Raw genomic sequence first — 50,379 nt, forward strand, 5'->3', positions numbered from 1 at the left:
GCGGGAAGAGCGAGAAGAGGGCGAAGAACGCCATCGTCGCCGCCGCCTCGAGGCCGCGCGCGCGATCGAGGCCGACGATCGCCGAGGCGATGACGCGAACCGCGCGAACCGCCGGGGCGAGAAATCGCCGAAGCCGTGTTCCGAGCATTCCGATCCCCGGGCGCAAGAATCCCGGCCGAGAGGATATCAGGAAAAGGCCCCGGGGCGAAGGCTGGAGGGGGGATCAGTTGTCCGCCGCGCCCTCCGCGATCCACGCGCGGATCGTCTCGAGATCCTCGCCGCCAAGCGCCCCTCCGGCGGGCATTCTCTGGCCGAAGTCCGGGTTGCCGAGAAGCTTCTGGTAGAGGACCGAGCGCCCGGGGTCCCCCGGGACGACGCGAACCTCGGGCGCGTATCCGACCGAGACCACGCCGACGAGAGCGGAACGGCTGTTTCCTCCGACGAGGGTGAGCCCGCCGCTCGTACCGTGGCATCCGGCGCAGTTCGCGTTCCAGATCGGCTGCACATCTTCGCGGTAGGAGACCGCGGGGGCCGGATTCCCGTTGCCGTTCGTGTTCCCGGGATCGACAGGGCCGCCCTGATCCGAGCATCCGGCGAAGACATGGATCGCGGCGGCGAGGACAAGCGGTTTCATCTTCTTCATGGCGCCTCCTCTTGTTCGGCGGCGAGCGGATGGGCGACGATCCGTACGTGAACGCGCTGGACTTCATTCAGCCGGAGCAGGAGAAACTGCGGGCGCGGGATCTCGAAGTCGGAGAGGCGGATCTCGAACGCGGTCTCGATGAGGAGAGACCCGTTCTTCCCGCGTCGGATCTCGACCGGGACCGCAAGCGGACGGGTCACGCCGTGGAGCGAGAACATTCCGGCGAGCGAGAAGCGTGCCCGGCCCTCCGAGTCCCAGCTCCCCTCGATCGGATCGACGATTCGTCCACCGCGGAAGACCGCCTTCGGGAAATCGTCGGTGTGGAGATGGTTCTCCCGCATGTGCGCGTTTCGAAGGTCGATTCCGGTGTCCAGCGTCGCGAGGTCCGCCTCGACGAAGACCACGACCGATTCGGAGAGAGCGGGAAGATCCGCACGAATCCATCCCGATACCGCGCGCGTCTTTCCGTCGAAGCTCTCGAGCGGAGCGGACGATCGAAACCGGACGAGATTCTCCTCCTCGCCGGACCGGATCTCGAAGCGCTCCGCGAACGCCCCCGGCGCGAGGAGAGTGAGAACGAGCACCGCGCGCGTCGCCGCGCCTCTTCGCATGTCTTCTCCTCTAGTAGAAGAAATGAACGACAAGCAGGGCCTCCGCATCGTCCTTTTCCGTGAATGCGGGCCCTTCGTCGAAGTCGTGAAAGTAGACCATGCCGAGGATGCCGGCGAAGGGGAGCGGAAGCGCGTCGATACCGATCCCGACTCGGCGGTGCGCGCCGTTCGCCCGATCGATGTCGGGGTCGTGGAGATCGTAGGTCGCGAGGAGGTCGATCCCCTGCGCCAACCTCCCCGAAACCTCGTGAGAGATCGCGAAGGAAGTGGTCTCGACTTCGCCCGCCGCTCGCTGCCAGTCGCACTCGCCGATCCACGCGAAAGGTCCCCACGAGAGGGAGGCGAACGGACCGGCCGTCCAATCGGCGACGCTTGTCGGCGCGTCCTCGAGAAGAGAGCCGCCGATCGCCGCCCGGAGAGGACCGGCGCGGACCCTCTTCTCGACACGGAAAACATACGCCCGCGCGCCGTCCGAATCGCGAAGCCGCCCGGGCGCTCCGTTCAAGATCGAAAGGTTGAGGCTCATATTGATCGGAAACAAGCCGAGCTCGATCCCGACGTCGGTGTGCGCCGGGGGCGTGAAGTAACCGAGCGTCGCGCGCGTGAAGGCCGTGTGGTCGGGCCGCCGCCAGCCGTAGGCCGGGGCGAATCGGCCGACCTTGAGGGTTCCGTTCGCGGGGAGAATCGATGCGGTCGCGAAGAGCTCGTAGGAACCGGTGATGCCGCGTTCCGCGTAGACGGCGAAGCGGGGTTCCATCTGAACGTGCAGATACACGTCTCCCTGCATCTGAAAGAAGTTGTTCGTCTGTTTGTGTTCGCGGGAGTAGGCGGCGAGCGTGCGCATGTCGGCTCCGAGGATCACGCTCCGGGTGAGGGCGCGCTCAATCCTCTCGACGCCCTCGTCGAACGAGGGGCGCATCGCGATTTCGTTCGGGAGGAGATACTCGCTCGCGTAGGCGCTCCGCATCCCACCCCCGGAGGGATCCTCGTGGCAGAGCTGGCAGCGCTGCCCGTAGCGGGCGGAGTAGCGCGGGACGGCGTGAGCCGCCCCGGTCGAGGCAAGAAGGGCGGCGCCCGCGAGCGCGATCGCCATCAACCGGAAGATCATAACCTCTCCCGTTGCTCGTCGGAGGGATGGATCGCCCGGACGACCCGGATGTCTCGGGGGGCGGGCTCTTGAGATAGAGATAGGAAGAGAGCGGGCCTCGCGCCAGTCGCGGTTTCCCTTGCCGCTCCGTTGGTCCGGGTCTACGATGGGGCGGGCCGGGAGCGCCTGGGCTCCCCGCGGCCGATTCGGCTTTCCACCCGGCGGGTGCGTCGCATGGATCGTTTCGACACGGGCATCCGCGCATCGGGGCTCTCGATCGGGGTCAACCTCGCCCTTGCGCTCGCCAAGGTCTTCACGGGGATCGTCGGAAACTCGTACGCGCTCATCGCGGACGGAATCGAATCGACGGCGGACGTCGTCTCCTCGGCGATCGTCTGGGGCGGGCTCCGCATCTCCGCGCGCCCGCCGGACCGCACGCATCCCTATGGGCACGGCAAGGCGGAATCGCTGGCCGGGGTCCTGGTCGCGGTCGCGATCATGCTCGCGGCGACCCTCATCGCTGTTCAGAGCGTTCGGGGAATCCACGAGCCGCACCGCGCGCCGGAGTGGTACACGCTCGCCGTTCTCGCTCTCGTCGTCGGGATCAAGGAGACGATGTACCGGAGGAACCTTCGGATCGGGCGCACGCTGAACAGCCGCGCGCTGCAAGGGGACGCCTGGCACCATCGATCGGACGCGATCACATCGCTCGCCGCGTTCGTCGGGATCTCGGTCGCGCTGATCGGCGGGAAGGGCTACGAGGCCGCGGACGATTGGGCGGCGCTCCTCGCGTGCGGCATCATCCTCTACAACGGCGTTCGGCTTCTCCGGCCGGCGGTGGACGAGGTGATGGACGCGGCGGTGTCCGGCGAGGTCGAGACGGAAATCCGCGCGATCGCCGCGAAGGTGCCTGGTGTGGTGGAGGTCGAGAAGTGCCGCGTGCGAAAGAGCGGCCTCGGACTCCTCATGGACATTCACGTCGTGGTGGAGGGCCGGATCAGCGTGCGTGAGGGCCACCGCATCGGTCACGAGGTGAAGGACCGTCTCACGGAATCCTATCTGCCGATTCGGGACGTCGTCGTGCACGTCGAGCCGGACCGCTCGGATCACGCGTGTGATGGGGGCGTGGACCAAGAGCCGGGGTAGGGGAGGTCGAGCGGTCTCATCTCAACAGGACGATCTTGCCCGTGAGCGCGCGCCCGTCGATCGCCGCGCGGACGAGGTAGACGCCGCTCGGAACCTCGCGGCCGCGCGCGTCCGTCCCCTTCCAGACGACGCCGAGCTTCGTTCCGCCCTCCGCTTCCCCTTGGTGAACCGTCGCGATTCTCCGCCCGCGGATGTCGAAGATCTCGATCCGCACGTCGGCCTTCCCCTCTCCCGGGATCGAGAGCTCGATCGTCGTGCGCGCGTTGAACGGGTTCGGGAAGTTCTGAAGAAGCGGCGCAGCCGGCGCGGGCGGCCGGCCGCCGACGGATGTCGCCGACGGTTCGTAAGCGGTCTCGGAGTACTCGACGATCACGCTCCCCGGCCCGGCGCTCATGCTTCGCACCTGAAGGAAACGGAAGTTGTTGGGTGAAGGAATCGCGCTCTCGCCGTTCCAGGCGACCCACGGCTCCCACTCGATGAACGCGAGGTCGTCGAACCACGCGTGTCCGGTTCCGCTCGCGGGACGATCGTTCGAGCAGCGCACCTCGAAGTATACGCCGTTCGACGGCGTGTCGAGGTCCTTCCACTGGCGGACCCAATCGCATGTTCCGGAGAAAGACGGCGCGGCGTTCGTGCTCGCGACTGGCGTCTCCGAGTGGCGGGTCGAGTAGAAGCGGGCGCTCATCCACGCGCCGCCGGCGTTCTCCGCCTTCATGTAGCCGAGAATCGAGTGGGCATTCGCGGGATCGCAAGGGAGGTGTTTCTCGAGATCGGCGCCGACCGCGCCGCTGCTTCCCGAGGAGCGCCGGAGCGCGAGCGAGCGCGCGCCGGAGTGCGCGGCGTTGGTGTCGAGCCACTCGTCCGCCGAGTTCAGGTCCCAGAAGGTCGCGCCCTCCTCCTCGAAAACCCCGTGCCAAAGGATCTCTCTCCCCCAGCGCACCTCCCAGCCGCTCCCCGGCCCCTCGATCGATCGAATCGCGGAGAGGTTTCCCTTCCCCTCGAGCGCGAGAGGCGGCGTCGTGCGGCCTCCGCTCGCAACGAAGAGCGAGTCGACGATCGTCGCGGGGGTGACGGTCGAGTCGGTCGCGGCCCGGTCGAGATAGATACGCGCCCCCGCCTTGTCGAAGAAGGGGGCGACGATGGCGCCCATCGGACGCGAGTAGTCGGCCATCCGGTCCACGATCTCGCGTCCGAGCGTTCCGGTCGCCGGCCTCGGAATCCAATCGTCGATCCACGCCGGAACGAAGGAGTAGCCGACGATCCCCTCCTTGTCGATGGCGAGCGTGAGAACGATCGTCGGCATCGTCTCGGGATAGTACAGATCGAAAACGAAGTTCCCGAGGCTGTGCGCGATGAGCTTTCCGTTGTGCGACTCGAACCCTTGCAGCACGTGCGGATGATGGTTGATGACGACGTCCGCCCCGAGGTCCGCCGCGAGACGGCGAAGGGCCCGATCGCCCGGGCTCGGCTCCACGCGGAAGCGGAAGTCGGGGTCGCCCGGACCGATTGCGTTCGCCTCGACGGGGAACGGTTCCGCGAGACGCCCGCCTTTCTCCGGCGGCGCGGTGTCGTACTCGTCGCCGCTGTGCGTTTGGATGACGACGATGTCGGCCGCCTCGCGCGCCGAGGCGACCGCCGCCTCGACGTTGTGCGCGAGAAAGTACGCGAAGCCGGGCTTGCTCGCCCCCGCGTCGAGGAATGGCTGATAGTTCCACTTCCGGCCGCATCGATTGCACTGTCCAAGAAACGCCATCCGGACGCCGTTCTTCGAGTAGAACGTCGGAAGGAGCGCGAAGTACTCGTTCGTTCCCGCGCCGGAATGCCGGATATCGAGGCTGTCGAGGAGACGAAACGTCTGGAGCATCCCCTCCTCGCCGTAGTCGATGATGTGGTTGTTGGCGGTCGTCACGAGGTCCACGCCGGCGTACGCGATCCCCGCGATGTTCTCCGGGCGGCTTCGAAAGACCACGCTCTTCGTCGGGTGCGGCGTCCCCTGGTTGGTATACGCACATTCGAGATTGCAAACATTCACGTCCGCGGCGTTTCCGAAGATCGAAAGGGTCGGCTCGAAGAGCGCCTCGATCCCCTGCGTGGCGATGATCCCTCCCGGTGTTTCGTAGCCGCGCCCGGTGAAAACATCCCCGACGAAGTTCACCGTGATCGGAAGGTCGCCCGCGCCCGGCTCGACGCGCACCTGGCACGTGTCGGTCCCGGCGAGGGCGCTCTCGTCGCGGACGAGGAGCCCCACCGTGTACGTGTAATGCGCCTCGACGAGGAACTCGTGGGTCGGGTTCCGCTCGCCGCTCGTCCCTCCGTCTCCGAAGTCCCAGGAGAAGGTGTGGACATCCGAGTCGGGATCGAAGACGTTCGCGTAGAACTGAACGCCGACGAGGAAGAGGTTCTTCGCGACCGGCACGGTCTTCTCCACGACATACGAGATGCTCGGCTCGGGCGGCACGGGGAGAGCCTCGGTCACGTCGGCGATCTCGTCGAAGAGAACGATTCCGGTCGTTCCCTCGTCGTCGTCGTTCGCGTAGAAGAGGCGGTCGATGGTCGGGAGGTAGCCGTAGGTCGCCTTCCAGTCGCGGCCGATCGGGAGGAGATAGGCGTACCACTCGTCCTCCGGGAAGGCCCCCTGGTAGACGGTCCACCACTTCGATTCCTGCGGGAGCTGCTCCCCCGCGAACGTGTAGAAGAGCTCGTTCAGCGAATCGCCGACGCCGAAGGCCTGCATCTCGCCAAGCCGCTCGACAAACGCAGCCGCCTGCCAGACGGTCTCTTCCGCGATAGCGATCGCCGGGATCCGCTGGATCTTCCACGTGTTTCCGAAGAGGCGAAGGGCGTAGGAGCCTGCGTACGGATTGCTCGATGTCACGGTCCAGTCGGACGGATCGGCGTCCTGCCCCGGATAGCTTTCGAGGGCGACGGAGCCGCTCTCGAAGTCCTCGATGATCACCCCGCGCGTCGCGGCGAATGGAGCGCCGGCGGCGAGGGCCGATAGAAGAAGCACAAGAAGAAGTCTCGCGTTCGGCATGCGCGTTCCTCGGGTTCGGCCGGGCGCGGGGGAGGTTCGCGCTTCATTATACCACGGCGGATCGTTTACGATGGAGCGAGGTTCCTGCTTCCGAGGAGAGGATCATGAGACGAAAAGGAGTCGCCGCGTTCTTTCTCGCCCTGCTCCCCCACTGGGCCGCGGCCCACGCGGAGAGAAACGCTCCCGATTTCGCCGCGTTCGTCGCGAAGCACGAGGCGCGCGCGATCGAGGAGCGGCGCTGGTTTCACGCGCATCCGGAGCTCGCCCTTCGCGAGACCGAAACACGGGCGCACATTCTCGCGGCACTCGCCGAGTTTTCGGGAATCGAGATCGTCGACGGGGATTGGGGGACCGGCGTCGTCGCGATCCTCCGGGGAGACGAACCCGGACCGCTCGTCGCCTGGCGCGCGGACATGGACGCGCTCCCCATCGCCGAGGAGACCGGGCGGTCGTTCGCGTCGACGAGGACCGACACGTCCGAGGGGCGCACGGTCGGCCTCATGCACGCGTGCGGCCACGACATCCACATGAGCGTCGCTCTCGGCGCGGCGCGCGTTCTCTCGGACGCACGCGCGATGATGCGAGGCTCTATTCTCTTTATCTTTCAACCGGCGGAGGAAACCGGCGCGGGCGCGGCGCAGATGATCGAGGCGGGTGTCTTCGAGGACGGACGCCTCCCGAAGTGCATCCTCGCGCTGCACGATCATCCGACGCTTCTCGCAGGCCGCGTCGGTTCGTGCGCCGGTTACGCGAGCGCGAACGTGGACGCCTTTCGCCTCACGGTGAAGGGGAAAGGTGGGCACGGCGCGTACCCGCACGAGACGATCGATCCGGTGACGCTCGCCGCGGAGATCGTGCTCGCGCTTCAGACGATCGTCGCGCGCGAGATCTCCGTCGACCGTCCCGCGGTGATCTCGGTGGGGAGCATCCACGGAGGCTCGAAGAGCAGCGCGATCCCGGACGAGGTCGTCCTCTCGGCGACGGTTCGGAGCCGCGACGACGAGACGAGGGCGGAACTCCAAGCGCGGATCGAGCGGACCGCGCGCGGCCACGCCGCCGCAGCGGGCGCTCCCGAGCCGGTTCTCGAGTACTTCCTCGGCACGCCCGCCGGCTACAATGATCCGAAGCTCGTCGCCGAGGCGCGCGAGGTCTTCCGGCGCGTGCTCGGCGAGGAGAACGATCTCGTCTACGAACCGGGAATGGGCGGCGAGGATTTCTCCTACTTCGGTCGAATCGTCCCCGGCTTCCAGTTCCGTCTCGGCGTCGGGCGGGAGGGGGTCGAGATGGCGCTTCATAGTTCAACCTTCGATCCGGACGAAGCGGCGATTCCGGTCGGCATCCGGGTCGTCGCCGAGGTGCTCTGGGATCAGCTTCATCGCGCGGAGAATGATTGAGTTCGCTCTCTACTTCGCCGGATCGTGCTTCAGCTTGCCTGCGAACTTCTCGCGGAAAGCGGCGACCTTCGGGTCGATCACGACGCGGCAGTAGGGCTGGTTCCGGTTCTTGAAGTAGTACTCCTGGTGGTATTTTGCGGCGGGATAGAACGCCTCAAAAGGGACGACCTCGGTGACGATCGGGTTGCGCCAGACCTTCTCCTCGGCAAGCTCGTGAATCAGGATCTCGGCCGTCCCCTTCTGATCCGGCGTGTGAAAGAGGATGATCGAGCGGTACTGGGTCCCCTCGTCCGCTCCCTGGCGGTTCGGCGTGGTCGGGTCGTGGACGGAGAAGAAGACCTCGAGGATCTCTCGAAAGGAGATCTCCCTCGAGTCGTACTCGATCTGAACGACCTCGGCGTGCCCGGTCGTTCCGTCGCACACCTCCTCATAGGTCGGGTTCGGCGCGGTCCCGCCCGCGTAGCCGGACTGCACGCCGACCACGCCGTGAAGCTGCCCGAAGAGCGCCTCGAGGCACCAGAAGCACCCGCCCCCGAGCGTCGCGACATGAACCCACTCGGCCCCGCCCATCGTTTCTCCCCCCTTTCGAAGAAAGGAAACCCGCGGCCGGTGAAGAGAGACCCCGGGCCGGTCGCCCCCTAAGAGGGTTTCCTTGACTGCAATCTAATGCATTAGCCGCGCCCGCGCTTCTCCCGCGGCCGGTGCGCCCCCCGTCTCCGCTCTGTCGGGAAAGGTGCTCCCGAGGCGCGATCTCCCGAGCACTCCGCGCGGCTTCCCTTCGCAGAGGTTACGGGGCGGCCTTCCTCTTTGCGACGTAGATGTCCGCCTCGATCATCTTCATTTCGGAGTCGAAAAAATGATGAGTGAAGTAAATGTTCCCCTCGCGGTCGAGCGCCGGGTCTCCCGCGAAGCTCGAAACAATTTCCTCGGGCTCGCTCCACGAGCCGTCTCCTTGCCGGAAGGTCCGAAAGAGAGCGGGGCCGGGGTGGCCGAGACCGCTCCATGCGGTGAACCAGAGCTCGGATCCGTCGGGGGAAAGCCAGGGCCATCCCTCGTCATTCGGGCTGTTCACGGGCGCTCCGAGGTTGACCGGCGGCGTCCACTCGCCGGAGACCTTCTCGGTCATCCAAAGATCGTAGCCGCCCATGCTCTGCTCGAGCCGATGGAAGCACATCCGGGTTCCGCTCTCGTCCGTGTACAGCTCGCCGACGTTGTACTCGCTGTTCAGCTTCGCGCCGGCGTTCCGCCAATCGGTCCATGCGCCGCCGCGGAGAGTCGCGGTGTAGATATCCCCGTCCGCGCCGTACATCCCCTGCCGGAACGAAGCGAACCAGAGGAGATCTCCCTGGATGCAGAGCGGCCCGTCGAGGGAGATCGCGTGGTTCAGAACCGCCCGCTCCGGCTCGCTCCACTCGCCGCCGGTCTTCGTGGTCCACCAGATGCCGGTGATCCCGTCGAGGAGTTGGCGTTCGGGCGGAACGCTCACCCCGGGCGTGAAGAAGAAGAGGAACGTGTTCCCGTCAAGCGAGACGACCGGCGCGTCTTCCGCGCCCGCCGTGTTGACGGGGCCCTCCATCGGCTCCGGGTCGAACCATTCGGACACGTGCAAGATCGGCGGGTAGAGATCCGTTTCGGGGGTCATCTTGACCGCGCCGGAGGGGATCGCTTCCTCGCGGGTCCGCGGGCGCGGCGCGTCCTCGTCGCTCGGGTTCGAGCAGCCGGCGACGCACAAGGCGAGCAGAACGAGAAGCGCGGGGTCGGTCATTCGGCGGCGGGCGCGCATGGGCACCGTCTCCTTTCTTGCCGCGCGCGGCTCTTCGTATTTTCCACGATCGATTTCTGGCGTCAAGCGGGACAGGAGACGATCGACCCGGCGCGCGCTCCCGGCGCAGCCGCTTCACTCTCCGCGAACGGCCGCGCATGATCTATGATGAAGAACGATCGGCCCGCGCAGCACCCCCGCGCGCGGGCCCCCGGTGCGACAGAAGGAGGGAAGAGAAGATGACCACCGTGCGGCAGCTCTTGCAGGCGAAGAACGCCGAGGTCTGGACCGTTCGGCCAGACGCGCTCGTCTACGAAGCTCTTCAGATGATGGCCGAGAAGGACGTGGGCGCTCTTCCCGTCGTCGAGGGGGGGAGGGTCGTCGGCATCTTCTCGGAGCGAGACTACGCGCGCAAGGTGGTCCTCAAGGGGAAGTCGTCGAGGACTTCGCCGGTTCGGGAGATGATGACCGCGCGCGTGCTCTTCGTGAGCCCGGCCGAGACGGTCGAGGAGTGCATGAAGCTGATGACGGAGAAGCGCGTTCGCCATCTCCCGGTGCTGGAGGAGGGGCGTCTCGTCGGGATCGTGAGCATCGGCGACGCCGTCAAGAAGGTGATCGCCGACCAACAGTTCACGATTGAAGTTTTGGAGAAGTACATCACCGGCGGGCGGTAGAGGCTCGCCGGCAAGGCGTAGCGACGACGAGAAGGGCCCCGGTTCTCCCGGGGCCCGGCTGTTCGTGCGGCGCGATGTCGAAGAAGCGGCGCGGAAGAGACGCCGCCATCCGCGACCGGCGTAAGGAACGCGAACGCGTTCGGGCTAACGACGGAACTGCGACTTCACGGCCCCCCAGCTCTTCTCCTCGACCGATGTGGAGCCGGAGGTTCCTTCAATCACAAAGGGAAAACCCTGGGGCGTCGAGGTTCCCGAGTCAAGAGCGGGCTCGAAGGTCGCTCCGTTGTCCAGCGACTGCTCGCCGTTCCCCGTCGTCGTCTGTCCGTTGATCGTGATCGGGGGCGCCCACGGGCCGGATGAGAGCGTGCCGTCGGTCATCCAGGCGATCCAATAGGTGCCCGGACCGAGAACGACGGGGGCGCTGCACACGTTCGCCATGATCGGACGGTTGGTCGCGCCTTGAGCGGTCGAGCTCACTCGGTAGATGTTCGACCACTGAGACGACACGAGCCGGTTCGTCGTCTTGTCGCCGAAGATCCGGACCGCGCCCGGAGCATCGGGAACGCCGTTCCAGATCTCGACGTAGACCGCGGTCATCGTGGAGGGGTTCGTCACCGCGTTTGTCTGGTAGGCGAAGAACGTGATCGTGCTGATGTTCCACGAGTCTCCCGGCGGCACCGTGAAGTCATCGGTGACCAGGTACTGGAGCTGGGCTTGGTGTCCGAAGCCGAGCGTGTTCATCCCGAGGTTGCTCTGAAGAACCGACTCGTCCGCTCCGCCGAAGCCGGTTCCCGGGCTGTTGACGAGGGGCCCGTTGTCGTAGAGAACGGCCCGCGGCATCGACCAGGTCGGTCCCGGGACCGGCGGGTTGTACGTGAACACAGCGGTGTTGGCGTTCTCGACCTGGTTCGCGAGGCACGGCGTCGCGGCCAAGGCGAGAGAGAGGGCCAGCTTCAAGCAGTCGCGCATACTCGATCCTCCTTGGGTTCCCGGCGCCACGCGGAGCCGGGGGGACAGCTCCGATCGCGAGGGCGAAACGGCGCTCCCGCAATCCCGCCCGAAAGCGGTGCTCGCGATTCGACCTTCGCGGGAGCCCACGGTTGGCGGGCGGCTCCGCACGATGGAAGAACTCGCCAAGAGGAAGATCGACGCCGGACGCCACCGCCTTGGGCGCGCTCCCAGGAAGATTTCGTGGCGCTCGCAGGCCCCCCGGGCCGGCGCCCGGCGGCAACTCGTTTCCGTACAAAAGGATGCGCGCGCCGCGGCGAACGCGACTACCGGCTCCCGGAAGACCGAGGCTCGGCGGGCGCGGGGCGCGGCGGCGCCACGAGGAAGAAGGACTCGCCCGGGAGGGAGCGGTAGAAGCGCTGCGCGTTCTCCGCCTTCATGCGAAGGAGAACACGCGGGCCCTCGTTCGACCAAGAAGCGCGGAGGGCGCGCACTCGTTCCTCGACACGGCTTCGGACGATCTCCGTGCGAGAGAAGGTCCCCTGACCGGTCGAATCCGCCGAGGACTCAACGACGAGCGTGAGCCCCTCTCGGTAGCGAATGCGGTAGACCGGCGGGACCCGATAGGCTTCCTCCGCGGTCGGAGGGATCGGGAGCGCCGGCTGCAGGCTGTCGAGCGCGAGGGCCGAGTCGGGAGGGGTGAACTCGATCCGCTTCTGGATGCGCGGGGGATCGAGACGCCCGTCCGTCCAGACGCGGACCGTCCAATCATCCGACCGCTTCGAGGGGCGAAACAGGACGCGGGGGCTCCCCACGCGGATCTCCTCGACCAGGTACTCCTCGAGGAACGCTCCTTTAAGCATCAATCGAAGAGATCTCGTTTCCGGATCGAGCACGACATAGAAGAACTTTCCCGAAAGGAGGCTCGGCACAACCTCGCGAGGATGATCCGTCGGAGACGGCGCGTCCGCGGGCGGCTCCTCGCCGTCCCCGCCGCTTCGGTCAAGGTAGACAGCGATCGCGACGAGAACGGCGCCGGCGACGAGAACGATCGAAGCCCGCCGAAGGCGCTTCCGCGCTCTCCGGCCGCCGCCCGCCGGTTCCGGGGCGGGGAGGCTAGAAGATGTAGATGGGTGTTCCCACATGAGCCTGCCGGTACAGCTCGCGGAGATCCGCGCGCCCCAGTCGAATGCATCCGTGCGTGACGCTTCGCCCGAGCAAGCGTTCGTAGAGGGTTCCGTGAATGAAGTAGCTGTTTCCGAAGCCGAGCGCGTACTCCCCCATCATGTCGTATTCGAAGCGCTCGCTCGCGTCCTCTGGAATCGGCCTTCCTTCCTCGATGAACGCCCAATCCGGCTTCCTCCAAACGGGATCCTTGATTTTTTGGTTCACGCGGAAAACACCGGGCGGGGTGTCGAAGACCCACTCCTTCGTTCCATGCGAGAGGACGATCCCCGAGCCGCACGAGCAGACGGCGTCGAGGAGCGCGCGCTCCTTCTCGCGAAGATAGAGCCGGTTGTGCGTCTGGTCGATGACGATGTAGGGGCCGCGCGGCGCGAGCTTCTGAAGGCGGGCGAGGAGGTCCGAGCGCGTCTTCGCGAGATCGGCGTCCGGCTCTGAAGCGGCTCCGTCCGGAGCGTCGCTCGCGCCGCCCGAAACGCCGTTTTCGTAGGGGTCGTACGCGAAACCGGTTCCGAGAAACGCGAGAACGACAAGAACGAGCGCGCTTACGGCAAGTCCGGCGGCGAGCCGGAATCGCCGCGGGGACTTCCGGGCCGGCCCGAAAGCGGCCCGCGGAAGGTCCGCGGATCGGTCCGCGTTCGAGGCGCTCATCCTCCCCTCGCACGCCTGGCTTCTTGGAACCGAAGAACGAGCTCCTGGAAGACGCCGCCGTCGCCGTCGCTCCCGACGATCGTCACCGGCGTCCCAACCTCCGCGGCGTCGAAGATCTTGTCCATCAGATCGTTCGAGACCGCCACGCACCCCTGCGTCCAGTCGTTTCCTCGGCCGCCGTCGCCGTGAATCTCGATCAAGCCTCCGGGCGTCGCGTTACGGGGAACGAGCCCCTTCCTCTTCGCCTCTTGAAGCTCCTTCTTGTCCAGGCTGTTCGGGTAGTCGATCAGAAGCGCTTTGTAGTACTTGGACTGTCCCCGGCCTTTCTTCTGGACGACCGTGTATTTCCCCTCGGGCGTCGCGCCGTCTCCGGACCGGAGCTTGTCGCTCACGTTGTTGTATCCGATGTCGCACGGGTAGGTCGCCCGCACGACGCCGCCGCGATAGATCATCAATCGATGATTCGCTTTCGTGACGACGATCGCGGTCTTCCCGGTCCGCCGCGACCACTCGATCGTCTCCTGGACCATGCGGCGCCAGCTCCGCACAAGAGGACCCTGCGTGTAGCGCGCGGCGCGCTCCGCGCAACGGGTTCCGAGATCCTCCGCCCAGACCGCGGCCTTCTCCGCCAGCTGCCGCGCCTCGTCGTAGTGGCCGTCGCGCTGCCGGTCCTCCGCCCGCGACAGGAAGAGCCTGGACCGGTTGAGGAGCGAACGTTCCTCGCGCGAAAGATGGATGGTCGCGGCGAGCGCGCTCGACGCGTCCACGGAGATCTTCGCCCTCGACACCGATTGACGCGCGGATCCTCGCGCGCTCTCCTTGGACGAAACCGCCCCTTCGGCCGCCTCATGGGCGATCGCCTCGGCGAGCACGAACACGCTCTCCGCGGCGGCAAAGTCGCGCATCGGAAGGAAGCGGACCTCTTGTGTCCGGTACTCGGTGAGCGCCTCGGCGAGCCGCGTCTCCGCCTCGCGGAACCGCTCCGCCGCCCACGAATCGGCGCCGTGCGCCCGGGCATCCTCGATCGCGCGGAGCGCGAGGTGCCTCGCCGCTTCGGGAGGAGTCGTCTTCCCCGTCAGAATGGGCCAAGAGAAGAAGAATGCCGCGGAGAACACGGCGAGAACCGCCACCGGGATGAGAATCCAGCGCTTCTTCATCGTACTTGCTGTCGCGGCGCTCCCAGCAAGCGTGCCTGGGGACGAATCAGTCGGGATCGCGCCCGGCTCGCCGGCGGTCGGGCCGCCGGGATCCGGGAAGCGGAGGCGCCCCCGATCGGTCTCGGCGGAAGCGCCCCCGCGCCTTCTTTCGACGAACGAACTATCTGCGCTTCTTCGCTTCCATCGCGGCGGTCAGCTCGTTCTTCACCGTCGTCGCCGTGTTGATCGCGAGCTTCGCCTGCTTCTGGGCCTCGAGGTACTTCTCGGACGCGAAGCTCATGTCCGCTTCCGCGATCGTCGTCTCGACCGAAGCCAAGTCCGACTTCATGACCTGGAGATCGAGGGCGGTCCCCTTCCCGCGCGGCGCCTTCTCGATCATCGTCTGCACTTCGACGAGGAGAGCCTTCGCCTCGTCGAGGAGACGGGTCGCTTCCGCCATAGCTTCCGCCTTCTTGGCGGCGGCGGTGCTCTTCACTTCCTGGGCCTTAGCCTCTACGTCGGCGGTGAGCGTCTTCGCCACTTCGTACTTGCGGAACAGGGCGAACTTCTTGTCCTGCACCCCAAGCTCGCGGTCGAGCGCCTGCTCCGCCTCGCGCAGCTTGCGAAGCGCGTCCGGCGCATACGTCTGCGCGTCCGGCGTCGTGGCTTCGGTCACCGCCGTGCGGGCCGCCGCGATCTCCATCTCGGGACGCTTGGCGCAGCCCGTGAAGGCGAGGCCGAGCACGGCTACGGCCGCGAACAGGAGCATGGGTTTCCATAGGGTCGTTCTACGCATACAATGCCTCCTCCGAAGACGCCGACCGCGATGGCGAACCATCGGCGAGAGACCAGAAAAGAACCCCGAAGGCCCGGCTCGTCCCGGCGCCCCAGGGACCTCAACCTTCACGCCTGATCGGTCCGTGCCCGCGGCGGGCTTTGCGTTCCTCGGCGACGAGACCTCCAGCCGGAAATGGGACCGGCGCGCTGAACCGTTCAACACGCCCGGCGGGGGAGGGCACCGGCATGCCGAAACACTTCCCCGCTTTCATGCCGAACGAATATAAACCCCCGCATCTTCCTCTGCAAGATGAATGATGAGCGGGGCGCCCGTCAACGAAAACCGCACAACCGACGACAAATCAACGGGTTGCTCGTCCGGGGCGGAAGTTTTCGCTCTCTTCCGCGCCTTCCGAGGCCTTCTCGGGCCGTGCTATAATCGCGCGATCATGAAGCGTTACAACTTCCGCGCGATCGAGAAAAAGTGGCAAGAGAGATGGGCGCGCGAGGGAACGTTCCGGACTCTCGGGCCGGGCGACCCCGGTTTCGATGCTTCGCGTCCAAAATATTATGTCCTCGACATGTTCCCGTATCCGTCCGGGGCGGGTCTTCACGTCGGCCATCCGCTCGGGTACATCGCCACGGACATCGTCGCCCGCTACAAGCGCATGCGGGGGCACAACGTTCTCCACCCGATGGGGTTCGATGCATTCGGGCTTCCCGCGGAGCAATATGCGATCGAGCACGGCGTTCATCCCCGCGTCACGACCGAGAAGAACATGGAGACGATGCGCCGCCAGCTCCGCGCGCTCGGGCTCGGCTACGATTGGGATCGCGAGGTCGCGACGATCGACGTCCGCTACTACAAGTGGACCCAGTGGATCTTCCTTCGCATGTACGATAGTTGGTACGACACGAGCTCCGACCGCGCGCGGCCGATCGCCGATCTGGGGCGGCTTCTCGCGTCGGGGGAGCGTCTCGTCGGTGCGGACGGATGCCTGATCCGCGCGGACGCGAGGATCTCCTCCGGCGACGCTCCGCGCCCGTGGGCTTCCCTGTCGAGGAAGGAACAAGAGGCGTTCGTCGACGCGCAGCGCCTCGCCTATCTCGCGGAGGTTCCGGTGAACTGGTGCCCCGCGCTCGGAACCGTCCTCGCCAACGAAGAGGTGACATCGGAGGGGCGCTCCGAAAGAGGGAACCATCCGGTCTACAAGCGTCCCCTGAAGCAATGGATGCTCCGCATCACCGCGTACGCGCAGAGGCTCCTCGACGACCTCGATCTCGTGGATTGGCCCGAGCCGATCAAGATGATGCAGAGGAACTGGATCGGCCGGAGCGAGGGGGCGATGGTCCGCTTCGCAGTCGCGGGGACCGGCGACCCGATCGAGGTCTTCACGACCCGGCCGGACACGATCTTCGGCGCGACCTACATGGTCCTCGCGCCCGAGCACCCTCTCGTGGAGAAGATCGCGGCTCCCGATCGGGCCGCCGAGGTCCGCGCCTATCGCGAGGCCGCCGCTCGGCGGAGCGACGTCGAGCGCCAAGCGGAGGCGAGAGAGAAGAGCGGGGTCTTCATCGGCGCGCGCGCGGTCAACCCGGCGACGGACGAGGAGATTCCGATCTGGATCGCCGACTACGTCCTCATGGGGTACGGAACGGGCGCGATCATGGCGGTGCCGGCGCACGACGAGCGGGATGCCGCGTTCGCGAAGGAGTTCGGCCTGCCGATCCGCCCGGTGGTCCTCCCGGCCGACGCATGGTTGAATGCTCAACAAACGACCCGCGAAGCGTATCTCCGCGATCCGGCCGCGTTCGAGGCGGTCTTCGCCGGCGAGGGCGAGGGAGTCGGCTCCTCAAACGCCGATGTTTCGCTCGACGGGTTGCCGACGGATCGGGCGAAAGAAGCGATCGTCGCCTGGCTTGAAAGGAAGGGGATCGGAGCCGCGAAGGGGCTGTTCAAGCTGCGCGACTGGCTCTTCAGCCGCCAGCGCTATTGGGGCGAGCCGTTCCCGCTTCTGCACGGGAGCGGCGGGCGGATCCGCGCCGCCGGCGAAGGGGACCTCCCGGTCGTTCTTCCCGAGATGGAGGACTTCCGCCCCGCGGTCTCCGACGATCCGGAAACCCCGCCGAAGCCCTCGTTGGCGCGCGCCCCGGAGGAATGGCGGATCGTGACGATCGACGGGGAGCGCTGGGAGCGCGAGCACAACACGATGCCGCAATGGGCCGGTTCGTGCTGGTACTACCTCCGCTTCATCGATCCGAAGAACGACGCGCGCCTCATCGATCCGGAAAAGGAGCGTTACTGGATGTCGCCGGGCGGCGTCGATCTCTACCTCGGCGGCGTCGAGCACGCGGTCTTGCACCTTCTCTACGCGCGTTTCTGGCACAAGCTGCTCCACGACCTCGGGTACCTCTCGACGAAGGAGCCGTTCGGGCGCCTCTTCAACCAGGGCTACATCCAGGCGTACGCGTACACGGACGAGCGCGGCGTCTACGTGGACGCGGCCCGGGTCGTCGAGGAGAAGGACGGGAAGTTCACGTTCGAAGGAAAACCGGTGACGCGCGCGTACGGGAAGATGGGAAAGTCGCTGAAGAACGCGGTGACGCCGGACGAGCTCGTCGCGGAGTACGGATGCGACAGCTTCCGCCTGCACGAGATGTACATGGGCCCGATCGAGGTCTCGAAGGCGTGGAGCACGCACGAGATCGTCGGCATGCACCGATTCCTTCTCCGCATTTGGAGAAACTTCTTCGACGAGAAGACCGGTGCGCCCCTCGTCCGCGAGGAACGCCCCGGGGAGGACCTCCTCCGTCTTCTCCACCGAACGATCCGAACCGTCACGGACGATCTCGAGAACCTCCGCTTCAACACGGCGATCGCCGCCCTCATCGAGCTAAACAACGCGCTCGTGGGGAGAGAGAGCCTCCCGCGAGCGGTCGCCGAGCCGCTCGTTCTCATGCTCGCGCCGATGGCGCCGCATTTCTGCGAGGAGCTCTGGGAAGCGCTCGGGGGCGAGGGGTCGGTCGCGGTGGCGTCCTGGCCGGAGTGCGACGAGAAGTATCTCGTCCTCGAGGAGATCGAGATCGTCGTTCAGGTGATGGGAAAGCTCCGCGCAAAGATTCTCGTCCCGGCGGACGCCGGCGAGGAGATGGTGTGCGAGCGCGCATCCGCCGATCCCGGCGTCCGGCGCCACCTCGAGGGGAAGACGATCCGCAAGGTGATCTTCGTGCCGGGCCGCCTCATCAACTTCGTCGCTTCTTAAACTGGATAAGGCGAGCGTTTTCTACTGTGGACGTGGAGCGCGCGTCTCAAGAGGCGTTCCTCCCGAGCGCGATCGGGAACACGAGGCTATTCCACGCAGTCGGCGATCCGTTTCGCGAGCGCGGCGCCCGAGGTCGCGTCCAGCTTGCCGGCGTTCCACGCGATCTCGAGCCCGGAGCCGTCGTCGAACTTGGGGATGATGTGGAAGTGGACGTGGTCGACGAACTGATGCGCCGCCCGCCCGTTGTTCTGGAGAACGTTGAAGGAAGCGGCGCCGGTCGCCTTCATCACGGCGCGGCTGAGGCGCGGAAGCACCCGTCCGATCGCGGCGGCCGCCGCGTCCGAGAGACGATCGATTGTCTCGGCCGGCTCCTTCGGAATGACGAGCGTGTGCCCTTCGCTGAGCGGGCCGATGTCGAGAAACGCGAGCACGCGCTCGTCTTCGTAGATCTTGTGGCAAGGGATCTCGCCCGCCAGGATCTTCGTGAAGATCGTCTCGGCCATGCGAAGTCTCCTCTCACGGTCGGGCGCGTCCGCGCCGAGAATCGCGAGCGCCGTTCGGCGCAAAGAACCCCGCGGGGGCACCCTCGCCCAGGCTAGCCTCGCGATCCGCCCAGGGCGTTCGTCACCGGATCTCTTTGTGGACCGTGTGCCTGCGGAGAAACGGGTTGTACTTCTTGAGCTCGAGGCGTCCCGTGGTCTTCTGCTTGTTCTTCGTCGTCGTGTATCGAGACGGGGGCTTCCCCTCCTTCTTCGCCTCCGTGCACTCGAGCGTCACCATGACGCGGTTGCCTTTCTTCGCCACTTCGCATCGCTCCTTTCCATCATCGGGAGATCCCTCGGTTCGCGGCCGGGTCTTCCCGTCGGGTGTTTCGCCCGGCGCCGAACCGGGGATTCGACAGTCGGATTATAACCGATCCGGCCCCTCGATGGGAAGACCGGAAAGGCGGGGGACGGCCCCGCCAACCGGCCGCAAAATGGTGAGTTGGCTTTGCGCGCCCGCTCTACAAAAACCGGTACGTGATGCCGATCGAAAGGGTCTGCTTGAACTGACCCGCCTTTCGGATCGCCGCGCGGACGTCGCCCGGGTTCTCGATCGCCCCGTCGATCGCCTCGGTCGGCGGGACCGTGTTGTCGTATTTATCGTAGAGCCACCTGAGGTACAGGTTGACCGAGAGGTACTTCGTGATCTGAGTCGAGAAGATGTTCTCCCAGTCGACGTCGAGAGCCATCGGGTAGTCGGCGACGTCGGAGGGGAAATCCGCGGCAGCGAGCTCGTCGACCGAAAGGCCGTCGAGGATGTCGCTGAATGAATAGAAGACCGGCTGGTAGAGGCTCAGCTTCGACGTCCAGGCGACCTGGTCGTCCAGAATCTTCGTCTTGTAGTCGGTCACCCATTCGAGGCCGCCGTCGTTCGTCGTCAGCGTCTTCGTCTCGTTTCCCTCGAGCGGGTCGACGAAGAACTTCCGGCTGCTCTGACGGAAGGTGAAGCCGAATCGGCTGAGAAGCTCCCTGTCCTTCTCCTTGATGAACTCGTGCGCCACGCCCCCCGATTCCTTGAACTTCAAAGGATTAAGGAAAAGGGATCTCCCTCCGGTCGTGTCGGAAACGTCCTGGAACTGGCTCTCGAAGCGAGCGGAGACGTAGGGATCGAGAAACCAGCCGAGCGTGAAGCGGAGGACGCTCTCCAGGTCGATCAGGTCGGTCGACTTCTCCGGCTTGTCCCACCCGCGGGTCCCGCTCGAGCGGATCTTCTGCTGGTGCGTTTGCCCGAAGGCGAGCTTCAGGATGCTCTTCGAGTTCGTCTTCTCGTTGAGCTGGTTCTCGAGCGTCCCGTTCGTGATGAGCGCCCACACGACGGAGCCCTTGTCCCCTCCGCTCCAGTTGTTGCTGTAGGCGCTCTGCGTGATGTTGAGGCCGCTTTCGAGGCTCGGATACCAGCGGCCCGTCTCGAGCTTCTTCTCTTTCGAATCCTGCGCCGCTCCGGGCGCGGCTGTGGCGAAGAGACAGGCGGTGGCGACCAGGGCCGCCGCAAGGTCGCGGCCCAACCAGCGTTCGAGACGAGTCTTCAACGCTTGCCTCCTTCTTCTTTTCTTCGGCGCGCGCGCCCGCGGCGCTTCTCGCCCCAGATCGCCGCGCGCCGTCCCCTTCATGCGAATCGACGATCGTCGGAAGGATAGCAGATGGGCCGGGCGATTTCGGGGGGCGAATTCGGGCGGCACAAGATCCGTTTCACGAGCTGCGGGGCGAGAGACGGCATGCCTCGACCTCGACATCGCCGGGATTTGTGAGGCGCTCCCGAATACCCTCCCTCCCGCCGCGTAACGCCTGCGTAACGCCTGCGTAACGCGCTCCCGGTACCATTCTCGCGTGATGGGGAACGAACAGCGTTGGCCCTGCCGCCCGGCTCGAGGTGCCGACGACTTGGGGAGAGCGTGCTCTATCAGTCGAGGGGTCCTGTTCCGACGACTCGGAAGGAGGAATGAGCCGATGAAGAGAGGAAGCACAAGCCCGACCATTCGCGGAGCGCTCGCGCCGCTCGCTCTGCTCGCCGCGTTTGGCTGGATCGGAGCGGCGGCGGAGCCGGTGGAGACCAAGGTCCTGGCCTCGGACGCCGCTTTCGGCGACCGGTTCGGAAGCGGGGTCGCGATCTCCGGCGCCTACGCGCTGATCGGCGCGCAGGCGGATGACGACCTCGGCGGGGACGCCGGAGCCGCGTACATTTTCGACCTTTCGAGCGCGACGGAGATCCGCAAGATCCACGCTTCCGACGGCGCCGGGGGGGACTACTTCGGCGTCGAGGTCGCGGCTTGGGGAGACCGGGCTTTGATCGGGGCGCTTCGTGACGATCATGCCGCGACCGATGCCGGGTCCGCGTACATCTTCGACCTCGCGGACGGGACGGAGCTCCACAAGCTGGTCGCCTCGGACGCGGCGGTGGACGACTGGTTCGGCTGCGCGGTCGCCCTCTCGGACGCGTACGCTCTAGTCGGCGCGTACAAGTACAACCAGAGCTCCACAATCTACGACAGCGGCGCGGCCTACCTCTTCGACGCCGCGACCGGCGCGCAGATCCGCAAGCTGACCGCCTCGGACGCGGGGAAGCAGGACTGGTACGGCTACGCGGTCGCGGTCTCGGACGCCTATGCGGTGGTGGGCGCCCCCAACTGGGACGGGATCGGGACGACCCATACCGACTGCGGGGCGGTCTACGTCTACGACCCCGCCACAGGGCAGGAGCTGTGGAAGCTGACGACGGTCGATCAGGGAGGATATGACCGCTTCGGCAACGCGCTCGCCATTCAGGGGGATCTCCTGCTCGTCGGGTGCTACTGGGACTCGAACGACGGAGGGGGCGACGCGGGCGCCGCCTATCTGTTCGATCTCACCACCGGGGAGCAGCTCCTCGAGATCTTCGCGGCGGAGCCGGAGGGGGGCGGCGACTGGTTCGGCGCGGCGGTCGCGCTGTCGGACGGCTACGCGGTGATCGGCGCGCCGCAGCAGGGGTACGGCACCGAGCTCGAGGGGTTCGCGTGCGTGGTCGACCTCGCGACGGGGGAGGAGGTTGAGCGCCTCGCCGCGTCGGACGGCTACCTGGACGACAACTTCGGGGCCGCGGTCGCGATCCAAGGGCCGGTCGCTCTCGTCGCGGCCGACATGAACGACGACAACGGAACGAACTCCGGCTCCTCGTACTTCTATGAGCCGGTGACGCCCGCGACCGGCGCGGCGGAGGGGGTCGTTCCGCGAAGCCTCGTCCTCCAAAACCGCCCGAACCCGTTCAACCCGGCGACCGAAATCCTCCTCACGCTCCCCTTCGACAGCCCAGTTCGGCTCGAGGTCCGGGACGCGCGCGGACGGCACGTGCGCACCCTCCTTCCGGGAGACCGCGTCCCTGCGGGCGATGTGCGCGCGGTATGGGACGGCACGGACGAGAGGGGCGCACCGGTCCCGAGCGGCGTCTACTTCTATCAGGCGGAGGCGACGAATCTTCGAGCCGCCGGAAAGATGATTCTTATAAAATAGAGAAGCGAGCAGATTCGGCATGAAAGACCGTGGGCCCCTCGAACGAGGGGCCTTCTTCTCATCCGTCCGTGGGGGGCTGCGGAACCCGCCGAAACGGCCACGTGGAGGAAAGACCGCGCTCGGGGTCCGCGGACACGAGGAAGGAGCGCCCGCGCCGCGCGCGCGCGATTGCGGACGGCGCGGCAACGCTGCTATTGTGGAGCCGTGCGATCCGGGGCGCGAGAGGATCGCGAGGAGGGAGCCGTGCAATCGTACGAGAAGCTGGGAGCCTTCTACCTGGGAAGAACCGTCGATCCCGAAACCGGCCGCACGGGCGAGCCCCTTCTGTACGATTCGCGCGATCTCACGACGCACGCGGTTTGCGTCGGCATGACGGGGAGCGGGAAGACCGGGCTCTGCCTCTCGCTCATCGAGGAGGCGGCGATCGACGGCATACCCGTTCTCGCGATCGATCCGAAGGGGGATCTCGGGAATCTTCTGCTCTCGTTTCCTGAGCTTTGTGCCTCGGACTTCGAGCCGTGGGTGGACGAAGGAGAAGCGCGGCGGAAGGGTCTTTCGAGCGCCGCCTACGCCGAGCAGGTCGCGGCCATGTGGAGAGAGGGCCTCGCCCAGTGGGATCAGGACGGGGCGCGCATCGCACGCTTCCGGGACTTGGCGGAGCGCGCGATCTACACGCCGGGGAGCCGCGCGGGATTTTCGGTGAGCGTTCTTCGCTCGCTTGCCGCCCCGCCCCCCGCTCTCGTCTCGAACGCCGAGGCGGTCGTCGAACGGGTCCAGGCGACCGTTTCCGGTCTTCTCGCGCTCGTCGGCATCTCCGCCGATCCGATGCGAAGCCGCGAGCACATCCTCCTCTCGCACATTCTGCAGCGCGCGTGGAATGAAGGGCGAAGCATCGAGCTCTCGACGCTCATCCGCGAGATCGGCTCTCCGCCCTTCGAGAGGGTCGGCGTTCTCGACGTCGAGACGTTCTTCCCGTCGAAGGAACGCTTCGACCTCGCGCTCGGCCTGAACAACCTCCTCGCCTCGCCCGGCTTCGCCGCGTGGATGGACGGGGATCCGCTCGACATTCCGCGCCTTCTCTGGACTCCGGAGGGGAAGCCGCGCATCGCGATCTTCTCGCTCGCGCACCTTCCGGACCCGCAGCGAATGTTCTTCGCGACGATTCTTCTCGGCGAGCTTCTTGCGTGGATCCGCACGCAGCCGGGGACATCTTCGCTCCGTGCGATCCTTTACATGGATGAGGTCTTCGGCTACTTTCCGCCGACCGCGAACCCGCCGTCGAAGACGCCGATGCTCACCCTTCTCAAACAGGCGCGCGCGTTCGGCCTCGGGTGCGTGCTCGCGACGCAGAACCCGGTCGATCTGGATTACAAAGGCCTCTCGAACGCAGGGACCTGGTTCCTCGGGCGCCTGCAAACCGAGCGCGACAAGGAGAAGGTCCTCGACGGCTTGGAGGGGGCGACGGGCGCATCGGGCGGCTTGGACCGCGCGGCGATCGACAGAACGCTCTCCTCGCTCAAGAGCCGCGTCTTTCTCATGAACAACGTGCACGAGGATCGGCCGGTCGTCTTTCAGTCCCGATGGGCGCTCTCCTACTTGAGGGGCCCTCTCTCCCGAGTCGAGATCGAAAGGTTGATGCGCGAACGAAAAGCTCCGCTTGCCCCGCCGGCTCCCGCGCCCGATACCGAACCGAGACCGCCGCGGGCCGCGCGGGCCGAGACCGTCGTTTCCGAGGAAAGCCGTCCGGTGCTCGGTCCGGGCATTCAGGACTTCTTTCTCGCCGCCGCCCGCCCGCTCGCGGAAGAGGAGAGCTTCGTCTATCGACCCGCGCTCCTCGGAACGGCGAGGGTTCATTTCGTGTCGAAACGCGAAGGGGTCGATCAGTGGCGGGAGGTCGCGCGCCTCGCGCCACTCGGTGGGAGCCCGGAGGATCCTTGGGCGCTTTCCGAGGCGATCGCGATCGACGAGGCGGAACTCCATAAGGAACCGGATCCGCGGGGGCGCTTCGCTCCGCTCCCCGCCGAGGCCGCCTCTCCGAAGAGCTACCCCCCCTGGACGCGAGCCCTTGCGGATTTCCTCTATCGTTCGGAAACCTGCGCGGTGTGGAGAAGCGCGGCGTTCGGCGCGGTCTCCTCTCCGGAGGAGACGGAGCGCGACTTCCGCGCGCGCCTCGCGCAGACGGCGCGCGAGAAGAGGGACGCGGAGGTCGAGAAGCTTCGCGCGCGCTACGCTCCCAGGCTCGCGCAGCTCGAGGAGAGGATCCGCGCGGCCGAGGAGAGGGTGAAGCGCGAGGAATCGCAATACAAGAGCCAGAGAACGCAAAGCGCGATCTCCTTCGGCGCGACGCTTCTCGGCGCGATGCTCGGACGGAAGATCGTGAGCGCCGGGAACGTGGGGCGCGCGACGACCGCCGCCCGCGGGATCGGGCGCGCCGCGCGCGAGAAAGGGGATGTCGCGCGCGCGATGGAAAGCCGGGAGGCTCTCCTCGAAAAGCTGGCCGCGCTCGAGAAGGAGTTCGAGGCGGAGACGGCGCGGCTTCAAGAGGCGATCGACCCCGCGGCGCTCGAGATCGAGAAGACCGAGATCCGCTCGCGCAAGGCGGACATGTCCTCGCCGGTCGTCCGGCTCGTCTGGGTCCCGTAGTCCGGGGGGCGCTCTACCGATATCACGAGACACGGGACGGTGCGCGCGCCGCCCCGCTCACAGAAGCAATGAAATCGGTAAGGTGTCCCCCCGGACTCCTACCGAACCAACGTCATCTTGCGCGTCTCGCCCTTGCCGTCCGCCGTCATGCGGAAGAGATAGACGCCGGAGGAGACCGCCTCGCCCCGGTCGTTTCTCCCATCCCAAGAAATCGCATGCGCGCCCGCTCCGAGACGCTCGGAGGAAAGCAGCGTCCGCACGAGACGCCCCGCGGGATCGTAGACGAGAAGGTCTACGGCGAAGTCCGTCGCGAGGTCGAAGCGGATCGACGTCGCCGGGTTGAACGGGTTCGGGACGTTCCCGAGGAGATGCGTGGCGGCCGGAGGCGCGCCCGCGACGCCGACGATCACCTGAACTCCCTTGATGACGAAGTCGTCGAAGTAGAAACCGTCTTTCTGCGTCGATCCGTCGGAAAGAAGAACGAACCGGAACCGGACGTCCGACGCCGTTTGCCAGGGCGAGAGATCGACGCGGTTCTCGACCCACGCCGTCTGCGTCCCCTCGAAGACCGGCGACCCGCTCGGCTTCTGCTTCCCCTGGCCGCTGGCGGGCTGCGTGTAGTTCGTTGCGATCGAGGTCCATGTCGAACCGCCGTTCGTCGAGATCTGCAGCTTCACGCAGTCCCAGTTCAGCTCGATCACCCACTTGGCCCAGAAAGAGAGCGAGCAGCTCTCCGCGGACGAGAGGTCGACGGAGTACGCCATCGTCGTGACCGAGCTGTCGTTCGCCGGGTAATTCCCCCCGGGGCTGTCGGTCATCGAATGGGACGGCGTATGGCTCGACTCGGTCGTGAGGGCCCAGTCCCCGGTCCACTTCGCGGCGCCGCCCTCGAAATCATCCTGGAAGAGAATCGCCTCTTGAACGATGCCGAGAAGGAAGTCCTCCGTTTCCGACGGCTCATCCACGGCGACGACGCGCTCTTCGGTCGTGTGCCCGGTCGCGGAGACGCGGAACTTGTACTCCCCGTACATGAGGTTCACCGTGTAATAGCCGCCGTTCGCGGCGCTCGACTGGACCGTGGCGACGTACTGGTTCCCCGGATAGGTGCGGATCTCGATCGAGGCGGTGAGGCCGGCGCCGCTCCCCACCTCGCGCACGTACCCCGAGACGTCGCCGTAGGCGATCGGATCGAGCACGACGTTAAAGACCGCCGGCGTTCCCCAAACGACCGAGACGCCGTAGTAGGTCTTCGTGATGTAGCCGGCGGCGGCGAACGAGATGTCGTACGTCCCTGTGTCGAGGAGTTTATAGTAGTCGCCGAAATCGGGATCGGTGAAGACCCGCTTGGTGATTCCTGCGACCGTGATCTCCGCGTTGAGCGGGAGCCCGGTGTCCGATCCGGTCACGATTCCGTTCACGCAGTAGCGGGCCGACTTGATGAAGTGAATGAAGCTCTGTTTGTTGTCGATCGTCCAGAGCGAGTCAAGCGCGCTCGCCGGCGGCTGGAACGAGTTGCTGTACTCGATCGTGACGTCGATCGCGCCGGTCTCGTGGTACGACCAGTCCTGCAAGCTTCCCTTCACGACGTACCATTGAGCGCCGTTCGTGATCCCCTGCGGGAAGGAGCCGTTGTACATCGGCAGGTTGTAAGTCGAGTACTCGAGGCTCATCTTGATGATCGCGTTGTTGTCGGGGGCGAGCGTGTAGGTGTAGTCCCAAGGATAGTTCACGACCAGCGCCCCGCTGTGACCGTTCTCGCTGATCACGAAGTGATGGTCGTAGCCGTAGTTCTTGAAATGGATCGTTTCGATCTGCTCGGTGTAGGTGCCGTCGTCGCCGATCGATCCGTCGGGGACCGGGAAGTTCCGATTGAGGTCGACGCCGTTCGCGTTGTTGCGCGTGCCGGCGACGCGGCCGTCCGGGTTGATGCACGGGATGATGTGCAGCTCGAAGTTGTTCACAAGAAACGTCGCGTCCGCATCGGTCCCATACTCGTTCGTGAGAAACTCGACCAGATAGAGGAGCATTTCAAGCCCCGGCGGCTCGTTGCCGTGCATCGTGCTCGCGAGGCGAACCTCGGGCTCTGCTTCCTCGCTCCCCACGTTGTCGGAGATTCGAATGCCGTAGATGGGGCGCCCCTGAACGGTGTTCCCGATGATGAAGGTGTCTGCGATCGCCGGATGGTCGATCATCGCCTGATAGAGAATCTGCCCGATCTGCGCATAGGTGTGATAGACGCCACGGTCGCCGAACTTCAGGCGGTCGCCCCCTTCGCGCGCCTGCTCGGCCCACAGCGCCTCCATTTCGCGCCGTACGTGCTGCTCGACGTCGGGGAGTCGCTCGTAAGCGTAGCCCGCCCTCGTGAGCGAGCGCGCCTCGGCATCGGTGACGCGCGTCTCGATCACGAGCCGATAGGCATCCTCCGCCTCGCGCACGATTCGGATGTGTTCCCTGTCGAAATAGGCGATCGGCGCCTCTTTCAGCAAAGCCTCGAGATCCTCGAAGCTCCCGACCTCGAGCCGCACCGGGAAGTCGTCGTACGCGCGGATCTCCCAGAGAGGAAGCCCCACCGCGTCGAAGGGGATCGCGTCCGCCCGCGCGCCGCACGGGAGGGCCGCGAGAAGAACCGCGAACGCGATGACGGTCGCAACAAGCGGGGGAGCTTGTCCGGTCGAATCCTTGCGCATCCTGCTCTCCTTGAAACGGGGAGCGGCTGCCGCGACTCCTCCGCCGCGACAGCCGGCTCTCCCGAAACCTACGAAAGTCCTCGCGCCGCTACTTCACGAGCACCATCTTTCCGGTGAGCGCCTTGCCGGCGGTCTCGAGCCGGTAGAAGTAGACGCCGCTTCCGACCGTCTTCCCTTCGTCGTCGATTCCCATCCACCGTACCTGATAACTCCCGGCTTCCATTCGTCCGGAAAGGAGCGTCGCGACCTTCCGCCCCGAAGGCTCGTAGACGGCGAGCGTGAGCGGAGCCGCTTCCGGCAGATCGAAGAGGATGGTCGTCGCGGGGTTGAACGGGTTCGGGACGTTCCCCTTCAGCGCGAGCGTCTTCGGCACGCCCGGCTTGTCGCCCGCGACGCCGGTCTCGATGCCGTGGGTGATGCGGACGCACCATGTCCGGAGCGTGCCGAGATCGGCCCCGGCATTATCCGACACGTGAATGATCCACCTCTCGCTCATCGGGTCCCCGATAAAGTCGTCGAGATTTCCGGCGGGCGTGAGCTGCGTCGGATACCACCCGTAGATGTTGTCCGCGCTTCCTCCCGTCCGGTTGTGCAGAACCACATTCGTCCCGCCCGGCGAGGTCAGGTTGACGATGAGGTCGCCGATGTACGTGTGAAGAATATCCACGAACACCTCGATGTCGCTCACCGTGGCCGTCTTGGAGACGACGTGGATCGTGTCGCGAACGCCGACCGGGTTCGAGTCCGGAATCGACAGGTTCGGGCTTTCGCAGAAGTCATCCGTCGCGGTCGGCGTGAGGACGAAGTCGATGTCGGTCATGTGCTGCCCGGAGGTGAGCGACACCTCTTCCGCGTCGGTCGCCCAGCCGGTCTTGGTCGCGACGATGTTGTACGTTCCGGCGAAGAGACCGGTCAGCTCGTACGCGCCGGTCGGCCCGGTGTAGACATACCCGCCGTTCGGAACCGCCGAAACCTTGATGCCGGAATGATCCGACTGCCCGGCGAGGATCGCGGTTCCGGAGACGGAGCAGTTGCCGAACTCCGGCGTGATGAGCCAGTTCACCGCGTTCTCGAGAAGGAGCGGGCGAACCGCGGCGTCCATCGTGGAGTAGTTGAAGCAGAAGAAGACGATCTGGCCGCCCTCGGGAGCCGGGTTCGTGTCGTACACGATGATGCTCGCGTCGGTCGGGTAGGTCGACCAAGACGCGACCCTGCGCGCGTCGGGGTTCGGAACCATCGCGTCCTGATCCCCGTAGCCCGAGTAGCTCATCGTGATCGTCCCGGTGATGGCGTTCGGCACGCTCATCACGTAATGCGTCGGATCGGAGACCGTCACGTTGCCGCTCTGGTCGTGGTTCCAGTCGTTCGAGTGAAGGACGTTCGTCGCGAACGTCGGATAGGCAGGATACGACGCCGCGTCGTATCCGATCTCGCCCCCCTCGACGAGGATGTGTCCGCCGGCGAGGACGTAGCTCTCGATGTTCGAGCGGAGCGCCGCGCTCGTGATTGGCGAGACGTTGCTCCCCGTCGTGAGGATAAGCAGGTCGTAGTTCGGCCACGTCCCCGGATCGCTTGCGGTCGCCGCTTCGAGAGTCACCGAGTAGCCGATGTCCTCGAGGTCCGCCACGATGTCGGCGGCCGCCTTGCAGTCGTCGGAAAGATAGCCGTCGGCGATCATCGCTCCCGCCTTCTCCTCGGTCTTGGGCGGGTTGTACGCCCCCTTCGCCCCGTCGTTCAGCACGAGGATATCGCCCACGGTGGGCTCGAGAACGAAGTCCTTCTCGACGAGCGGCTCGTCAATCGTGATGCCGATCGTGAGCGTCTTGTGGCGGAACGCCTTCACGACCACCGTGTAATCGAAATACGGGAGGGACGAGGTGGTGTACGCGCCGGTCATCGAGTCGCTCACGGTCTGCGTGTAGAGCGACATGTTGTCGCTTCGGTACACCTTCACGCTCGCAAGGAGAGGATCTTCGGACACCTCGTCCGTGATGATGCCCGTGAGAACGCCGCTCGGCGCCGCAGCGAGGTCGATGTTGTACGTGTTCGCCCCATAGTTCACGAACATCGTGTCTTGGTAGTGCAGGTAGCCGAAGAAGTCGACCGTCACGATGTACGGCGCGACGAGGATCTCCTCGCCGACGGTGTAGTTCCCGAGCGAGTTCGCGGTGGCGCTCCACTTCTCGGCCATGTCCATGTCGAAGCCCTTGACCACCGCGCCGACGGCCGGCGATCCGGCGGCGTCGACGTGCCCGGCAAGCGTTCCGTACGCCTCGATAATCGGGAAGGTTTCTGTGTAAACATTAAATCCGCTGATCGCGATCGCGCCGGTGACGGCTCCCGCGGTGCTCGGCGTGATCTCCATCGTCGTTTCCGCCGTCTGGAGCTCCGTTCCGTCGGGAAGAATCGCGAAGAGCGTCGTCGTCCAGTGCCCGCCCACGCTCATGTGGAGAACGCCGGGCAGGTTCAGCGCGAATGTGTCCGAGAGGCCGATCTCCGTGGTCACCCAAAGATTCGGGTTCGTCATCGTCCCGGCGAGAACGACGATCGGCTCGCGGAAGAGGTTCCAGGTTTCCGCGGGATCCTTGCCGATGATGTCGAGCGACGGGCCGTACGGGTAGTTCACAGTGAGCGTGCAGACACCCGCGGCGTTCGTCGCGACCGGGGTCGTCTGGTAACCGAGGCCGTCCGCCCAAACGTCGATCCCCGGCTTGGGCGTGATGCCGTCCGCCTCGAGAACCGTGACGACGATCTCGGTTTCGACCGCCGCATGGATCGTGTCCGGATCGATTAGGATCGTGGCCGGCACGATCACCGGGATATCGGTGATGTACGGTTCCTTGTTCTGCATCGTCACGACGAGCCGCGCGGTGCCGGGCGTCAGGAGATCCCAGAGATCCATCACGAGCGATCCGCTCTCATCCACGGTTCCCGCGCCGACGATCGCGCCGTTCTGTGTGAGGCCGCAGTAGCTACCGGGAGCCGCGTCGACCGCGACCGACGGCGAGGTCGTGTAGAGAATCGGGAGATGAGAGACGGCGTTCTCGGTCGGCACGCCGAGATACGTGGAGAGCGACGGATCGCCCATCAGGTTGTAGATGTTCCAGTAGTACGTGATCCGCGAGGACCCGGACTGCATGACGGCGAGGTTGCCGCAGAAGATGATCGCGTCGTTCGTCACGTACCAATTGCTCATCGGCTCGCCGTGGTCGTGGAAGAGGCCGTCGTAGGCGCCCATGCCGAAGTTCTCGTACACGGGGTACTGCACGACGGTGCCGTAGCCGACCCCCCACCAGTAGTCCTCGTTCCAGTAGGTCGAGTTGCTCCCGCCGATGTAGCCGATCGCGCCCTTGTTCGCCTCGCGGAGCCACGTCTCGGCGAAGCACTCGCTGATCTGGTAGCTGCTCGTGAGGCAGCAGTTGCCGACCGCCAAGCAGTACTCGCCGTTGTTCTGGAGGCCGCGGATGTTGGCTTGCGTGAAGGACGGGTCGGACCAGGAGGTCGTGCTCCCGTGCGCGGTGTAGTTCACGTAGGAGCAGCCGTTCGATACTTCCTGGACGATCTGCGCGGCCTGGCCCCCCGACTGCGGATAGAGGTGCGTGTGGCTCAGGATGCCGTGCGCCGAGTTGAAGTAGTGCGTCGTTCCGTAGTTGATCTGGCCGTTCGCCCAAACTTGGCCGTACGAGGCGTCCATGCCGGCGATCATCACGACCTCGCCGAGATAGGCCGGGTTCGGCATGGTGAACTGGTCGTACATCATCGTCTTGTCGAGAATCGCCTGAAGCTGCGACGTGTTCGTGGCGGAGAAGCGTCCGTAGTAGATCTCGGGCGCGATGTCGCCGGTGATCTCGCAGTAAGGCCGGTCGGTCGCGTCGCCGCTCATCGTGAAGGTCGGGCACTGCTCGACGTCGCCGACGAAGAGAACGAAACTCGGAGCGGGCCTCTCGGGGGTCGGGTTGTTATAGAGACCGCGGATGTACGATTGGATCGACGTCGTCGTGGTCCCGACCTCAGGCGTGCCGATCACGCCGACGACCGTCACGAAGCCGCGCTCGGTCTTCCAAGCGACGAAGTCCTGCAGGGTCGCCTCGAACTGCGCGGGCGTGATGATGACGTAGGTCACGACATCGCGAACGAGATCCGGATGGTCGTCGTGGGGAGTGCGCGTCTGGTAGCCGGCGACCTGTCCATAGACCGGCTCGAAGAACGGGCTCCAGAGACGCGCCTTGAGAGCGTCGCCTTCTGCGTGGTCCGCGCCATCGAAGACCACTCGGAACTCGATCGCCTCGTGCACAACGATCTCGCCGCGCTCTGGGAAGTACTCGACCGGCGAGACCTCGACCCGTCCGATGCGAACGGCGCGGAGCATGCCGAGATCCTCGGTCCGGACGAGATCCTGGGCCACGCGCTCGACGGAGTAGCTTCCTTCGTTGAACGCGAAGGGAACGTTCGCGGGGTCCTCGCTCTTCGACAAGCTCGGCTGCGCCGGCAAAATGCGGTGCAGGATTCCGAAATCCGCCAGGCGGATCGTGCGGCTCTCGACGGACACGACCTCGACGCGGGGCGAGGCGCCGTACGGAATCTCGATCAGCCGGTTCATCATCGGCAGCTCCGGCTCGCCGACCTTCTTCGAGGAGTGGAATCCGGTGATCAGCAGCTGCGTGAAGGTTCCTTCCGGAGTCTCCACGTCGAGACCGGAGAGCTCGCCGATCTCCACGCGGAACCGGAACTCGTCGCGCGTCTGCTCGACAAGAGCCAGCGCAGATTCCTCTGCCGCGAGCGGGATCGGGTGAACGGCCGCGGCGGCCGCGCTCGCGCCGATAAGGGCGAGCAGCACTCCGAGCATCAGACTATTACGGAGACGCATCGTTCTTCCCCTCCAAAGGAAGCAAGGTGACCCAACTCCCTCCGCCGTTGGAAGCGGAGGTGCCCATCATGCGCGGGTGGGGAGACAACTCGGGACGCATGAAGAAACCGCGCGTCCTCCCTGACGCCGCGGTTCCCTCGAGCGCCGATCGTTCGCAACGCCGATGGGGTTCCCTTCTTTTCGGAACAATTCTACCACACCTCTGCCGCGGATTTCTATTTGAAAATCAAGGGGATAGCCCATGTAGGCCGGGGGTGCGAGGAGCCTCGGGGCTCGGCGGTGCCGGGGAAATCCGGGGCGATTCGGGCGCGGCGTCCCCTTGAGGATGGGCGCTCCGGCGCCCCCGTCCCGCGAGCGCATCCCCGTCGGGCCCGCGACCCAGCAGGAAAGACAACTGCAATAAAGTCAACCGGTCGCGCCCGGACTCCCGCCGCCGGCCGCCGAAAGACGCTCTCTTCCCCTCTCGTCCATCCCACCCTCCCGCGTGGCCCAGGCGAAGAAACCGTTCAAAAAGGACGAGGGTCCTGCCGATCCTTTGCGAGAGAGCTTCTGCTCGGTCGTTTGGGTCGCCGCTTCCAGCGAAGCGGATCGAACGAAATGGTCCGGTTCCATCCGGAATTCTCTTGGGGGGCAACATGGGGTCCTCTCGTCGCGCGCTCGGTCCGGCGGTCTTCGCCGTTCTTCTTCTCCTTCTGGGCGCCGCGCCGCCCGGACACACGTACAAGGGAACGCTCGGCGGTTTCGACTCCGGGGGCGGTCTTCTTTCGGGGGGCGTCTACCGATCCGTCGCCTCTCTCGGCTCGCAGACATCCGGAACGAGCGCTTCGAACGCGCACGCCGCGCAGGAGGGCTTTCTTGCCTTCTATGGGCAGCCGATGCTCGGCGCGGACCCGAGCGCGCTCGGCTTCGGGGTCGTCGCCTTGGGCGGATCGCTCGTTCGTTCCGCGACGGTGAGCAACTACGGCGGTGTGTCCCTTCTCCTCTCGGACGTCCGTCTCGCCTCGTCCGGGACGCCCGGGCCCTTCGCGATCGAATCGGGCGGGTCGGACGCGACGATCGCGCCGGGCGGGAGCGTCGTCGTGGGCGTGCGCTTTACCCCCGTCTCGACGCCGCTCCGGCGCGACACGCTTCTCGCGAACACGAACGACCCGGCAGCGCCTCTGTGGCGCCTTCCGCTTTCCGGTTCGGGGCTCGGATCCGCGGGGCCCGTTCTCACGCTCTCAGTCGATTCTCTCGATTTCGGATCGGTGCCGATCGACTCGATGGCGGTCCGGGCTCTCACGATCCGGAACACGGGAGGGGCGACCCTCGATGTCGGCCCGATGACGACGAGCCGCTCCGCGTTCGAGGTAAGCACGGCGGCCCTCACGGTGCCGCCCGGTGGCGCGCACGATCTCAGCGTCTGGTTTGATCCCGACGCGGCCGAGGTCTACCGGGACACGCTCTTCGTTCCGAGCAACGACCCGGCGCACACGGCACCCGCGGTCGTTCTTCTCACGGGGCGCGTCCCGGCGATGCTCGCGATCACCGAGCCCTCGGACAAGCAGCTCTTCTTCGACGCGGCGGAAGACGGACCGGCGCCTCCCGAACAGCCAATCCGCATCCGTAACGAGGGGGCCGAGACGCTTCGCTGGGAAGCCTCTGCGCCGGGCGCCTCTTGGATCGAGATCGAGCCCGACTCGGGGAGCGTTCTTCCCGGGAACTCGACGGCTCTCGACATCGGAGCGCGCCACCAGGGCCTTTCGGCCGGCGAGTACCGCGCGGCGATCCGTCTCGCGAACAAGGAGCGCCCGCTCGCCGTCGACTCGGTCATGATTCTTCTTACGGTTGAACCGTTTTCCATTCAAGTTTCTTGGACTCCGGCGGTCGTCGAGGCGGGCGGGGCGGCGGAGGTTCGCGCGGCGGCGAGCCTCGAGCCCGACTCGGGGCGCGTTTTCTATCGCAAGAGCGGCGCGGGAGTCTTCGAAAGCGTTCGGATGACCGGCGGGACGGGCGGCGCGCTCATCGCGACTCTTTCGGGATCGGTCTTCGACATCCGGGGCCTCGAGAGCTACGTGATGGTGCACGCGGGCGGCCGGACCGTCGTCGACCCGAAGCCGCTCGTGGAAAAGCCGAAGCGCATCGCCGTTCGGTGCAAGCATGTCTCGTCCCCCGCCCTCGCTGCGGGGCAGTACCAGATGGTCTCGATCCCGCTTGCCGCGGAAGGCGCGAGCGTCGCAGACATCCTCGAAGACGATCTCGGGGAGCCGAGCCCCTCCTCCTGGCGTCTCGGAAGATGGTCGCAGGAAGAAGGAAGGTATCGGGAGCATCCGGACGATCTCGGGGCGCCGCTCGACGCGGGCTTTGGCTTCTGGATCATCACGCGGGAAGACAGGAAATTCGGGACAGGCGGTCTTTCCGTTTTCCCTCCCGACGCGGAGCGGCATTTCCCGATTCGTCTCGCCGGAGGGGCCGGAAGCGTCTGGTGGATCCAAATCGGGCATCCGTTCGCCTATCCGGTCTCCTGGTCCGATTGCTTGATCCGCGACGCGGATCGAAGGATCCACACGATGGAGCGCGCGGCGATCCAGGGGCTCGTCGAGAACGCAGCCTATTCTTATGTGTATGAAGGAAATGAAGGGCGCTACGAACACTCCTCGGTCCTCGCGCCGTGGCGCGGGTACTTCGTGAACAACCTCTCTGGCGGCGACCTCGAGCTTCTCGTGCCGATGGAGGAAGCGTCCCCTGCGAAGGCGATTCACGCGCCGACTCCTCTCTCCGCGCGCGAAGGGGAATGGGAGCTTCCCGTGCGCGCCGCCGCGACGACGCGCTCCGCATCGATCCTCGTCGGCGAAAGGAAGGACGCCCGCGACGGATGGGATTCTTTCGACCACTACTTGCCGCCCGCGCCCGACGGAGCGGCGCCCCTTCTCGCGATTCGCGCGTCGGACCGAATGCCGGCCCCGGGCGACCTTTGCGCCGATCTTCGCGCGGTTCGGCCGGGCATCGCCCTGTGGGATCTCGCGGTGCGCTTCGAGGGAGGGAAGGAGACGCGTCTTTCCATCGAGGCGATCGGCGCGCTTCCCGCGGGGTACGCGGCGCTTCTCGAGGACACGAGGACCGGCGCGGTCGCCGCGCTCGAGCGCGGAGCGTCCTACCGCGCCGTTCCGTATCCGGGCGAGGAGCTTCGCCAGATGCGGCTCGCGATCGGCCCCGCCGAGGAGCTCGGCGCGGAAGGATACGAGCTGCTTCTTCCGGAAGCGCGTTTCGCGCTCGAGAGGCCCTTCCCGAACCCGGCAAGGGACGGAACGACGATCCGATTCGCGATTCCCGAAACCGAAAACATCCAGCTTCAACTGTTCAACATCGAAGGGCGGCTCGTTCGCGATCTCGCGAGCGGGAGCCTGGAGGCGGGGGAACACATCGCCTCGTGGGACGGGAAGGACGCCCGAGGGCGCCGGGCGGCGCCGGGCGTCTACTTCTTCCGTCTCGATCGAATGGGAGAAACAAGGACGGCGCGCGTCGTTGTGTTCCGATAGGTAGAAACAGGAAAGGAGTGAGAGATGAGACATAGAAGTTCGATCGTTGCCGGGGCGATGCTCGTGCTCCTTGCGTTCGCGCCGGGGATCGATGCGCAGGTTCCGGCAGTCCTGCACTACCAGGGAGTGCTGACCGACGACGACGGTCTTCCGGTGACGGACACGCTGTCGATGACTGCTCGCTTGTACGCGGACACGACGCTGGCGCCGGTCTGGACCCATACAAACGCGAATGTGCCGGTGATCAACGGTTGGTACGAGCTGGACTTCGATGTGGCCGCTCTCTCCTTCGACACGGCCTACTTTCTCCAGATCGTCGTCGATGGGGCGCCGCTCGGCCCGAAGAAGCGGCTCGCGAGCGCTCCCTACGCGATGCGGAGCGCGAAGACGCGCGTGACCGCGGGAGACGGGCTCGCCGGAACGAGCGACAGCCTCGGCGTGCGGCTCGAGCTTGCCGACCTCGGGGTCTCGACCGCCAAGCTGGCGGTGGGGGCGGTGACGCGCGAGAAGATCGGGGATGATGCGGTGAACGAGGACAAGATCGCGGACCTCTCGATCATCAACGAGAAGATCGCCGACGGCGCGGTGAGCTCGGTCAAGATCGCGCCGGACCAGGTGGTGCGGCACATCAACGGTCTTCGGGACGGCGTGAGTCTTCAAGCAGGGAGCAACGTGACGGTGACCACGCTCGACAGTGTCATCCAGATCTCGGCGACCGCGGGGGGAAGCGGGACCGATTCGGACTGGGAGGTCGTCGGAGCGAACATGTACTCCATCCCCGCGGGGAACGTCGGTGTCGGCACGGCATCTCCGGGCGCGAAGCTCGACGTCTCTGGAGGGGATATACGCACTTCGGGGAAGCTCGTCTCCACGGTCGGGGTCGGAGCGCCGCCTCTCGAAGTCTCGTCGAGCACGATGGTTCCGAACCTAAACGCGAACTTCCTGCAGGGGAAGGACGCGCTCTTCTTCGCGCCCGCATCCCACGACCACGACGCCGGCGCGATCACGAGCGGGACAATCGCGTACGGGCGGCTTCCGGTCGGCACGACCGCCGGCACGGTCTCGGCGGGGAACCACACGCATCCCGGGGGAGACGGCGATTGGACCGTGTCCGGGACCGACATGTACAGCGCGGTCTCGGGCAACGTCGGCATCGGAACGTCGAGCCCGACGCGGAAGCTCGACGTCGTGGGCGGGATGGCGATCGGCGGCGGCGTCTACGCGCGCGACGGGAACGGGGTCGGGTTCCGCGACGACGGGGGCGTTCTCGGCGTCTGGGTGAAGGACGGGGGCGACGTCGGGATCGGAACGAACGCGCCGGAGAAGAAGCTCGACGTGAACGGGGATCTGATGGTGCAGAAGAACCTGTACGTCGGCTCCGAGAGCGGAAGCGACAACGATATGGTCTTTATGGACGACGGAGCCGAGTTCCTCGAGTGGGACAACACCGAGACGCGTTTCGAGCTGACCGACGATCTCGTCATCGAGGGTGTTCTCTCCGCCGGCACGACGAGCCGGAGCCTCGCGCCGGTCGCGTACAACCAGGCCACGAACGCCGCCATGCCCACGCCGACATCCGTGGAGATGAACTCCTCGGGGGATCTCTACGTGCAGTGGGATCTCGAGGTCGGAGACGACGCATACGTGAAGAAGCTTCACGTCGAAAACGGGATGGACGTCGGGCAGGGGATCTCCGTCGGAGATGCGAGCGACTCCGACAACGACACGATCTTCTTCGACCAGAAGGGCGACGAGATCGTCTGGGACAACACACAGGACCGTCTCGAGATTTCGGACGACTTCGCGATCGGCGGCGTGCTCTACGCGGGTTACCCGAGCGGCCTCACGGGCGCGACGCGCGCGTACAACTACTTGGGCCCATCGGGATCGACCCCCTCGTCGGGGGACATGATCAGTCCGGGCGACCTCTTCGTCGGGTACGACTTCGAAGTCGGCCATGACATCTACTACTCGGGTCTTCTCGTCGATCTCAGCCCGGCGCCTCCCTTCACGGGAGGCGGGGGCGAGGCCTTGACCTCCGACCAGGCCAAGCAAGTTCTCGCGGCCCTTCAGCCTCGCGTGATCCGGATGGTCGACACGGAGGAGGGGAAGGAAGGAGAGGAGACCGCGAAGCTCGGTTTCTTCGCCTCCGAGCTCCCCGACCTCGTGACGACGCCGAACAAGAACGGCTACAGACCTCTCGATCTCGTCGCGATCCTCGCGAAGATCGTGCAGGAACAGCAAGCGACGATCGAAGCGCTCGAAGCGCGCGTTAGCGTCCTCGAGGAAGGGCGGTAACAAGCAATGATCGTTGATAGTCGAAGGAACGGAGGTTCCATCATGACTCTCGGACAACGGTCGATGCCTTGTCTCGTTGCGGCCGCCGTCTTCCTTCTTGTCCTGGCAGGCTCGGCAAACGGAGCCTCGGCCGGAGAGGAGACGGCCGCGCTCGATCGAGCGATCGGACATTACTGGGACGGTCTCTTCTCGGATGCGGTCGCCGCGCTCGATCCGCTCGCCGATTCGCTCGAAGGCGAGAAAGAGATTCTCGCTCGCGAGTACCTCGCGCGCTCGCTTGTTCGGCTCGGCGAGGAAGATCGCGGCCGCGAGGCGTTCAAGGCGCTTCTTCGGATCCGTCCCGACTGGAGGCCGGACACGAAGGTCGTCGCCGGCCCCGAGATGAGCGCGTTCGAAGCGGCGCTCGAAGAGTACGAAAACGAGAACCTCGGCGCCCTCAGCGTGCGCACCGATCCGACGCGCGCGAACGTTGTGCTCGACGGCGAGCTCGAGAAGGAGCCGACACCGGTCACGATCGAGCGGATCCCCGCCGGAGAGCATCGGGTTCGGGTCGAGAGGGATGGATACGCGGCGCGGGACACGGTTGTGACGATCGCCGCCGCCGAAATCGCCGCGCTCGACCTTGTCCTCGTTCCGATCGAGGAGCATCGCGGGCCGGCGCCCTTCTGGAAGAAGCGGTGGGTGCAGGTGACGGCGGGGGGTGTGTTCGGCGTGGGCCTCCTGCTCGCGCTCGCCGGAGGCGGCGGGGACGGCGGCGGAGAGACGCCCAGCGATCTCCCCGGTTTCCCGGAGCCCCCGCATCGGTAGCCTGGATCCTGCCCGCGTTTTCTGCTGCGGCTGCGGATCGCGGACTCGCGACGAAGACGCGTGCAGGATCCAGGCTGCCCCGAATGGAGCGGCTGCGGATCGCGGCCTCGTGACTATGGTTCCGTGATTTCCTGAAGCGTGAAGGAAAGCTCGATCATCGCGCCGTCGCGGATCGCCGCCTCGACGATCCCTTCCTCGACCCGGAACCCCTCCTTCTTCACCGTGACGCGATGAAGCCCCGGGGCGATGGGGATTTCTCTCTGCGGGGTCCACTTGTCGGTCGGCGCGTCGTCGATCCAGATCATCGCGGGGATCCGGTTCGTGGTCACCGTGAGAAAGGCGCCCTTCGCTTCCTTCGTGAAGTCGTGCGCGAGGGCGACCGTTTGGTTCGACGGAAGCGCGACCTTGTTCCACGTTTTCGTTCCGTAGAACGGGTTCTCGAGCCGGACGTCGTAGGCGCCGGGCGCGAAGAGGAGCGAGACCGCCGAGACGTTCTCGGCGATCACGCGGCCGTTCACGACGAAGGTCGCGGACGGCTTGGCGGTGATATCGAGCGTTCCGTTCGCGGGCGCTTCGGCGGGAGCTTCCTCGCGGCTCGCCGGCTTCGGCGGGTCGGCGGGAGCGGCCGGAGCGGTGACCGATTCGCTCCGCGGCGCGGAAGCGATCGCCGGCTCGTTCTTCTCGGGTCGGGAGCGTTCCGCGGCGCGCTCTTCGATCGGCGGGGGTTCGTGCCGCGCATTCACGTCGGCCGCCTCTGTCGCCGCCAGTCCAACCGATGCCGCCGCCGCGACGAGAGAAGGATTCCTCTCGCTCGACGAAAGGGGCGATCGCGAGTCGTCCTCGCGCGCGGCGTCCCTTCCGCCGCCGACGAGCCAAGCGCCTCCGGCGGCTAAAACGACGAGAGCCGCGCCGGCGATCGAAAGCGCGCGCGCGCGTCTCCCCGGACTCCGGAGAACGGACGAGAAGCCGCCTTCTCCGCGCGCCCCCCGGCTTCCGCGCGGCGCCTTCTGCGCGCGGAGCTCTTCGAGATGACGGGTGACCTCGTCGTTCTCGGGCGCGAGATAGTGCGCCCGCTCGAACTCCTTGATCGCGTCGTCGATCTTCTCGAGCCCCATGCTCTTGTACTGATACGCGCGGTTCAGGTGCTCCTTGAAACGCCGGACGGAAAGCGTTTTCTTCACCTCGTCCGGTTTCGCCAGATACTCGGCGATGAGATCCGTCCCCCGCGTCACGCCCCAATGATCGATCACCGGCTCGAGGTCTCTTCGGACCGCGTCCGCGCTCTGATAGCGCTTCGCGGGGTCCTTGTGGAGCATCTTCGAGACGATGTGGTGAAGCTCGTCGGTGACGAGGGGGTTCAGGTTGACGAGGGGGAGCGGATCGAGCGTCACGATCGCGTGGATCACGCTCGCCGAGCTGCTCCCCGGAAAGGGACGCCTTCCGCCGAAGATCTCGTAGGCGACCACGCCGAGCGAGAAGATGTCGGAGCGCTCGTCCACGTGCTGGCCGGTCGCGTGCTCCGGCGACATATACGGGACGGTTCCGATCATGGTCTCGTGCACCGTGAGAACCGTCGATTCCTGCGTCTGCTTGGCGAGCCCGAAGTCGGCGATCTTCGGGACGCCGGTCGGCGAGAGCATAATGTTCGCCGGCTTGATGTCGCGGTGGATGATGTGGTGCGCGTGCGCGTGCGCGAGCCCCGCGCACACGTCGTAGAGGACGAGCGTCCCGATCTCGGTCGGGAGCGAGCCGTGCAGCTCGATCCACTTCTTGAGATCCCAACCGTTTACGTATTCCATCGCGATGTACCAGGTATCGTCGGCGAGCCCGTAATCGATGATCTTGACGATGTTCTCGTGGCTCATCGCGGCCGCCGCCTTCGCCTCTCGTTCGAAGCGGGCGACGAACGTCTTGTCCTCGCGAAGATGCTCGTGCATCGTCTTGAGGACAACCGTGCGGCCGAGCGACTTCTGAATCGCCGTGTAGACGGTCGCCATGCCGCCGACGCCGATCTTCTTGACGATCTGGTAGCCGCCGAAATCCTGATTCATAAGCATCCGATCCTTGCGCGGGCGGGCCGGGAACCCCGGGGCGAACGGATCCGCCCCGCCATCCGCCGCGGATCGCGCGGCGCGGAGCGTCCGCGCGATCTAATGTTCGGCCGGGTCCGCAAAGGGCTGAAACGGCGCGTGCGCCCGCCGGGGCGACGCTCGAACCGCAAGCCGTGAAAGCAGTTACGATCTGTGAGCTTCCGGTGTTCTTTCGGGCTCGCCGGTGAGAAGGGTCAGCGTTCGCTTCTTCGCCGCCGGTCGATGAGGCGGCGGAAGGCTTGGACATGCTCGGGCCCGGCGCCGCAGCACCCCCCGAGAATCGACACGCCGAGCGCGAGGAGCTCCTCCCCCTTCTCCTCGAAGAACTCCGGCGTCTCCGGATAGACCGCGGCGCCCTCCTCGATTCGTGGAAGCCCGGCGTTCGGGCGGATGAGAAGCGGGAGCCGCGTATGCCGGCGAAACTCGCGCGCGACGCGCACAAGAATCTCGATCCCGTTTCCGCAGTTCGATCCGACGATGTCGGCGCCCGCCTCCTCCAGTCCGCGCGCCGCCCGCGCGACGTCGATCCCCATCACGGTGAAGAGACCGCGCGGCGTGGCATCGAACGTCATGCTCGCGGAGACCGCCACGCCGGGCGCGACCTCGCGCGCGGCCCGCACCGCAAGCGACGCCTCCACAAGATCCGTCATCGTCTCGATGCAGAAAAGATCGACCCCCTCGGCGGCGAGCGCGCTCATCTGCCGGCGGAAGGAATCGGCGACGAGCCCAGGGTCGGCGTCCCCGTGGGGCTTGAGAAGCCGTCCCGACGGACCGCACGAGGCGGCGACGTACGCGCGGCCCGCGGCAGCCCGGCGCGCGATCCTCACGGCGGTCCGGTTGATCTCCTCCGTCTCGGCTTCGAGGCGGTGCCGCGCGAGACAGAGCGCCGACGCGCCGAAGGTATTCGTCTGAAGAATCTCGGCTCCCGCGTCGAGGAAGGCGCGGCTGATCGCCTCGATGCGCGCCGGCTCCTCGAGGTTCAGCTTCTCGAGCGATGCGCCCGCGGGAACTCCCTCGCGAAGAAGAGAGGTGCCGATCGCGCCGTCCGCGACGAGGCACTCGCCCGCGCGCACGCGGTCGAGAAGAAGCCTCATCGCGCCTTCTCCGCGGTCAGCTCCCTCAAGCGATCGACGGCGTTCGCGGCGTCGTAGGCATAGGCGTCGGCGCCGATCTCGTGGGCGAAGTCGCGGGAGACCGGCGCGCCGCCGATGATCACCAGAAAGCGCTTTCGGAGGCCCCGCTCCTCCAGAAGCTCGATCGTCTTTCGCATGTTCACCATCGTGGTCGTAAGAAGCGCGGACATCCCGATGACCGCCGCTCCCTCCCGCTCCGCCGCCTCGACGAACCGCTCGGGCGCCACATCGTGCCCGAGATCGATCACCTCGAAGCCGGCCCCTTTGAGAAGGATTCCCACGAGGTTCTTGCCGATGTCGTGAAGGTCGCCCTGAACGGAGCCGAGGACGATCGTGCCTCGGGTCGTCGGCCGTTCGGACGCGAGATGCGGCCGGAGCTCTTCCACTCCGGCGACCATCGCCTTCGCGGCGAGAAGAACGTCGGGGAGAAAGATCTCATGAACCCTGAACTTTTCCCCGACGACGTTCATCCCGGCGACGAGCCCTTCGTTTAGGATGCTCGCCGCGGGAAAGCCCGCGGCGGCGGCTTCGCGCACGAGGCGGAGAACGTCGTCGGGCTCGCCCTTCTCGACGCAGGATGCGATTCGCCCCAAGATCTCCATCGACGGCTCCTTTCGCGCTCCGCGGCGCCCGCCGCTCTCGATCGAAGCGGCGCGCGAGGCGCTATTTCTTTTCCGCTCTCGCCCGGCATCCCGGGGCTCGGCATTCGCGGCAGAAAGGATGGTCGGGGGCGAAGACGTGAATCTCAGCGGGTCCCGACACGAGAACACCGGAAACCGATTTGATCGGCCGCATCAAACAACTTGGGCCGAGCGCGATGCCGGCGCCTTCCGGCTTCAAGCGCGCGAAGAGTCTTCTCTGGCCGGTGATGTCCCAGCCGCAGTAGCCGGGACTGTAGGCGAGCGTCTCCGTGCCGGGTCCCGCGTCTCCGCCGGCGGCGAGATACTGGTGATAACGTTCTTCCATGAGCGAGGCGGCGCGGTCGGCCGCGGCCGAAGCGACCGAGTCGAGCATGCCGGCGAGCGCCGGATCGTTCGCTTCGAAGAGACCTTGGATCGCCGAGGAGATCTCCTCGCCGATCGTCGCGGCGAAGAGAGCGAGGCGGCGCGCCCGCGGGGCGATCTTCTCGAGCGGCGCGCCGGGTTCGTTCTTTCCTTCTCCCCGAAAGACGTCGAGGAATTCCTCCGCGGGAATTTCGGCGAGAACCCCCGCGGGTCTCGCGTGCCGGAGGAAGAGCTTCTCCGCCTCCTCGTGAAGCTCCGCGATGCGGGGCGAAGGGGCCGCGCCGCGCGGAATCCCCTGCGCGGCCATCACGTCCTCGGAAGCGGGTCGAAGGAGCGCGGGGCGAAAGACCAGCGACTTTCGCATCGCTCACTCCCGCGAGGGGAGCGCGTTCGCTCCCGCCCGCCGGGCCTCGCGCTCCATGAGGCGCACGAGCTCTCTCCGCACGCCATCGTCGATCGCGGGCGGCTCGTGCCGCGCGATCCGCGCGTCCACCTCGGCGCGCGCTCTCTCCAGAAGCGTACGGCTCCCCTCCTCGATCCACCGGGGCCGGTTCGCGCGATCGATCACGGGACCCGGGAAAAGATGCTCCTCGCGGAGGTGGCGCCGCGTGTGCGCGGAGATGAGGAGATGATTCTCGCGAAGAAGCTCCTCGAAGATCGGCCGCGACGGGAAATCCTCCCTCGGCTCGATGCCGCGGACGAGGCGGAGGACCATTCCGCAGATCTCGTTGTCGACGACAAGCTTCTCGAGGCTCTGGCAGCTCTCGAAGTCGAGCATGCCGGGGCCGGAGATGTTGTTGATGCCGGAGAGCGCCGCGAGAACGGCCCCCATCGCGGATTCGAGCCCGGCCTGCGCGTCGAGGAGCTTCGCGTCGGAGAGCGCGATGTACGCCTGCGTCGGCAGCCCGAGGCGCTTTCCGATCTCGTTGGCCGCGCAGTCGATCATTTGCGTCTCGATCGCGCCCATCGGGGTCGTTTCGTAGCGGACGTCGAAGGCGGCCGGCGAGCCTCCGTAGAGGATCGGCGCCCCCGCTCTCGCGCACTGGGCGATCACGACGCCGCTCAGCGTCTCGGCGGTGTGCTGCACGAGCGTGCCGACGAGCGTGACCGGCGCGAGAAAGCCGGAGAGGGGCATCGCAATGAACTCGACGGGGATGAGGGATCGCGCGCAGTCGACCACGTTCTCCGACGTCACGTCGCTCCACTTGAGGGGCGAGGTCGGGCAGCAAGAGAACACGGCGAGCGGCTTCTCCTCGAGCGCGCGCTCCGATCCGCGCACCGCGATCTGCATGTCGCGCATCACGGCGAACGATTCAATGGTGAAGGTTCCCGTGACGACCGGCTTCTCGCAGTAGAGCAGGCTGAGAAACAAGCGGTAGCTGTCGGATATCTTCTCGGGAACATCGGACGGGATGAAGGCGGTGCTTTGCGAGGCGAGATGCTCGAGGCCCCCCATCAGCTTCGCGTAGCGGACGTAGTCGTGCGTGAGGGGCTTTCGGATCGCGTCCGTCTCGGGATCGAGGACGTGAAGAGCCGCGGAACCGGGGGTGAAGTGGACGTTGTCCCCGGAGAAGTCGTTCGTCTCCCGGCCGAGAACGTCGTACAGCTTGAACGATCGGGGCGCGGCGCGGAGCGAACGGTCGAGAAGCGCATCCCCGATGCGGACCCTGCGGGTCTCGCGATCGACGAGCGCGCCGTGTTCCGCGAGGAGGGAGACGACCGAGTCGTTTTGGATCGTGACGCCGATCTCTCGGAGGACGTCGCGCGCCTCGCCGAGAATGCGGTCGGCGAGATCATCGGAGAGAAGCCGGAGGGTCGGTCGCAAGCGGGCTCCTTTCTTCGGCGCGGCCGGGCGGTGTCTCTCGGCTATTCTCGCAAGCCCTCGCCCTCGGGTCAAGAAGGCGGCCGCCGGTTGGGTTCGTGCTCCTCTTGTCGTATACTCGGAGGGCGCCGGTCGCGGAGGTGATTTCGTGAAGAGAGAGAAGACCGTTTCCGACGGCATGCGGGCCGAGAGCGAGATCGCGGGCCCCCGTCTCTCGATCTCCGATCTTCGAGAGGAGATCATCGGCGCGGGCTTCCGCTTCCGGACGCCGTTCGGGATGCGCCTGATGGTCTACGCCGACTACACCGCCTCCGGGCGAGGCGTCCGTTTCATCGAGCGCTACCTGGCGAAGATCCAGGAGAACTACGCGAACACGCACACCGAGGACGATGAGACCGGCCGGAGCACGACGGAAATGCTTCACGCCGCGGAGCGGATCATCAAGCGCGCGGTGAACGGCGACTCGTCGACCTGCATCGTCGCCGCGGGAACCGGATGCACCGGAGCGATCCAGAAGCTCCAAGAGATCCTCGGCGTCTACATTCCTCCCGCGACGCGCGAACGTCTGCGAAAAGAGGCCGAGCAGTACGCGCGGGAAATCGGCTTCGATGACTCCGGATTCCGAAGCTTCTTGAGCGACTCAAGACCGGTCGTGTTCGTCGGCCCGTACGAGCATCATTCCAACGAGGTCTCGTGGCGCGAGTCTCTCGCCGAGGTCGTCGAGATCGCCCTCGACGAACAAGGAGGCCTCGACCGGGCGGATCTCGAGAGGAAGGTCTCCGATCCGAAGTACGGGAATTGTCTCAAGATCGGTTCCTTCTCGGCCGCGTCGAACGTGACCGGGGTGAAGACCCCGGTATACGAGACGGCGCGGATTCTTCACCGGAACGGAGCGCTCGCCTGCTTCGATTTCGCGGCGAGCGCGCCGTACGTCGCCATCGACATGAACCGCGACGCCGAGTCGTACTTCGACGCGATCTATCTCTCTCCCCACAAGTTCCTCGGCGGCCCGGGATCGGCGGGGATTCTCCTCTTCAACAGCCGGGTCTACCGGCTCGATCTCCCGCCGACGTTCGGGGCGGGGGGCACGGTCGACTACGTCGGGAGACACGGCCACGACTACACGGCCGACATCGAGGCGCGGGAGAAGCCGGGAACTCCGGGCACCCTTCAGATCATGAAGGCGGCGCTCGCGATCGAGCTCAAGGAGAGAATCGGCGTTCGGGCGATCGAGGAGCGGGAGCACGAGTTCATCCGCCGTTTCAACGCCCGCTTCGCCGGCCATTCGAAGCTCGAGATCCTGGGCGATCCGCGTCCCGGCACGCACATCTCGATCTTCTCCTTCAACATTCGCCACGGAGACCGTTATCTCCACTCGAAATTCGTCACGCGGCTCTTCAACGATCTGTTCGGGATCCAATCGCGCGCGGGCTGTTCCTGCGCGGGGCCGTACGGCCATCACCTTCTTCGCATCGACGACGACCTTTCCGAGAGATACCGATGTCAGATCAACGCGGGGTATCTCGGCATCAAGCCGGGCTGGGTGCGGCTCGGTTTTCATTACACGATGGACGAGAGCGACCTCGAGTACGTTCTCGACGCAACGGAGTTCCTGGCCGAGAACGGCCCGCTCTTTCTTCCGCTCTACCGTTTCAGCGCGAGGACCGGGACGTGGAGCCACGTGGACGAGCCGCCGAAGAGCGCTCCTCCCTTCGGCGTCAGCGAGGCCCTGCGGCCCGAAGCGCGCGAAACGCCCCCCCTCCCGGAGCGGGAGAAGCGTGCGGAGTACGCGCGCGCTCTCCGCGAGGCGAGCGAGGTCGCGGATCGGCTGAGGAACGCTCCCGCTCCCGCGTACCGCGAGTTCCCCGGCGAGTACGGATCGCTCGCGTTCTTTCACGTCGTGCACGTCGAGTGATCGGCGTCCCGTCTTCCTACGACCGCCGCTGAATCCATATCCCGAGAACGATCAGCGCGAGCCCCGCGACCGACGAGGGGAGGATCCGCTCTCCGATTACGGAACGAATGAAGAAGAGCGAGAGGAAGGGGGAGAGAAAGACGATGTTGCTCACTTTCGCCGACGTCTCGGAGAGGCGGAGCGCGCGGAGCCAGAAGAGGAACGCGAGGCCCATCTCGAAGAGCCCGATGTAGAGGCACCCGGCGAGCCCGCGCGGCGAGATCCGGAGGTCCTTCCCGAGCGCGAGATGAAGGACAAGCACGTACGCGGCGCCGAAGACGAAGTTCCACGCGAGCTTCTCCGCGTCGTCCCGCGGGTCCTTCACGTTCCGCAGCCAATAGAGAGCCCAGATCGCGGAGCTCCCGAGCGCGAGGAGCGCGCCGGGTCCGTTCGTGAAGCGAAGCTCGCGGAGGTTCCCGTGCGTGGAGATCACGATCACCCCGAGGAAGCTCACGAGGATCGCCGCGAACCCGAGCGGGCGAATCCTCTGTCCGAGGAGAGGGGCGGAGAGAAGGACCACCATGATCGGCCACGTGTAGTTCAGCGGCTGCGCCTCTTGCGCCGGGAGGAGATCGTACGCCTGGAAGAGAACGACATAATAGAGGAAGGGATTCAAGAACCCGCCGGCGGCCGATCGACGCCACGCCGTTCCTCTCGGCGTTCCGCTGCCGCCGCCTCTCTCGCGTTTTCGCCCGAACCGGACGGCGAGAAGAAACGCGGCCGAGAAGAAGGACGCGTAGAGAAGCATCGTGATCGGATCGGTCTCTCGAAGCGTGAGCTTGAACGCCGAAGCGACGGTGGACCAGCAAAGAACGGCGCCTACGGCGAAGAGGTACGCCTGGGTCTGTTTCCTCATCGATCGGTCCGCGCGCTCTCGCTCTAGGTGTCGTGTCCCGCGGATTCCTTGACGTTTTCGACGACCCTCGCGGCCCCTGGCTTCGTTGCTCCTCCTCGGCGTATCTCTTTGGATACGCGGTCGTCGTCGCGCCTCGCCAGGAACCACGAGGTCTCGCCGGAAACTGCCAAGTCACCCACGGGACACGACACTAGTTCGCATCCTCGGGGATCGGCGGGACCTTGCCGTACGGGCCGACGCCCATCCTCCGGAGAAGAGTTTGCAATTTCTTCCTCCGTTCGGCGAGCACGACCGACTTGAAGGAGTTTCGCGTCGCCCAGATGTCGTCCACGGTCTCGACGATCGCCTGAGTCATCTCGTCGAGCCGCGGGCAGTCGAAGAGGCGGCACGCCTCCATCGGGGGCCTCCCGTCTTGGCGAAGCAAGGACTCGGCGAGGAGGCGAAGACCCGAGAGCGACGCGATGATGTTTCGGAAGGTGAGCCCGACGAACGCGTCGACGGGAAGCGACCGCCCGGCCGCGGGCTCGGCTTTGGTCTCATCGAGCATCTTCTCGAGATCCGCCGTCCACTCCATGAGCTGGGTTCGAGCGCTCCGAATCGCCTCGCGCGTCCGCGAGCGGAGCATCGCGTGCTTCACTTCGGCGAGCAGCTGCTGCTCCTCGAACGGCTTGAGGAGGTACGCCTCGACTGGGAGACGGATCGCGTCCACGGCTGTTTTCACGGAAGGGTAACCGGTCACGATGATGACCGGGACCCCCTCGGCGATCTCGGGCATCTCCTTGATCAGCTCGAGATCGATGTTTCCGTTCATGTGGATGTCCGCGATGAGGAGATCGTAGGAAGCGCCGCGGAGCATCTCTTTCGCGCGGATCGCGTCGGGGGCGGTGTCGCATGCGTACCCCGCGCGGCGGAGAAGATCCGCGGTCGATTCGAGAAACACCTCCGCGTCGTCGGCGATGAGAATGCGTCCGGTTTGGTTCATGATGCCTGACCCCCTTCTTGGTCCGGCGGGATGAGAACCCGGAACACGGTCCCGCCGCCGGGCGTGCACTCGAAATCGATGGAGCCCTTCAGGGCTTCGATGATGGACTTGACGACGGGGAGGCCGAGCCCGAGGCCTCCGGTCTCGCCGGGAGACTTCGTCGTGAAGAGGGGCTCGTAGATCTTCCATCGGTTCTCCTCGGGGATGCCGGGCCCCTCGTCCGCGACCTCCAACAGAAGGACCCCGTCGTCGAGAACCCTCGTGCGGACGGAGACCCTCCCCTCGGAAGGAGAGGCCTCGATCGCATTGAGAATCAAATTATAAAGGATCTGGCGAAGAAGAGGCTCCGTCATCGTGAACGCGGCGCGACCATCCCCGAGATCGAGCTCGAGGCGCACGCCCCGCTTCTCGCACGTGCGGCGAAGAAGCGTCGCGACCTCTTCCGCGGATCGTGCCGGAGGAAAGCGGGAGGGGGCGCCGACCTCAGGGGCATGCAGCGAGGACATCTGCGAAACGATGAAGGCGATGCTGTCGATCTCCCTTAGAATGATCGGAACGTAACGAGCGTACGAGTTCTCCGAGGGGATCGCGTCCTTGATGAGAACGAAGGAGTTCCGGATGCCGGCGAGAGGATTGTTGATCTCGTGCGCGACGCGGGCGGCCATTCGTCCCGTCGCCGCGAGCTTCTCGATCTCCGCCTGACGCCTCTCGAGGGTTCGGACCCGCTCGGTCCGCTCGCGGACGAGGACCTCGAGCTTCTCGCCGTGCGCCCGCATCTGCTCTTCCGCCTTCTTTCGCTCGGTGATGTCGCGCGAGACGCCGAGAATGGCTCGGACCTTTCCGTCCTCCGACCGGATCGGCACAAGGGTCGTGGCGATCCAGAGCGCTCGGTGCGCGGTTCGGAAGAAGCGCTCAGCGGTCGTCGTGCTTCCGGTTTGCATCACCCGGAGGATCCCGGCCGCGTATTCCTCTGCGACCGGCGCCTCGAAGACTTGATCGAGCCGCCTGCCAAGCGCCTCCTCCGGGGTCAGGCCGACCGCCTGTCCCGCCGCCGTGTTGATGTACTTCACCCGAAGATCCGCATCGATGACGAAGATGAAGTCGGGCGAGGACTCGGCAAGCGTGCGGTAGTTCTCCTCGCTCCGACGGAGCGCCTCCTCGGCCTTCTTCCGCGCCGTGTTGTCGATGCAGAGGAGCTGGACGGCCGGCTCACCGCCGTACTCGATCGCCGCCGAGTAGACTCGGAGCCAACGAACGTGGCCGTCCCGGCGGACGACACGGATCTCGCTCTCCGGAGGATGATCGACACCGAGGAGACGCTCCCGGTAGGTGCCGAGGAGGCGCTCCTTCTCCTCCGGGTGGGAAACCCCAAGGAGGCCTCCAGG

Annotated in this window: 35 protein-coding genes; 10 read left to right on the top strand and 25 right to left on the bottom strand. The window is 66.0% G+C overall.

From position 1 onward, the window contains the following. The 4 genes from FJY73_04915 to FJY73_04930 form a co-directional block, all read right to left on the bottom strand. On the bottom strand, nucleotides 1–148 hold a 148-nt coding region (locus tag FJY73_04915), incomplete at its 3' end, for a hypothetical protein (GenBank protein MBM3319998.1). Between the two features lie 75 nt (nucleotides 149–223). Then, a complete protein-coding gene (locus tag FJY73_04920) occupies nucleotides 224–643 on the bottom strand; it encodes a hypothetical protein (GenBank protein MBM3319999.1) in 420 nt (139 codons plus the stop codon). Then, nucleotides 640–1,254: a YceI family protein gene (locus FJY73_04925; protein ID MBM3320000.1), complete on the bottom strand. Its 615-nt coding sequence runs from the start codon at nucleotides 1,252–1,254 to the stop codon at nucleotides 640–642. The genes FJY73_04920 and FJY73_04925 overlap by 4 nt, the downstream gene beginning before the upstream one ends. 10 nt (nucleotides 1,255–1,264) lie before the next feature. After that, nucleotides 1,265–2,362, bottom strand: a complete 1,098-nt coding sequence (locus FJY73_04930; protein ID MBM3320001.1) for a hypothetical protein — start codon at nucleotides 2,360–2,362, stop codon at nucleotides 1,265–1,267. A 213-nt stretch (nucleotides 2,363–2,575) separates the two neighbouring features. On the opposite strand from FJY73_04930, the gene FJY73_04935 reads away from it, so the two are divergent. Next, nucleotides 2,576–3,487 carry a cation transporter gene (locus FJY73_04935; protein MBM3320002.1) on the top strand — a complete coding sequence of 304 codons (912 nt, stop codon included), beginning with the start codon at nucleotides 2,576–2,578 and terminating at the stop codon, nucleotides 3,485–3,487. Between the two features lie 16 nt (nucleotides 3,488–3,503). Here the strand turns inward: FJY73_04935 and FJY73_04940 are convergent, their stop codons facing one another. Next, the gene (locus FJY73_04940; GenBank protein MBM3320003.1) at nucleotides 3,504–6,521 is read right to left on the bottom strand and encodes a CapA family protein; all 3,018 of its coding nucleotides are present in this window, start codon (nucleotides 6,519–6,521) and stop codon (nucleotides 3,504–3,506) included. Nucleotides 6,522–6,625: 104 nt separating this feature from the next. Between FJY73_04940 and FJY73_04945 the strand changes: the two genes are divergently transcribed. Continuing rightward, nucleotides 6,626–7,915: an amidohydrolase gene (locus tag FJY73_04945; GenBank protein ID MBM3320004.1), complete on the top strand. Its 1,290-nt coding sequence runs from the start codon at nucleotides 6,626–6,628 to the stop codon at nucleotides 7,913–7,915. Nucleotides 7,916–7,924: 9 nt separating this feature from the next. On the opposite strand, the gene msrA is transcribed toward FJY73_04945, so the two are convergent. Together msrA and FJY73_04955 are read right to left on the bottom strand one after the other, a co-directional pair. Next, on the bottom strand, nucleotides 7,925–8,485 hold the full coding sequence (gene msrA, locus FJY73_04950; GenBank protein ID MBM3320005.1) for a peptide-methionine (S)-S-oxide reductase MsrA: 561 nt from the start codon (nucleotides 8,483–8,485) through the stop codon (nucleotides 7,925–7,927). Nucleotides 8,486–8,702: 217 nt separating this feature from the next. Beyond that, nucleotides 8,703–9,698: a PD40 domain-containing protein gene (locus FJY73_04955; protein ID MBM3320006.1), complete on the bottom strand. Its 996-nt coding sequence runs from the start codon at nucleotides 9,696–9,698 to the stop codon at nucleotides 8,703–8,705. A gap of 218 nt (nucleotides 9,699–9,916) precedes the next feature. Here FJY73_04955 and FJY73_04960 point away from each other — a divergent pair, with 218 nt between their 5' ends. Next, nucleotides 9,917–10,351: a CBS domain-containing protein gene (locus FJY73_04960; GenBank protein ID MBM3320007.1), complete on the top strand. Its 435-nt coding sequence runs from the start codon at nucleotides 9,917–9,919 to the stop codon at nucleotides 10,349–10,351. A 144-nt stretch (nucleotides 10,352–10,495) separates the two neighbouring features. On the opposite strand, the gene FJY73_04965 is transcribed toward FJY73_04960, so the two are convergent. The 5 genes from FJY73_04965 to FJY73_04985 all read right to left on the bottom strand — a co-directional run bounded on the left by FJY73_04965 (nucleotide 10,496) and on the right by FJY73_04985 (nucleotide 15,064). Continuing rightward, nucleotides 10,496–11,320, bottom strand: coding sequence for a hypothetical protein (locus FJY73_04965; protein ID MBM3320008.1), 825 nt, complete (start codon nucleotides 11,318–11,320; stop codon nucleotides 10,496–10,498). A 305-nt stretch (nucleotides 11,321–11,625) separates the two neighbouring features. Beyond that, on the bottom strand, nucleotides 11,626–12,162 hold the full coding sequence (locus FJY73_04970) for a hypothetical protein (protein ID MBM3320009.1): 537 nt from the start codon (nucleotides 12,160–12,162) through the stop codon (nucleotides 11,626–11,628). 253 nt (nucleotides 12,163–12,415) lie between these two features. Beyond that, nucleotides 12,416–13,132, bottom strand: coding sequence for a L,D-transpeptidase (locus FJY73_04975; GenBank protein MBM3320010.1), 717 nt, complete (start codon nucleotides 13,130–13,132; stop codon nucleotides 12,416–12,418). Further along, nucleotides 13,129–14,289, bottom strand: coding sequence for a L,D-transpeptidase (locus FJY73_04980; GenBank protein ID MBM3320011.1), 1,161 nt, complete (start codon nucleotides 14,287–14,289; stop codon nucleotides 13,129–13,131). Before FJY73_04980 ends, FJY73_04975 begins: the two co-directional genes overlap by 4 nt. Nucleotides 14,290–14,449: 160 nt before the next feature. Then, nucleotides 14,450–15,064 carry a hypothetical protein gene (locus FJY73_04985; protein MBM3320012.1) on the bottom strand — a complete coding sequence of 205 codons (615 nt, stop codon included), beginning with the start codon at nucleotides 15,062–15,064 and terminating at the stop codon, nucleotides 14,450–14,452. Nucleotides 15,065–15,494: 430 nt separating this feature from the next. Between FJY73_04985 and FJY73_04990 the strand changes: the two genes are divergently transcribed. Next, nucleotides 15,495–18,308: a leucine--tRNA ligase gene (locus tag FJY73_04990; GenBank protein MBM3320013.1), complete on the top strand. Its 2,814-nt coding sequence runs from the start codon at nucleotides 15,495–15,497 to the stop codon at nucleotides 18,306–18,308. Nucleotides 18,309–18,394: 86 nt separating this feature from the next. Here FJY73_04990 and FJY73_04995 read toward each other — a convergent pair whose 3' ends face one another. The 3 genes from FJY73_04995 to FJY73_05005 all read right to left on the bottom strand — a co-directional run bounded on the left by FJY73_04995 (nucleotide 18,395) and on the right by FJY73_05005 (nucleotide 20,379). Further along, nucleotides 18,395–18,811: an HIT family protein gene (locus FJY73_04995; GenBank protein MBM3320014.1), complete on the bottom strand. Its 417-nt coding sequence runs from the start codon at nucleotides 18,809–18,811 to the stop codon at nucleotides 18,395–18,397. A gap of 121 nt (nucleotides 18,812–18,932) precedes the next feature. Then, nucleotides 18,933–19,112, bottom strand: coding sequence for a 50S ribosomal protein L33 (gene rpmG, locus FJY73_05000; GenBank protein ID MBM3320015.1), 180 nt, complete (start codon nucleotides 19,110–19,112; stop codon nucleotides 18,933–18,935). A 199-nt stretch (nucleotides 19,113–19,311) separates the two neighbouring features. Further along, a complete protein-coding gene (locus FJY73_05005; protein MBM3320016.1) occupies nucleotides 19,312–20,379 on the bottom strand; it encodes a DUF3078 domain-containing protein in 1,068 nt (355 codons plus the stop codon). A 418-nt stretch (nucleotides 20,380–20,797) separates the two neighbouring features. Here FJY73_05005 and FJY73_05010 point away from each other — a divergent pair, with 418 nt between their 5' ends. Further along, the gene (locus tag FJY73_05010) at nucleotides 20,798–22,333 is read left to right on the top strand and encodes a hypothetical protein (GenBank protein ID MBM3320017.1); all 1,536 of its coding nucleotides are present in this window, start codon (nucleotides 20,798–20,800) and stop codon (nucleotides 22,331–22,333) included. 243 nt (nucleotides 22,334–22,576) lie between these two features. Beyond that, the gene (locus FJY73_05015; protein MBM3320018.1) at nucleotides 22,577–24,976 is read left to right on the top strand and encodes an ATP-binding protein; all 2,400 of its coding nucleotides are present in this window, start codon (nucleotides 22,577–22,579) and stop codon (nucleotides 24,974–24,976) included. Between the two features lie 98 nt (nucleotides 24,977–25,074). Here FJY73_05015 and FJY73_05020 read toward each other — a convergent pair whose 3' ends face one another. Then, complete coding sequence (locus FJY73_05020; GenBank protein ID MBM3320019.1) at nucleotides 25,075–27,663, bottom strand: immune inhibitor A; 2,589 nt, start codon at nucleotides 27,661–27,663, stop codon at nucleotides 25,075–25,077. An 88-nt stretch (nucleotides 27,664–27,751) separates the two neighbouring features. Then, on the bottom strand, nucleotides 27,752–32,530 hold the full coding sequence (locus tag FJY73_05025; protein MBM3320020.1) for a proprotein convertase P-domain-containing protein: 4,779 nt from the start codon (nucleotides 32,528–32,530) through the stop codon (nucleotides 27,752–27,754). 635 nt (nucleotides 32,531–33,165) lie between these two features. Between FJY73_05025 and FJY73_05030 the strand changes: the two genes are divergently transcribed. The 3 genes from FJY73_05030 to FJY73_05040 are packed head-to-tail and all read left to right on the top strand — an operon-like array spanning nucleotide 33,166 to nucleotide 39,153. Further along, complete coding sequence (locus tag FJY73_05030) at nucleotides 33,166–36,048, top strand: choice-of-anchor D domain-containing protein (protein MBM3320021.1); 2,883 nt, start codon at nucleotides 33,166–33,168, stop codon at nucleotides 36,046–36,048. 24 nt (nucleotides 36,049–36,072) lie between these two features. After that, entirely contained in the window at nucleotides 36,073–38,346 is a 2,274-nt protein-coding gene (locus FJY73_05035; protein MBM3320022.1) for a hypothetical protein, read from the top strand. A 42-nt stretch (nucleotides 38,347–38,388) separates the two neighbouring features. Beyond that, a complete protein-coding gene (locus tag FJY73_05040) occupies nucleotides 38,389–39,153 on the top strand; it encodes a PEGA domain-containing protein (protein ID MBM3320023.1) in 765 nt (254 codons plus the stop codon). Between the two features lie 113 nt (nucleotides 39,154–39,266). Here the strand turns inward: FJY73_05040 and FJY73_05045 are convergent, their stop codons facing one another. The 5 genes from FJY73_05045 to FJY73_05065 form a co-directional block, all read right to left on the bottom strand. Then, on the bottom strand, nucleotides 39,267–41,210 hold the full coding sequence (locus tag FJY73_05045) for a serine/threonine protein kinase (GenBank protein MBM3320024.1): 1,944 nt from the start codon (nucleotides 41,208–41,210) through the stop codon (nucleotides 39,267–39,269). Between the two features lie 227 nt (nucleotides 41,211–41,437). After that, a complete protein-coding gene (locus FJY73_05050; protein MBM3320025.1) occupies nucleotides 41,438–42,337 on the bottom strand; it encodes a homocysteine S-methyltransferase family protein in 900 nt (299 codons plus the stop codon). Beyond that, nucleotides 42,334–42,978: a corrinoid protein gene (locus FJY73_05055; GenBank protein MBM3320026.1), complete on the bottom strand. Its 645-nt coding sequence runs from the start codon at nucleotides 42,976–42,978 to the stop codon at nucleotides 42,334–42,336. The genes FJY73_05050 and FJY73_05055 overlap by 4 nt, the downstream gene beginning before the upstream one ends. A 61-nt stretch (nucleotides 42,979–43,039) precedes the next feature. Continuing rightward, on the bottom strand, nucleotides 43,040–43,744 hold the full coding sequence (locus FJY73_05060; protein ID MBM3320027.1) for a hypothetical protein: 705 nt from the start codon (nucleotides 43,742–43,744) through the stop codon (nucleotides 43,040–43,042). A gap of 3 nt (nucleotides 43,745–43,747) precedes the next feature. Beyond that, nucleotides 43,748–45,277, bottom strand: a complete 1,530-nt coding sequence (locus FJY73_05065; GenBank protein ID MBM3320028.1) for a trimethylamine methyltransferase family protein — start codon at nucleotides 45,275–45,277, stop codon at nucleotides 43,748–43,750. A gap of 73 nt (nucleotides 45,278–45,350) precedes the next feature. Here FJY73_05065 and FJY73_05070 point away from each other — a divergent pair, with 73 nt between their 5' ends. Continuing rightward, nucleotides 45,351–47,117 (top strand): aminotransferase class V-fold PLP-dependent enzyme, encoded by a 1,767-nt coding sequence (locus FJY73_05070; protein MBM3320029.1) that lies wholly within the window; start codon nucleotides 45,351–45,353, stop codon nucleotides 47,115–47,117. 16 nt (nucleotides 47,118–47,133) lie between these two features. Here FJY73_05070 and FJY73_05075 read toward each other — a convergent pair whose 3' ends face one another. From FJY73_05075 to FJY73_05085, 3 genes are all read right to left on the bottom strand, one after another. Next, complete coding sequence (locus FJY73_05075) at nucleotides 47,134–48,012, bottom strand: DMT family transporter (protein MBM3320030.1); 879 nt, start codon at nucleotides 48,010–48,012, stop codon at nucleotides 47,134–47,136. Nucleotides 48,013–48,202: 190 nt separating this feature from the next. After that, entirely contained in the window at nucleotides 48,203–48,994 is a 792-nt protein-coding gene (locus tag FJY73_05080) for a response regulator (GenBank protein ID MBM3320031.1), read from the bottom strand. Beyond that, nucleotides 48,991–50,379, bottom strand: a 1,389-nt coding sequence (locus FJY73_05085; GenBank protein ID MBM3320032.1) for a PAS domain S-box protein, incomplete at its 5' end; no start/stop codon positions are given. The genes FJY73_05085 and FJY73_05080, both read right to left, overlap by 4 nt.

This window comes from Candidatus Eisenbacteria bacterium (genome assembly GCA_016867715.1).
Classification (GTDB): domain Bacteria; phylum Orphanbacterota; class Orphanbacteria; order Orphanbacterales; family Orphanbacteraceae; genus VGIW01.

Coding starts and splice junctions, on each gene's coding strand:
- FJY73_04955 (MBM3320006.1), bottom strand. CDS start 9,698: ATGCGCGCCCGCCGCCGAATGACCGACCCCGCGCTTCTCGTTCTGCTC.
- msrA (MBM3320005.1), bottom strand. CDS start 8,485: ATGGGCGGGGCCGAGTGGGTTCATGTCGCGACGCTCGGGGGCGGGTGC.
- FJY73_04995 (MBM3320014.1), bottom strand. CDS start 18,811: ATGGCCGAGACGATCTTCACGAAGATCCTGGCGGGCGAGATCCCTTGC.
- FJY73_04975 (MBM3320010.1), bottom strand. CDS start 13,132: ATGAGCGCCTCGAACGCGGACCGATCCGCGGACCTTCCGCGGGCCGCT.
- FJY73_05075 (MBM3320030.1), bottom strand. CDS start 48,012: ATGAGGAAACAGACCCAGGCGTACCTCTTCGCCGTAGGCGCCGTTCTT.
- FJY73_05050 (MBM3320025.1), bottom strand. CDS start 42,337: ATGAGGCTTCTTCTCGACCGCGTGCGCGCGGGCGAGTGCCTCGTCGCG.
- FJY73_05080 (MBM3320031.1), bottom strand. CDS start 48,994: ATGAACCAAACCGGACGCATTCTCATCGCCGACGACGCGGAGGTGTTT.
- FJY73_04970 (MBM3320009.1), bottom strand. CDS start 12,162: ATGCTTAAAGGAGCGTTCCTCGAGGAGTACCTGGTCGAGGAGATCCGC.
- FJY73_05045 (MBM3320024.1), bottom strand. CDS start 41,210: ATGCTTATGAATCAGGATTTCGGCGGCTACCAGATCGTCAAGAAGATC.
- FJY73_05020 (MBM3320019.1), bottom strand. CDS start 27,663: ATGCGCAAGGATTCGACCGGACAAGCTCCCCCGCTTGTTGCGACCGTC.
- FJY73_05025 (MBM3320020.1), bottom strand. CDS start 32,530: ATGCGTCTCCGTAATAGTCTGATGCTCGGAGTGCTGCTCGCCCTTATC.
- FJY73_04935 (MBM3320002.1), top strand. CDS start 2,576: ATGGATCGTTTCGACACGGGCATCCGCGCATCGGGGCTCTCGATCGGG.
- FJY73_04965 (MBM3320008.1), bottom strand. CDS start 11,320: ATGCGCGACTGCTTGAAGCTGGCCCTCTCTCTCGCCTTGGCCGCGACG.
- FJY73_04920 (MBM3319999.1), bottom strand. CDS start 643: ATGAAGAAGATGAAACCGCTTGTCCTCGCCGCCGCGATCCATGTCTTC.
- FJY73_05055 (MBM3320026.1), bottom strand. CDS start 42,978: ATGGAGATCTTGGGGCGAATCGCATCCTGCGTCGAGAAGGGCGAGCCC.
- FJY73_04945 (MBM3320004.1), top strand. CDS start 6,626: ATGAGACGAAAAGGAGTCGCCGCGTTCTTTCTCGCCCTGCTCCCCCAC.
- FJY73_05030 (MBM3320021.1), top strand. CDS start 33,166: ATGGGGTCCTCTCGTCGCGCGCTCGGTCCGGCGGTCTTCGCCGTTCTT.
- FJY73_04930 (MBM3320001.1), bottom strand. CDS start 2,362: ATGATCTTCCGGTTGATGGCGATCGCGCTCGCGGGCGCCGCCCTTCTT.
- FJY73_04985 (MBM3320012.1), bottom strand. CDS start 15,064: ATGCGTAGAACGACCCTATGGAAACCCATGCTCCTGTTCGCGGCCGTA.
- FJY73_05040 (MBM3320023.1), top strand. CDS start 38,389: ATGACTCTCGGACAACGGTCGATGCCTTGTCTCGTTGCGGCCGCCGTC.
- FJY73_04990 (MBM3320013.1), top strand. CDS start 15,495: ATGAAGCGTTACAACTTCCGCGCGATCGAGAAAAAGTGGCAAGAGAGA.
- FJY73_04925 (MBM3320000.1), bottom strand. CDS start 1,254: ATGCGAAGAGGCGCGGCGACGCGCGCGGTGCTCGTTCTCACTCTCCTC.
- FJY73_04940 (MBM3320003.1), bottom strand. CDS start 6,521: ATGCCGAACGCGAGACTTCTTCTTGTGCTTCTTCTATCGGCCCTCGCC.
- FJY73_05060 (MBM3320027.1), bottom strand. CDS start 43,744: ATGCGAAAGTCGCTGGTCTTTCGCCCCGCGCTCCTTCGACCCGCTTCC.
- FJY73_04960 (MBM3320007.1), top strand. CDS start 9,917: ATGACCACCGTGCGGCAGCTCTTGCAGGCGAAGAACGCCGAGGTCTGG.
- FJY73_04980 (MBM3320011.1), bottom strand. CDS start 14,289: ATGAAGAAGCGCTGGATTCTCATCCCGGTGGCGGTTCTCGCCGTGTTC.
- FJY73_05010 (MBM3320017.1), top strand. CDS start 20,798: ATGAAGAGAGGAAGCACAAGCCCGACCATTCGCGGAGCGCTCGCGCCG.
- FJY73_05035 (MBM3320022.1), top strand. CDS start 36,073: ATGAGACATAGAAGTTCGATCGTTGCCGGGGCGATGCTCGTGCTCCTT.